The organism is Flavobacterium sp. KY-23415 (assembly GCF_055384985.1).
Map to the genome: position 1 here is coordinate 4,357,501 of NZ_AP044001.1, position 57,671 is coordinate 4,415,171.

The 57,671-nt window shown below is 32.3% G+C and carries 47 protein-coding genes, 2 tRNA genes, 2 rRNA genes and 2 pseudogenes (2 of these 53 only partly in view); 18 read left to right on the plus strand and 35 right to left on the minus strand.

Annotated features, from left to right (window positions below; translation table 11 throughout):
• From ACZ49Z_RS19120 to ACZ49Z_RS19140, 5 genes are all read right to left on the minus strand, one after another.
• Positions 1-1,539 (minus strand): 23S ribosomal RNA (locus ACZ49Z_RS19120) (it extends 1,333 nt beyond the left edge of the window).
• 175 nt (positions 1,540-1,714) lie between these two features.
• A tRNA-Ala gene (locus tag ACZ49Z_RS19125) sits at positions 1,715-1,788 on the minus strand.
• Between the two features lie 91 nt (positions 1,789-1,879).
• Positions 1,880-1,953: transfer RNA gene (locus ACZ49Z_RS19130), tRNA-Ile, on the minus strand.
• 84 nt (positions 1,954-2,037) lie between these two features.
• Positions 2,038-3,554 (minus strand): 16S ribosomal RNA (locus tag ACZ49Z_RS19135).
• Together the 16S and 23S rRNA genes with 2 tRNA genes alongside form the textbook arrangement of a ribosomal RNA operon.
• 621 nt (positions 3,555-4,175) lie before the next feature.
• Positions 4,176-4,859, minus strand: coding sequence for a DUF4294 domain-containing protein (locus ACZ49Z_RS19140; RefSeq protein ID WP_464305895.1), 684 nt, complete (start codon positions 4,857-4,859; stop codon positions 4,176-4,178).
• Positions 4,860-5,020: 161 nt separating this feature from the next.
• On the opposite strand from ACZ49Z_RS19140, the gene ACZ49Z_RS19145 reads away from it, so the two are divergent.
• The 6 genes and pseudogenes from ACZ49Z_RS19145 to ACZ49Z_RS19170 all read left to right on the plus strand — a co-directional run bounded on the left by ACZ49Z_RS19145 (position 5,021) and on the right by ACZ49Z_RS19170 (position 11,379).
• The gene (locus tag ACZ49Z_RS19145; protein WP_464305896.1) at positions 5,021-6,109 is read left to right on the plus strand and encodes a M42 family metallopeptidase; all 1,089 of its coding nucleotides are present in this window, start codon (positions 5,021-5,023) and stop codon (positions 6,107-6,109) included.
• 4 nt (positions 6,110-6,113) lie between these two features.
• Positions 6,114-8,036 (plus strand): tetratricopeptide repeat-containing sensor histidine kinase, encoded by a 1,923-nt coding sequence (locus ACZ49Z_RS19150; protein ID WP_464305897.1) that lies wholly within the window; start codon positions 6,114-6,116, stop codon positions 8,034-8,036.
• Position 8,037: 1 nt separating this feature from the next.
• Positions 8,038-8,736: a response regulator gene (locus ACZ49Z_RS19155; protein ID WP_464305898.1), complete on the plus strand. Its 699-nt coding sequence runs from the start codon at positions 8,038-8,040 to the stop codon at positions 8,734-8,736.
• A gap of 96 nt (positions 8,737-8,832) precedes the next feature.
• Positions 8,833-10,176: a hypothetical protein gene (locus ACZ49Z_RS19160; RefSeq protein ID WP_464305899.1), complete on the plus strand. Its 1,344-nt coding sequence runs from the start codon at positions 8,833-8,835 to the stop codon at positions 10,174-10,176.
• 83 nt (positions 10,177-10,259) lie between these two features.
• A pseudogene (locus tag ACZ49Z_RS19165) lies at positions 10,260-10,406 on the plus strand (M42 family peptidase); the annotation flags it as partial.
• Between the two features lie 274 nt (positions 10,407-10,680).
• Complete coding sequence (locus tag ACZ49Z_RS19170; RefSeq protein WP_464305900.1) at positions 10,681-11,379, plus strand: hypothetical protein; 699 nt, start codon at positions 10,681-10,683, stop codon at positions 11,377-11,379.
• A 276-nt stretch (positions 11,380-11,655) separates the two neighbouring features.
• Here the strand turns inward: ACZ49Z_RS19170 and ACZ49Z_RS19175 are convergent, their stop codons facing one another.
• The 6 genes from ACZ49Z_RS19175 to ACZ49Z_RS19200 all read right to left on the minus strand — a co-directional run bounded on the left by ACZ49Z_RS19175 (position 11,656) and on the right by ACZ49Z_RS19200 (position 17,154).
• The gene (locus tag ACZ49Z_RS19175) at positions 11,656-12,051 is read right to left on the minus strand and encodes an ankyrin repeat domain-containing protein (protein WP_464305901.1); all 396 of its coding nucleotides are present in this window, start codon (positions 12,049-12,051) and stop codon (positions 11,656-11,658) included.
• Positions 12,052-12,147: 96 nt separating this feature from the next.
• Positions 12,148-13,098, minus strand: a complete 951-nt coding sequence (locus tag ACZ49Z_RS19180) for a phosphoribosylaminoimidazolesuccinocarboxamide synthase (protein ID WP_464305902.1) — start codon at positions 13,096-13,098, stop codon at positions 12,148-12,150.
• Between the two features lie 81 nt (positions 13,099-13,179).
• Entirely contained in the window at positions 13,180-13,638 is a 459-nt protein-coding gene (locus tag ACZ49Z_RS19185; RefSeq protein WP_464305903.1) for a hypothetical protein, read from the minus strand.
• Between the two features lie 21 nt (positions 13,639-13,659).
• Positions 13,660-14,478 carry an SDR family NAD(P)-dependent oxidoreductase gene (locus tag ACZ49Z_RS19190; protein ID WP_464305904.1) on the minus strand — a complete coding sequence of 273 codons (819 nt, stop codon included), beginning with the start codon at positions 14,476-14,478 and terminating at the stop codon, positions 13,660-13,662.
• Between the two features lie 125 nt (positions 14,479-14,603).
• Positions 14,604-16,028: an alpha-amylase gene (locus ACZ49Z_RS19195; RefSeq protein ID WP_464305905.1), complete on the minus strand. Its 1,425-nt coding sequence runs from the start codon at positions 16,026-16,028 to the stop codon at positions 14,604-14,606.
• Between the two features lie 175 nt (positions 16,029-16,203).
• Positions 16,204-17,154: a PhoH family protein gene (locus ACZ49Z_RS19200; protein ID WP_464305906.1), complete on the minus strand. Its 951-nt coding sequence runs from the start codon at positions 17,152-17,154 to the stop codon at positions 16,204-16,206.
• Between the two features lie 174 nt (positions 17,155-17,328).
• Here ACZ49Z_RS19200 and ACZ49Z_RS19205 point away from each other — a divergent pair, with 174 nt between their 5' ends.
• The 5 genes from ACZ49Z_RS19205 to dnaN all read left to right on the plus strand — a co-directional run bounded on the left by ACZ49Z_RS19205 (position 17,329) and on the right by dnaN (position 22,295).
• The gene (locus ACZ49Z_RS19205; protein ID WP_464305907.1) at positions 17,329-18,159 is read left to right on the plus strand and encodes an SAM hydrolase/SAM-dependent halogenase family protein; all 831 of its coding nucleotides are present in this window, start codon (positions 17,329-17,331) and stop codon (positions 18,157-18,159) included.
• A gap of 15 nt (positions 18,160-18,174) precedes the next feature.
• Positions 18,175-18,471, plus strand: coding sequence for a putative quinol monooxygenase (locus ACZ49Z_RS19210; protein ID WP_464305908.1), 297 nt, complete (start codon positions 18,175-18,177; stop codon positions 18,469-18,471).
• 212 nt (positions 18,472-18,683) lie between these two features.
• Positions 18,684-19,409, plus strand: a complete 726-nt coding sequence (gene gldF / locus ACZ49Z_RS19215) for a gliding motility-associated ABC transporter permease subunit GldF (protein ID WP_464305909.1) — start codon at positions 18,684-18,686, stop codon at positions 19,407-19,409.
• On the plus strand, positions 19,409-21,091 hold the full coding sequence (gene gldG, locus ACZ49Z_RS19220; RefSeq protein WP_464305910.1) for a gliding motility-associated ABC transporter substrate-binding protein GldG: 1,683 nt from the start codon (positions 19,409-19,411) through the stop codon (positions 21,089-21,091). The genes gldF and gldG overlap by 1 nt, the downstream gene beginning before the upstream one ends.
• 85 nt (positions 21,092-21,176) lie before the next feature.
• On the plus strand, positions 21,177-22,295 hold the full coding sequence (gene dnaN / locus ACZ49Z_RS19225) for a DNA polymerase III subunit beta (protein ID WP_464305911.1): 1,119 nt from the start codon (positions 21,177-21,179) through the stop codon (positions 22,293-22,295).
• Positions 22,296-22,902: 607 nt separating this feature from the next.
• Here dnaN and ACZ49Z_RS19230 read toward each other — a convergent pair.
• Positions 22,903-24,414: pseudogene (locus tag ACZ49Z_RS19230) on the minus strand (IS1182 family transposase); the annotation flags it as partial.
• A 115-nt stretch (positions 24,415-24,529) separates the two neighbouring features.
• Positions 24,530-31,045: a T9SS type B sorting domain-containing protein gene (locus ACZ49Z_RS19235; protein WP_464305912.1), complete on the minus strand. Its 6,516-nt coding sequence runs from the start codon at positions 31,043-31,045 to the stop codon at positions 24,530-24,532.
• Positions 31,046-31,211: 166 nt separating this feature from the next.
• Between ACZ49Z_RS19235 and folE the strand changes: the two genes are divergently transcribed.
• From folE to lgt, 4 genes are all read left to right on the plus strand, one after another.
• Positions 31,212-31,883 carry a GTP cyclohydrolase I FolE gene (folE, locus tag ACZ49Z_RS19240; RefSeq protein ID WP_464305913.1) on the plus strand — a complete coding sequence of 224 codons (672 nt, stop codon included), beginning with the start codon at positions 31,212-31,214 and terminating at the stop codon, positions 31,881-31,883.
• Between the two features lie 131 nt (positions 31,884-32,014).
• A complete protein-coding gene (gene cysS, locus ACZ49Z_RS19245; protein ID WP_464305914.1) occupies positions 32,015-33,502 on the plus strand; it encodes a cysteine--tRNA ligase in 1,488 nt (495 codons plus the stop codon).
• A 20-nt stretch (positions 33,503-33,522) separates the two neighbouring features.
• Positions 33,523-33,756 carry a membrane protein insertion efficiency factor YidD gene (gene yidD / locus ACZ49Z_RS19250; RefSeq protein ID WP_464305915.1) on the plus strand — a complete coding sequence of 78 codons (234 nt, stop codon included), beginning with the start codon at positions 33,523-33,525 and terminating at the stop codon, positions 33,754-33,756.
• A gap of 84 nt (positions 33,757-33,840) precedes the next feature.
• Entirely contained in the window at positions 33,841-34,788 is a 948-nt protein-coding gene (lgt, locus tag ACZ49Z_RS19255) for a prolipoprotein diacylglyceryl transferase (RefSeq protein ID WP_464305916.1), read from the plus strand.
• A gap of 84 nt (positions 34,789-34,872) precedes the next feature.
• Here the strand turns inward: lgt and ACZ49Z_RS19260 are convergent, their stop codons facing one another.
• Positions 34,873-35,088, minus strand: coding sequence for a hypothetical protein (locus tag ACZ49Z_RS19260; RefSeq protein WP_464305917.1), 216 nt, complete (start codon positions 35,086-35,088; stop codon positions 34,873-34,875).
• A gap of 266 nt (positions 35,089-35,354) precedes the next feature.
• On the opposite strand from ACZ49Z_RS19260, the gene ACZ49Z_RS19265 reads away from it, so the two are divergent.
• Both ACZ49Z_RS19265 and ACZ49Z_RS19270 read left to right on the plus strand, forming a co-directional pair.
• Positions 35,355-36,332: a DUF2157 domain-containing protein gene (locus tag ACZ49Z_RS19265; protein ID WP_464305918.1), complete on the plus strand. Its 978-nt coding sequence runs from the start codon at positions 35,355-35,357 to the stop codon at positions 36,330-36,332.
• Between the two features lie 4 nt (positions 36,333-36,336).
• A complete protein-coding gene (locus ACZ49Z_RS19270) occupies positions 36,337-37,500 on the plus strand; it encodes a hypothetical protein (RefSeq protein WP_464305919.1) in 1,164 nt (387 codons plus the stop codon).
• Positions 37,501-37,511: 11 nt separating this feature from the next.
• Here ACZ49Z_RS19270 and ACZ49Z_RS19275 read toward each other — a convergent pair whose 3' ends face one another.
• Positions 37,512-38,537, minus strand: coding sequence for a threonine aldolase family protein (locus tag ACZ49Z_RS19275; protein WP_464305920.1), 1,026 nt, complete (start codon positions 38,535-38,537; stop codon positions 37,512-37,514).
• 48 nt (positions 38,538-38,585) lie between these two features.
• On the opposite strand from ACZ49Z_RS19275, the gene prfB reads away from it, so the two are divergent.
• Positions 38,586-39,681, plus strand: a protein-coding gene (gene prfB, locus ACZ49Z_RS19280) for a peptide chain release factor 2 (RefSeq protein WP_464305921.1) whose coding sequence is annotated in 2 segments (ribosomal slippage) — positions 38,586-38,648 and positions 38,650-39,681 — 1,095 coding nt in all. Because the reading frame shifts where the segments join, the coding sequence is not laid out codon by codon here.
• 88 nt (positions 39,682-39,769) lie between these two features.
• Here the strand turns inward: prfB and ACZ49Z_RS19285 are convergent.
• The 20 genes from ACZ49Z_RS19285 to ACZ49Z_RS19380 form a co-directional block, all read right to left on the minus strand.
• Positions 39,770-40,627, minus strand: coding sequence for a hypothetical protein (locus ACZ49Z_RS19285; RefSeq protein ID WP_464305922.1), 858 nt, complete (start codon positions 40,625-40,627; stop codon positions 39,770-39,772).
• Between the two features lie 129 nt (positions 40,628-40,756).
• Positions 40,757-41,473, minus strand: coding sequence for a DsbA family oxidoreductase (locus tag ACZ49Z_RS19290; protein WP_464305923.1), 717 nt, complete (start codon positions 41,471-41,473; stop codon positions 40,757-40,759).
• 101 nt (positions 41,474-41,574) lie between these two features.
• Positions 41,575-41,916 carry a hypothetical protein gene (locus tag ACZ49Z_RS19295; RefSeq protein WP_464305924.1) on the minus strand — a complete coding sequence of 114 codons (342 nt, stop codon included), beginning with the start codon at positions 41,914-41,916 and terminating at the stop codon, positions 41,575-41,577.
• A gap of 51 nt (positions 41,917-41,967) precedes the next feature.
• Positions 41,968-43,458: a hypothetical protein gene (locus ACZ49Z_RS19300; RefSeq protein ID WP_464305925.1), complete on the minus strand. Its 1,491-nt coding sequence runs from the start codon at positions 43,456-43,458 to the stop codon at positions 41,968-41,970.
• Positions 43,459-43,505: 47 nt separating this feature from the next.
• A complete protein-coding gene (locus tag ACZ49Z_RS19305) occupies positions 43,506-44,093 on the minus strand; it encodes a 2OG-Fe(II) oxygenase (protein ID WP_464305926.1) in 588 nt (195 codons plus the stop codon).
• A 368-nt stretch (positions 44,094-44,461) separates the two neighbouring features.
• Positions 44,462-44,923 (minus strand): hypothetical protein, encoded by a 462-nt coding sequence (locus tag ACZ49Z_RS19310; protein ID WP_464305927.1) that lies wholly within the window; start codon positions 44,921-44,923, stop codon positions 44,462-44,464.
• 3 nt (positions 44,924-44,926) lie between these two features.
• A complete protein-coding gene (locus ACZ49Z_RS19315) occupies positions 44,927-45,367 on the minus strand; it encodes a DUF4844 domain-containing protein (protein WP_464305928.1) in 441 nt (146 codons plus the stop codon).
• A 447-nt stretch (positions 45,368-45,814) separates the two neighbouring features.
• Entirely contained in the window at positions 45,815-47,044 is a 1,230-nt protein-coding gene (locus ACZ49Z_RS19320) for an SEC-C domain-containing protein (RefSeq protein WP_464305929.1), read from the minus strand.
• A 519-nt stretch (positions 47,045-47,563) separates the two neighbouring features.
• Positions 47,564-47,770, minus strand: coding sequence for a hypothetical protein (locus ACZ49Z_RS19325; RefSeq protein ID WP_464305930.1), 207 nt, complete (start codon positions 47,768-47,770; stop codon positions 47,564-47,566).
• Positions 47,771-47,800: 30 nt separating this feature from the next.
• The gene (locus tag ACZ49Z_RS19330; protein ID WP_464305931.1) at positions 47,801-48,286 is read right to left on the minus strand and encodes a hypothetical protein; all 486 of its coding nucleotides are present in this window, start codon (positions 48,284-48,286) and stop codon (positions 47,801-47,803) included.
• A 272-nt stretch (positions 48,287-48,558) separates the two neighbouring features.
• Positions 48,559-50,631: a prolyl oligopeptidase family serine peptidase gene (locus ACZ49Z_RS19335; RefSeq protein ID WP_464305932.1), complete on the minus strand. Its 2,073-nt coding sequence runs from the start codon at positions 50,629-50,631 to the stop codon at positions 48,559-48,561.
• 56 nt (positions 50,632-50,687) lie between these two features.
• Positions 50,688-51,536, minus strand: coding sequence for a hypothetical protein (locus ACZ49Z_RS19340; protein WP_464305933.1), 849 nt, complete (start codon positions 51,534-51,536; stop codon positions 50,688-50,690).
• Between the two features lie 543 nt (positions 51,537-52,079).
• The gene (locus ACZ49Z_RS19345) at positions 52,080-53,549 is read right to left on the minus strand and encodes an FAD-dependent oxidoreductase (RefSeq protein WP_464305934.1); all 1,470 of its coding nucleotides are present in this window, start codon (positions 53,547-53,549) and stop codon (positions 52,080-52,082) included.
• A 76-nt stretch (positions 53,550-53,625) separates the two neighbouring features.
• The gene (locus ACZ49Z_RS19350; protein WP_464305935.1) at positions 53,626-54,144 is read right to left on the minus strand and encodes a GNAT family N-acetyltransferase; all 519 of its coding nucleotides are present in this window, start codon (positions 54,142-54,144) and stop codon (positions 53,626-53,628) included.
• Between the two features lie 150 nt (positions 54,145-54,294).
• Positions 54,295-54,441, minus strand: coding sequence for a hypothetical protein (locus ACZ49Z_RS19355; protein WP_464305936.1), 147 nt, complete (start codon positions 54,439-54,441; stop codon positions 54,295-54,297).
• A 62-nt stretch (positions 54,442-54,503) separates the two neighbouring features.
• A complete protein-coding gene (locus ACZ49Z_RS19360) occupies positions 54,504-54,704 on the minus strand; it encodes a hypothetical protein (protein ID WP_464305937.1) in 201 nt (66 codons plus the stop codon).
• Between the two features lie 106 nt (positions 54,705-54,810).
• Complete coding sequence (locus tag ACZ49Z_RS19365; RefSeq protein WP_464305938.1) at positions 54,811-55,545, minus strand: YARHG domain-containing protein; 735 nt, start codon at positions 55,543-55,545, stop codon at positions 54,811-54,813.
• A gap of 302 nt (positions 55,546-55,847) precedes the next feature.
• The gene (locus ACZ49Z_RS19370) at positions 55,848-56,246 is read right to left on the minus strand and encodes a hypothetical protein (RefSeq protein WP_464305939.1); all 399 of its coding nucleotides are present in this window, start codon (positions 56,244-56,246) and stop codon (positions 55,848-55,850) included.
• A gap of 196 nt (positions 56,247-56,442) precedes the next feature.
• The gene (locus ACZ49Z_RS19375; protein ID WP_464305940.1) at positions 56,443-57,213 is read right to left on the minus strand and encodes a tetratricopeptide repeat protein; all 771 of its coding nucleotides are present in this window, start codon (positions 57,211-57,213) and stop codon (positions 56,443-56,445) included.
• Positions 57,214-57,291: 78 nt separating this feature from the next.
• Positions 57,292-57,671, minus strand: the 3' portion of a protein-coding gene (locus ACZ49Z_RS19380) for a DUF6000 family protein (protein ID WP_464305941.1). The gene runs 361 nt beyond the window's last position; 380 of the gene's 741 nt are visible here — the last part of the coding sequence; its start codon lies beyond the right edge, outside the window; the stop codon is at positions 57,292-57,294.

A 57,671-nucleotide genomic window follows, 5' to 3' on the forward strand; every position in this document is an offset into this window, starting at 1 on the left:
CGTATATCACCAAAATCTACGGATTTGCCTATAGATCTTATAGCTAAATACTTCAACGAACTATTCCGTCAGTTCGCGGTGCTTTCATCACTCCGTCATTCCATCACAATTATAAGTAGTACGGGAATATTAACCCGTTGGCCATCGACTTCTCCTTTCGGATGCGCCTTAGGACCCGACTAACCCACAGCTGATTAGCATAGCTGTGGAAACCTTAGTTTTTCGGTGTGCGGGTTTCTCGCCCGCATTATCGTTACTTATGCCTACATTTTCTTTTCTAAATAGTCCAGCAATACTCACATATCACCTTCAACCCAATTTAGAATGCTCCCCTACCACTCCGTAGAGTCCATAGCTTCGGTAGTATACTTATGCCCGATTATTATCCATGCTCGTCCGCTCGACTAGTGAGCTGTTACGCACTCTTTAAATGAATGGCTGCTTCCAAGCCAACATCCTAGCTGTCTGGGCAGACAAACCGCGTTTTTTCAACTTAGTATACATTTGGGGACCTTAGCCGATGGTCTGGGTTCTTTCCCTCTCGGACATGGACCTTAGCACCCATGCCCTCACTGCTAAAAATCATTATATAGCATTCGGAGTTTGTCAGGAATTGGTAGGTGGTGAAACCCCCGCATCCAATCAGTAGCTCTACCTCTATATAACTAATTTAGCGCTGCACCTAAATGCATTTCGGGGAGTACGAGCTATTTCCGAGTTTGATTGGCCTTTCACCCCTACCCACAGGTCATCCCAAGACTTTTCAACGTCAACGGGTTCGGACCTCCACTTTGGGTTAACAAAGCTTCATCCTGCCCATGGGTAGATCACACGGTTTCGCGTCTACCATTACTGACTCAGGCGCCCTATTCAGACTCGCTTTCGCTACGGATCCATACCTGAAGTACTTATCCTTGCCAGCAACGGTAACTCGTAGGCTCATTATGCAAAAGGCACGCCGTCACCCCACGAAAGGGCTCCGACCGCTTGTAAGCGTATGGTTTCAGGATCTTTTTCACTCCGTTATTCACGGTTCTTTTCACCTTTCCCTCACGGTACTGGTTCACTATCGGTCTCTCAGGAGTATTTAGCCTTAGCGGATGGTCCCGCCAGTTTCACACAGGGTTTCACGTGCCCCGCGCTACTCAGGATACCACTATCCTTATCTTCTCTTACTTATACGGGACTATCACCCTCTTTGGTTAACCTTTCCAGGTTATTCTAATTCAATCCAAAAGAAATCTCGTGGTCCTACAACCCCAAAATTGCCGTAACAACTCTGGTTTGGGCTAATCCGCGTTCGCTCGCCACTACTTACGGAATCACTTTTGTTTTCTTCTCCTCCGCCTACTTAGATGTTTCAGTTCAGCGGGTTTGCCTCCTATCGGATACTATGTCTTCAACATAGTGGGTTGCCCCATTCGGATATCTACGGATCAATTCGTGTGTGCCAATCCCCGTAGCTTTTCGCAGCTTATCACGTCCTTCTTCGCCTCTGAGAGCCTAGGCATTCCCCATACGCCCTTATTTTGCTTATTGTACTTGTTTTATCAAGTGTTATATACTATACAACACCCGAAATTTGTGCTTTCTATTATATTTTTATTTTTTCTTTTCTCAATATGTCAATGAACGGTTTTCTAATAATTAGTCCTTAGTAATTAGTAACTAGTTTTCACTAATACTTTTCACTATTCACTATTCACTCGAATAGTGGAGAATATCGGAGTCGAACCGATGACCTCCTGCGTGCAAGGCAGGCGCTCTAGCCAGCTGAGCTAATCCCCCGTTTCTTTAGTGATCAGTTAACAGTTTTTAGTTAACACTACTTAAAACGGTTAGCAAACCTCTAGAATTTCCTCTTAAAACTTTAAAATAGTAGTCCCGGGCAGACTCGAACTGCCGACCCCTACATTATCAGTGTAGTACTCTAACCAGCTGAGCTACGAGACTCTGTTTCTTTAAGTTTTATTGTATTATTTGAACCAACAGCGAGAGTAAATGCTATATAAAACACTAATCTATATCTTTCTCTAGAAAGGAGGTGTTCCAGCCGCACCTTCCGGTACGGCTACCTTGTTACGACTTAGCCCCAGTTACTAGTTTTACCCTAGGCAGCTCCTTACGGTCACCGACTTCAGGTACCCCCAGCTTCCATGGCTTGACGGGCGGTGTGTACAAGGCCCGGGAACGTATTCACCGGATCATGGCTGATATCCGATTACTAGCGATTCCAGCTTCACGGAGTCGAGTTGCAGACTCCGATCCGAACTGAGACCGGTTTTGAAGATTCGCATCATGTCACCATGTAGCTGCTCTCTGTACCGGCCATTGTAGCACGTGTGTGGCCCAGGACGTAAGGGCCGTGATGATTTGACGTCATCCCCACCTTCCTCACGGTTTGCACCGGCAGTCTCGTTAGAGTTCCCGACTTCACTCGCTGGCAACTAACGACAGGGGTTGCGCTCGTTATAGGACTTAACCTGACACCTCACGGCACGAGCTGACGACAACCATGCAGCACCTTGAAAGACGTCCGAAGAAATTACTGTTTCCAATAACGTCGTCTCCCATTTAAGCCCTGGTAAGGTTCCTCGCGTATCATCGAATTAAACCACATGCTCCACCGCTTGTGCGGGCCCCCGTCAATTCCTTTGAGTTTCACACTTGCGTGCGTACTCCCCAGGTGGGATACTTATCACTTTCGCTTAGCCACTCAGATAAAATCCGAACAGCTAGTATCCATCGTTTACGGCGTGGACTACCAGGGTATCTAATCCTGTTCGCTACCCACGCTTTCGTCCATCAGCGTCAATCCATTAGTAGTAACCTGCCTTCGCAATTGGTATTCCATGTAATATCTAAGCATTTCACCGCTACACTACATATTCTAGTTACTTCCTAAAAATTCAAGCCCTACAGTATCAATGGCAGTTTCCTAGTTGAGCTAGGAGATTTCACCACTGACTTATAAGGCCGCCTACGGACCCTTTAAACCCAATGATTCCGGATAACGCTTGGATCCTCCGTATTACCGCGGCTGCTGGCACGGAGTTAGCCGATCCTTATTCCTACAGTACCGTCAAGCCTCTACTCGTAGAGGTGTTTCTTCCTGTATAAAAGCAGTTTACAACCCATAGGGCAGTCATCCTGCACGCGGCATGGCTGGATCAGGCTTGCGCCCATTGTCCAATATTCCTCACTGCTGCCTCCCGTAGGAGTCTGGTCCGTGTCTCAGTACCAGTGTGGGGGATCTCCCTCTCAGGACCCCTACCCATCATCGTCTTGGTAAGCCGTTACCTTACCAACTAACTAATGGGACGCATGCTCATCTTGTACCGTTGGAACTTTAATAATCAGAAGATGCCTTCCAATAATACTATGAGGTATTAATCCAAATTTCTCTGGGCTATCCCCCTGTACAAGGTAGATTGCATACGCGTTACGCACCCGTGCGCCGGTCTCAAGGAAGCAAGCTTCCTCTACCCCTCGACTTGCATGTGTTAGGCCTGCCGCTAGCGTTCATCCTGAGCCAGGATCAAACTCTTCATCGTATATTTTTTATATTGTACGATAAAAACTAGTGTGTTTAATTCGCCTCTACTCTCTTATTTTTATAATTTAAATCACTCTAAATTATGCTGTCAATTCAATATGTCTATGAACGTGTCTTTCGTATTTTAAACCCCTAACTCCAAAACTTGCGTCTCTGTGTTAGCGGCTGCAAAACTACAACCTTCTTTTTAATCTCGCAAGATTTATTTGATATTTTTTTATCTTAAATCTCACTCAATATGTATCTGAACTTCGCCTGTTTTGCGGGGTGCAAAGATAATTAGTTTTTTAATTCCGACAAGCTTTTTTGAAAATATTTTTTTTCTTTTCTTAAAAACCCAAAACTCTCGTTTTATCTTCATTAATCTACCAAAGAACCTCTGCGGTAATGCGGGTGCAAAAGTAGTCACTTTTTATTAGTTTCCTAATGTTTTTGAAACTATTTTTAAATATATTTTTTAGCACTTTAATTTTCAATCACTTACAATAAAAACTTTTTTTTCTTACCAAATTGCATATCCTTCTATAATACCCTTTACGCTTTCTATATACAGCATACCAAACATCATCTAAAAAAAATAAACTAAAAGCATCCCTACTTTTATATGGTCTGTTTCTCCTTAATCTTTTGACAAATCTTGTGATTCACGCATTTTGGCTGCTTTTGAACGCCATGTGTTTGCTAAATCAATAATATCTACAGGTTTTGCAGCTGGTTGATTTTGCAAAGTTCCATCATTAAAACCTTTAATTAAAATTGTTTCAATATAAAAATCTTCAACTTCATCGTAAGGTTTATAATCTTCTTTTATATTAATATCAAAAAGTTTAGCGGTATTATTAGACCAAAAAGCTTTCCAACCACTTTTATATTCCTTAATTAAGTCGAATGTAGTTTGACCTGTTTGCCTGTAAATTAATTTTACTAAAATCTGACCATCTTTTCTTGATAGCTTTTTCAATCTTGGTTCAAATTCTTCCTCTAAATAATTTTCAACAATTTTAAAGTATTTTTTCTTTTCTTTATTGGTTTTCAACTTATCCATTGTTTCATTGATTTGTTTCAATTTTTGAGAAGTTATTACTGCATAGGGATAAGTTTTATAGACTCTTCTTTTTAATATTAATAACTTCTTCCTCTCTAAGTCTGCAGCGGACACTCCATCTTTAGAAACAACAATCTCCTTCAACTCTATTGAATATAACAACGAAGAATCTTGAGCTGTTGCTTTTATAGTGTCTTGTTCTTGACAATTAGCTATTAAACTCCAAAATAAGAAAATAACGATCTTGTGTGCTTTCATTTATTGCAATTTATTAATTGTATTTTCCATGTTAGCCTAGAATAATTTCATTATTCTTTCATTTTTAAAACAAACTAATACAGAAAATGTAATCAAAAATAAATAAATATTACATAACTCTTGAAGCATTTTTTATAATTTAGCGAAAAATATATATTATAATGAGTACAAAATCTATCTTAAAAGAGAGTTCTTTAAGCTTTTTAGAAAAGTATTTAAATAATTCATCTCCGACGGGGTATGAAGCAGAGGGACAAAAAATATGGATGAACTATTTAAAACCTTATGTAGATACATTTATCACAGACACCTACGGAACTGCTGTTGGTGTTATAAACCCAGAAGCTCCATTTAAAGTTGTAATTGAAGGACATTCTGACGAAATTGCTTGGTATGTGAATTATATTTCTGATGATGGGTTCATTTATGTTATTAGAAACGGTGGTAGTGATCATATGATTGCTCCTTCAAAAAGAGTTCACATTCACACAAAAAAAGGAATTATTAAAGGTGTTTTTGGATGGCCAGCTATTCACACAAGAAACAGAGATAAGGAGCAAGCTGCAAGAATTGATAATATTTTTATTGATTGTGGTTGTGAAACAAAAGAAGATGTTGAAAAACTAGGAATTCATGTTGGATGTGTAGTTACTTACCCTGATGGATTTGAAGTCTTAAATGAAAATAAATTTATTTGTCGCGCTATAGACAATAGAATGGGTGGTTTCATGATTGCAGAAGTTGCTCGCTTATTAAAAGAGAACAAAAAGTCTCTTCCTTTTGGTCTATACATAGTTAACTCTGTACAAGAAGAAGTTGGTTTGCGAGGTGCTGAAATGATTACCCAAACAATTAAACCAAATGTTGCAATTGTTACTGATGTTTGTCATGACACAAACACTCCTATGATTGATAAAAAAATTGAAGGTGACCTAAAAATGGGAAAAGGTCCAGTAATTGCCTATGCTCCTGCAACCCAAAATAATCTTCGTGAATTAATTGTTGATACGGCTGAAACAAACAAAATTCCATTTCAAAGACATGCTTCATCTCGTGTGACTGGAACAGATACAGATGCTTTTGCTTATAGTAATGGAGGTGTTGCATCAGCATTAATTTCGCTACCATTACGCTATATGCATACTACTGTTGAAATGGTTCATAGAGATGATGTTGAAAATGTTATTAGATTGATCTATGAAACATTGTTAAAAATTGAAAATAACGAAACTTTTTCATATTTTAAATAAACCAATGAATATTAAAACTTTTTCTATTTTTTTTTTACTTTTTTTTCAATTTGTATTACCAAAAGATACAATTGTAAAAACATTTAAAATTAAAAAAGAAATAGAAAAGGTTTTTTATTTTAGAAGTTTACATCAAGAAGATAAATTAAAATACATTTTATTATTTAAAGAAGAATTCTTTTTACTAAAAAATAAAAATTCCACAAACAAAAAAAAAGAAAAACCTTATATTTTCTGTTTGGGACTTATTGATCAGTTGAATAAAAATCATATTCAAGCAATTTCAAAATTCAATGAATTATTAGAAAATAAGGATTACAAATTGTGTAACAAAGAACGCATGGATATTTATGTTGCCATGCAAGAATCTTATTTAAAACTGAATTTATATTCGAAAGTTTTTGATAGCAACAGACAAATTAACACTTTAATAGAAAAAGGTGTTGATTATCCACTTTGGAGTTATAATATACAAAGTAGACTTTATTTGCAATTACAACAATATAATAAAGCCATTCCACAGTTAAAAAAAGAAATTTCATTTTTACAACAAAATAAAAAACGTGACTCGTTAATCATACCATCAGCCTATAATGACTTAGGTTATTATTATTCATTAGTAAAGAAAAACGATTCGGCTATTTATTTTTTTAACAAATCAGTTGAACTGACTAAAAAAAACAAAAAACATATCGACCCAGTAAGCTATTCCAATCTACTAATTAATACACAAGAAAACATCGCAAACAGTTATTTGCATCAAAATGCATTTGACAAAGCCATAAGCAAAATTATAGCTATTGATAGTTTAACCTCTATAGATTTTAAAAATTCAAACTATTTGACTAGGCAAATTATACTTGCCAATGCTTTTTTAGGTAAAAACGATTATAAAAAAGTTAGTGAATTAATCTCAAAAATTGATTCGTATTGTTGCATGAACAATACAGCATTAAAACTACTTTTTTTAAATTTAAAACATGCCTTTTACAAAAAAACAGGCAATTCTGATTTAGCCTATGACAATATTTACCTCATCAAAAAAATAAATGATTCTATTTTTAACCTTCAACAACAAACACTTTTAAAAAGCACCGAACTCAATTATGTAATTGAACAAAACGAAAGAGAAGTTCTAGAAAAGAATGAAATTATCAAAGAAAAAGAAAGCACTATTTTCATCACTATTATTAGCGGATTATCTACTTTGCTATTTTTCAGTTTTCTTTTTGTTCGCATAAATAGAAAAAAGCGTTTTGAAATTGAAAAAATGAATTTGTCAATCGCCAAACAGAATTCCCAAATTGAAGCTTCCTTAAAAGAAAAGGAACTTTTACTCAAAGAAATCCATCATCGTGTTAAAAATAACCTGCAAATTATTTCGGGAATTTTAGACATCCAAAACTTCAGCACTAAAGATCCCGAAATTAAAGCCATTTTAAACGAAGGACACAATCGAATACAATCCATAGCATTGCTACATAAAACCATGTATCAAAACAAAAATTTCGATGCTGTAAATTTTGATAAATATCTTGCCGAATTAATTTCACATAGTAAGCAAGTCAACTATTTATCTAACAAAACAATTGCAATTGATTTTACCTCAGATAACATTCAACTCGAAATCGATACAGCTGTTCCTCTTGGATTAATTCTAAACGAACTCATTAATAATGCCTACAAACATGCTTTTAATGAAAAATCTTTAGGAACCATTGTAATTGTATTAAAAGAAATTACACCTAAAAATTACCAACTACTATTTAAAGACAACGGAAATGGTTTTGCATCTAACTTTGATGTTACAAAAGTAAAATCGGTTGGTTATGAATTAATAAACGGGCTTACTAAGCAACTAAAAGGAAAACTAACAACACATAATGATAACGGTGCTGTAATCGTTATTGATTTCAACACAAATTAAAATGGATACGCCAATACAAATTCTTATCGTAGAAGACGAATTTATCACCCAAAAAACCATAGCCAATCAGTTGAAAGAAATAGGTTATGAAATTGCTGGTCTTGCCATGAGTAACGAAGAAGCTATTGAAATTTTAACTACTACAAAAGTAAATTTTGCAATTTTAGACATAAATATACAAGGCGAAAACGACGGAATTTGGTTAGCCAACTACATTAAAGAAAAACACAACATTCCGTTTATTTACTTAACCGCCTATGCTGATGATGATACGATAAAACGTGCCATCACAACCGAACCCTTTAGTTACCTGATAAAACCATTTCAAAAATATGATTTATTAACCGCAATTGAAATCGGCGTTTTAAACTTCAACAAGCTACATCCTAAAAAAGAAGCCACGCTATTGCTCAAACACAACGAAATCTTTAAAAAAGTTACCATTGCCGATATTGTGTACATTGAAAGTGATAAAAACTATTTAAAACTATTTTGCAACAACGAAGCATATCGCTATCGTTCTACCATTAGCGATTTTATAGATTTATTACCCCACTATTTTTATCAAACCCACAAAGGCTTCATCGTAAATTCAAATTACATTACCGGATTTAATCATTCTTGTATTGAAATTAACGAAATTAAAATTCCGATTTCTAAAACATATAAAGAAAAAATATTAAAACTTTTAGGTAATTAACATAATTTATCCCTAAAAAACCACATTCTTCCCTAAAATTTTATAAATATAACATTTTACTCAACTTTTGTGTTATAACAAAAACTATAATACAACATGAGAAAAATTATATTTTTAATCGTTTTTCCTATTTGGCTACAAGCACAAGTAGGTATCAATACGACAACACCACACACTAGCGCTATGCTTGACGTTACCGCAACCGATAAAGGATTACTAGTACCTAGAATTTCAATACCCAATTTAAGCGCAGCCACACCAGTTACTTCGCCAGCAGAAAGTTTGTTGGTTTACAATACCAATACCACTACTGGAGTAGGATTTTATTACTGGAATGGTGCACAATGGGTACCTTTTTCAGGTGCAGCCGATAACGATTGGATTATTGTAGGCAACAACATGTTTAACGGAAACACAGGGAATATAGGAGTAGGAACCACTACTCCAACCACTAAATTTCATGTAGAAAATATTGGAACTCCTGGTGTTTTACTCAATCAAACTTTTGAAACAAACACCATAGCTCCACTTACAACAGCAGGTAACTTAAATTGGGCAACACAAACAACTCAGGTACAAGCTGGCACCTATGCTGCAAAATCGGGCGCTATTGGCGATAGTCAAAGCACACGTATTGAGCATTCGTTAACCGTTCCTTCAGGAGGTGCCACTTTATCTTTTTATTACAGAGTAAGTAGTGAAAATGGTTACGATTATTTCCGATTTTATATCGATGGTGTACAACAAAACCAATGGTCAGGAAATGTTGGGTGGACACAATTAATCGTTCCTTTAGCTGCAGGTGCGCGAACCTTACGATGGGAATACAGTAAAGACGGTTCGAGTGTAGGTGGTGATGACGCTGCTTATTTAGACAATATCATTATCAGCACAGCAGCACCAGCAGCAGTACGCATTGTAGACGGAAACCAAGCAGCTGGAAAAGTACTAACATCAGATGCTAACGGAAACGCTTCGTGGCAACAAATAACCAATAGTAGCATTGGCGATATTCCATTAATGGCCTCTATAAATGGATTGCACATTCCTATCTGTAACGATGTAAGCGTAGGTTCTACCGGAAGTTTTACTGTAAATGTAAAAGGTATACCTACAACGGTAAGCTGGGAAGTATTGACAAAACAACAAAAAAGTGGTTCTCTATTAGTTAGTGGTTCACAAGTAGCACGAGCAGAAGTATTAGCAGAGCGTTTACAAGTACGCTATAATTTTAGCCCTCAATTGCCTTTTAACCCTAACGGTTTTATATTTAGTGCGAACAATAACAGTGGATTTTCTGATGTATTTGCACTAAACTATGCCAACAAATCGCAATCGTCTGTTACGGTTAATATTGCACGAGTAGAGCGTTTTGCTGAACAATCTGGAGCAAATTGCTGGACTGGACAGTTTTATTTTGATGTCTTTATAACTAATTAATATTTTATTTAATAAAATATTAAATATTAGTTCTATATAAAAATGTAATATTCATCCCAGATTTTTTTATATAACAAACTTAAGCGTCTGTCCTGATTTTATTACCTTTTCACTTTATCCATACTATTGTAGAAATAGTGCACCAAGTCGATGTTGAAAATGTTATTAAATTAATCAGTGAAATGCTGTTGAAAATTGAAAATAACGAAACATTTTCTTATTTTAAATAATTCGAAATCAAATTAATATACAAAAATGAAGCTTTTAAGCTTCATTTTTTTGTTATACAGCACTTTAAAAATAAAAAAATATCAAATTATTCAATATAATTATTTGCTCCACAAGAACTCAATCATGAAGCTAAACGATTTTATTCAGCCTTTAATCGATTACTTTATGATATGTGATTTTTTAAGTCAAATTTTGTAATGCAAATCCCAACAAACTATTTTTAACCACTATTTCTGGAAATTTAATTATTATTAAAAAAAAAATTTCTAGATTATGAACTCAAAAAGATTACTATTAATTTTAGTATTGATTCCATTACTGATGAATGCTCAAGTAGGAATTAACACGACATCTCCAACTAAAGAACTTGATGTGAATGGAGACATAAGAATACGTGGACTTTCAAATGAGAATGGAAGAACTGCACCAGTATCTGTTTTACCAGACGGAACATTGGTAACTGTACTAAACGACAATACTGCACCTGGTGTAAAATTTGTTGGTTTTTTATCTTCAGACATTTCTCTGAACACTGATTACAATTTTAAGGAAATCATTTTACAACATGAATTAGTAGATGTTTCAAATGAATATAATAATTCTACAGGCAGGTATTCTCCTGTTATAGATGGTTATTATAAAATATCAATGGATTTTGATATTGGTGATTACACAAATTCTTCTAATGATTTAGATATTCTAATTGGTCTATGGGACTTTACCGCTAATAATTGGGTTTTGAGAAGAACTTTTAAACACAGAGACAACAATAATCCCACACTTGGTTCGGGAAGAAATGAAAGTTACGGAATAACCAACTATTTACAATTGCTTCATGGACATTCATATGGGTTCAGAATTTTTACTGACTATGAAAATAATACAACAAGAAATGCTAAATTAAAATCGCATAATAGTGGTTCAACTGGTACTTCTGTCTCTACGAGTTTTTCAATTGAAAAAATACTTTAATTAACACTCACAAATTGATACATAACACTTTGTAAAAATATCAATATTTACTTTTTATTTTCAAATTCTAGATCTAAAAGCTCCATGTATTTTTAATATATGGAGCTTTTATTTTTCATTTCAGTTATATTGACAATGTCTATTTTTATTTAAAATACCTTATCTCAAATTACTTATTAAATTTATTACCTACATACAAAATATTTTAAGACGCAAAGAGGTTGCACAAAAAAATTGAGCAACCTCTTGATTAATAATCTACCTATAAAACAAAAACTATTTTTTTAGTGCTTCTAAGATTAAAGCTATTGCTTTTTCTGAACCACTACTTTTTGCATGATCTAAAGCGTCAAAACCGTTTCCATCTTTAATTGTTAAATCGGCTCCTTTTTTAATTAACAATTCAACTATTTTAACATTATTATATTTAGCAGCATACATTAAAGGAGTCATACCTCTATAGGTTACTCCGTTTAAATCTACTCCATATTCCAAAATTCTTTCTACTAAATCAACATCACCATTACTTATTGCTTTACATAACGGAGTTACATCATCTTCTAAAATTACTACACAAGAATTGTTAGCAAATTCATTCTTAACTGTCATTGCATTTGCAATGCTTGAAGAGAAAACTAATGATAAACCTAAAAAAACGATTGATTTTTTCATAACGAATAATTTGTTTGTAATTATATTTTTTATTCACCACAAAGAACAAAAAAACCACGCAGAACGTGGTTATGTGATTATTAAACTAATGTTATGTTATTTCTTATTTAAAAAAGCTAAAACATTGTCTTCTATTCTTTTATTAATATTAGAAATATCTGCTTTTTCAAATTCCTCTCCTAATATATTCTCAAATAATTCAATATATCGTTCAGAAACAGAATTAATATATTCGTCTGTCATTTCTGGAATTTGTTGCCCTTCTTTTCCTTGAAATCCATTTGAAATTAACCATTGTCTAACAAATTCTTTAGAAAGCTGTTTTTGAGCTTCTCCTTTGTCTTGACGTTCTTGATATCCTTCTGCATAAAAATAACGTGAAGAATCAGGAGTATGAATTTCATCAATCAATACAATTTTACCCTCTTTAGTTTTTCCAAATTCATATTTAGTATCTACTAATATTAACCCTCTTGAAGCTGCAATTTCTGTCCCTCTTTGATATAAGGCTTTTGTATATTGTTCTAAAACAAGATAATCTTCTTCAGAAACTATTCCTTTAGACAATATATCTTCACGAGAAATATCTTCATCATGCTCTCCATTGTCTGCTTTTGTTGATGGGGTAATTATTGGCATTGGAAATTTATCATTTTCTTTCAAACCTTCTGGAAGAGCAACTCCACATAATTTTCTTTTACCTAAAGCATACTCTCTAGCAGCATGCCCTGCTAAATAACCTCTGATAACCATTTCTACTTTAAATGGCTCACACAAATGCCCTACAGCAACATTTGGATCTGGAGTGGCCAATAACCAATTTGGAACTATATCCTGTGTTAATTCCATAAATTTAGTCGCAATTTGGTTTAAGATTTGTCCTTTGTATGGAATTCCCTTTGGCATTACGACATCAAAAGCAGAAAGTCTGTCTGTAGCAATCATTACAAGAAGTTCGTCGTTAATATTATAAACTTCTCTTACTTTTCCATTATATACCGATTTTTGACCAGGGAAACTGAAGTTGGTAGTTGTAATTGTATTCATTAATTGTTGTGTTGTTGTTTTCTTGCAAAAATAAGTTGTTTATTAGACATAAACAATGGAAAAAAAATATGTTTTCCTTTTTTAAATATAGCCTAATTTTTTCAACATCATTATTCCTTTTTCTTCAATATTTTCTAAACGTTCAAAATCTTCTTTTCCTTCTTCATTTTTAAAATAAATTTTCAAACTTTTAAAGGTGTATTCCATTTTGATAATTTTTGAAAGCGGAATTTTATATTGAGACCCTGAACCCGATTTTATATAACTATAGGATGAAATAATAAGTAATCCAATTCCTAATAGTAACATCAATTTACTATTATTTGTTTTGCTTATATTATAAAACAATAATAACGAAAAAGAAACTAACATGGAATAGAAACTATAAGTTTTCACTTTTTTAATAGAGTTTTGACTTTTTGTCTTTGACGATTTCTCGAATATAGTATCAGTTTCAGACCAATTTCCAGATTTAGTTAAAAACAAATCTGTTTCATTGATATTTACAAATCCTTTTTCGTATTTAAAAAACTGCTTCATTCTTTTTGGATTAATTTATCACTATTTTTTTAAGACCTTTCTTCTAATTATACTATTAAATAATCTATAACCTAAAACCCTCCTTAAATATTTCATAAAATTAGCATCGAATCCAATAGTATATTTTCTATATTTTTTAGATGGGTTTTCTGCAATATTATATAACTTGGTTATTATTGTTTTTGTTAGGTTTTTATTTTTGTTGGTTTTATTATTCAAAATTTCGTTAATAGAATTCATCATGCTATTATAAGATGGAATATCACAATCTCCAGATTTTGTTACATTCTTTTGAAAATCTGTTGGTGCATTTCCAAATTGTACTGTACAAACACTAATATTAAACGCTAACAACTCATAGGACATGCATTCCGAAAAACTTTCTACCGCTTGTTTTGTTGAATGATAAAAATTCCCTAAAGGTAAATTCACAAGACCTGCTATAGAAGTTATATTGATAAATTGTCCGAAATTTTGCTTTCTAAAAACAGGAATAAATGCTCTGCAAATTTTCACTACTCCTAGCCAATTAACATTAACAATGTTATCTATTTTAGAATCTTCCGAAAGCTCTACAAAACTTCTATACCCTAAGCCTGCATTATTTATAATAACATCAATTGTTTTGAAATCTCTGAGAATTTCATTTTTTGCTTTTTCAATACTTTCAGTTGATGTTACATCTAACAAATAACACTTTACATTTGGATAACCTTCTAAATCTTCAGCTAAATCTAAATCGATCATTGTTGCAATTACATTCCAACCATGATCTGCAAAATATTTTGACGTTAATTTACCCAATCCTCCTGAAGCTCCAGTAATTAATATAGTTTTCAATATAATTTTCTTTATTTTTTTTACAAATAAAGCTTTTTTAACTGGAATTAACAAAGCAATTTAGAAAAACAAAAAGGATACTAACTTAAATTTTGTATCCTTTTATTTTGTGAAAAATTATTTTATTATAAAGTTGACCAAACAGAATAACCGTTGGGTGGACACTGAATTTTCACCCATTTCCCACCTTGTGTTGTTGGTTGCCAAGAGGAGTTTCCTGTATAATCTTTTATAGTTGCGCTTGACCAATTTGTTTCTATCCATCTTTCTTGCCAAAAGTTAGAATTATTTAGATAAACCACCAAACCTGGATTTCCATTATAACCATTTCTTCTTGCAACATATTCATCATTGTCTGCATATAATATTGTAGTATTTCCTGTTGCTTTATTGTTATGTATCCAAATTAGATTATTAAGTTTAGCCTTGTCTAACCATTCTTCATAATCTTTATAAAAAATTGTTGGATAACCTTCATGAGTTAGAATATAAGCATAAGCTAAATTTTTCTTCCAAATTTGATCTGTATCATGATTAGAGACAAAAGTTACCGCCCTGAAAGGCCTTCTTTTCCAAAGCATATCCCCAGAACTTAATTTCGTTAGATCATTTCCATCAAATGCTTCATCCATTTTATAATAGCATGCAAAATCGAATGCAGAACTGTTTGCATTATCACACCACCATTCTAATGTAGCTGCATTCCCATCCCAATACTCTCCTACTGAAAAACCACCCACATTAGCATTCCATTGATTCACTACCCAAGGACCAAATCCTTTTACATAGTCAAATCTCCAACCATCAAATTTCATTGTGTTTTTATAATACTTTCCTACTCCGTCTGCTCTTTTCCATAACCAATCTTGCACATAAGGATTAGCATGACACAAATCTGGAAAACCACCAAAACTACCTTCGTCATTATTCCCAAAAGCATTTTTATAGAAATCATTATAGGATCTATTAAATTTTCCAGATGCCACATTAAATTTTGTATAGGTATTTGAGTTAGTAAATGGATTCAATTCCGATTGCCCACCACTATTGTGATTAATTACTATATCTGCAAACACCTTCATGTTTTCATTATGAGCAGTTGTAATTAAATTCGTAAGTTCAGATTTCGATCCAAACCTTGTTTCTATTGTTCCGTTTTGATTAAAATCTCCAAAATCGAAATAATCTGTCGGATCATATCCCATAGAAAAAGGTCCATTTTGTGCTTTTGAAGCTGGTGGTAACCAAATAGATTCTATTCCAGCATTTCCCCAAGCTGCAATTTTTCCGTTCACCACATTCCACCAAGTCCCACCAGCTGGAACATCCCAATAAAATGCTTGCATCATTACTCCTCCACCAGGTGCAGAACTAAACTTATTTGTTTCATTATTTCCTATACTAAATGGTTTTCCATTATGGTTTGTAACTTGAATTGCTTTAAATTCACTTGTCTGTATATTACTTTCATTATCCCCTTCATTAGTACATGAGATAAAAGAAATTAAAAAGCAAAAAAGAATGATTTTCGTTATTTTTATTTGTTTCATAATTTTTAACAATTAATAAATTTATATCTAATTTAATAGATAATTCAAAACAAATACGAATAAAAATTACGAATAAACAAACGAAAACGTTTTCGTGTTGATAAATTTATTATTAAAATATAAAAAAACCAACTAGTAAATAGTTGGTTTTTTTACACATTTTGGAGAATAAGTATTAATAATGATTTTCAATGCTTTTGTATGCATCTATAATTTTCTTAACTAATTTATGTCTCACAATGTCTTTATCATCTAAATAAATAATTCCTACACCTTCAACATCTTTCAAAATTAATAGCGCTTCTTTTAAACCAGAAATAGTCCTTCTAGGCAAATCTACTTGTCCAGGATCTCCTGTAATCATAAACTTAGCATTTCTTCCCATCCGAGTTAAAAACATTTTCATTTGACTATGCGTTGTATTTTGAGCTTCATCTAAAATCACAAAAGCATTATCCAAAGTTCTACCCCTCATAAAAGCTAAAGGAGCAATTTGAATAATTCCTTTCAAAATATAGTCTTCCAACTTTTCAGCAGGAATCATATCTCTTAATGCATCATACAAAGGTTGCATATAAGGATCTAGTTTTTCTTTCATATCTCCAGGTAAAAAGCCAAGGTTTTCACCTGCTTCAACCGCTGGTCGAGTCAAAATAATACGTTTTACTTGCTTTTCTTTTAATGCCTTCACAGCCATAGCTACACCTGTATAAGTTTTTCCTGTTCCTGCTGGTCCAACAGCAAAAACCATATCATTACGCAAAATTGTTTCTACCAATTTTTGCTGATTAGGTGTCATTGCTTTTATTAATTTCCCCCCTACACCATGCACAAGTATCTTGTCTCTTTCATTCATGTGTTGCGTTTCTTGAGTATCATTTTCCAAAACTCTCAAAATCACATTCTCATCAATCGTATTATATCGTGTAAAGTGAAGCATTAATCTTCTAAACTTGGTTTCAAATTCATCTAATATCTCTCCTTCACCATAGGCCTTCAATGTGGTGCCTCTTGCAACTATTTTTAACTTCGGATAATATTTTTTAACCGCTTCTAAATGAATATCTTGCGCTCCCCAAAAATCTTTTGGAGTAATTTCTACTAATTCAATTATTCTTTCGTTCAAATGCTTTCTATTTAAATTGTTTTTGTTGTACTAAAATTGTAGTAGCTTTGTAATTATTTTAAGATACTATTTTAAACTAAAATGATACTTTTCAAATTTAGAATTAATGAAAAGTGCTGAATTCAAATTTAAGAAAAACAAAACTTGTTTTTGTAATAAGTTATAAACAAATTTATGTCAATAATTACGCTTACTACCGATTTTGGATTAAAGGATCACTTTGTTGGTGCTTTAAAAGGTAAGTTAATTTCTAACCTTGAAAATCCCGTAATAGTTGACATTTCTCATGACATAGATTTATTTAACACTTTAGAGGCGAGCTATTGTATTTCGGCTGCATATAAAAGTTTTCCAAAAGGAACAATTCATATTATTGGAGTAGATAGTGAACGAACTGCTACTACTGAACACATTGCCATGCAATGGAATGATCAATTTTTTATATGTGCAGACAATGGAATTTTAAGTCCATTGATTCAAAAAAAAATAGCTCAAAAAATAGTTGCCATTAACATTCATGATAGATTACAAGAAGAAAGTACAGACATGAATGTTTTTGTAGCTGTAGCTTCTCATATTGCAAGAGGAGGCTTATTGAATGTTATAGGAAAAGAGATTAACGAACTAAGATTAGTCAATGAACTAACAGCACAAGTTTCTAATGATGGCACTTTAATTAAAGGAACAATCATACATATTGATCATTTTGGAAATTGCATAACCAATATTTCAAAAAAAATGTTTGATGATGTTTCTCGAAAAAGAAACTTTAAGATTAAATTTCATAACAAGAAATTAGATCGGATTCACAATTATTATTCTGATTTTAAAAACGTAGATAAATACACCTTGAAAGCTTTTGAAGGCAATGCTTTAGCTTTATTTAATGAAAATGGCTATTTAGAAATTGCAATTTATAAAAGTAACCCAAAAACAGTTGGTTCTGCCTCAACGCTATTAGGTCTAAAATTCAGAGATGTTGTGACTATATCATTTGAAGAATAATTTTAAATAAATAAGATGTTTGTACGAATTGTAAAAATGCGTTTTCAAGAGGATAAAATCAATGTATTCCTAGATAAATTTGATACTATAAAAGAAAAAATAAGAGGTTTTGATGGTAATGAATTTCTCGAACTTTACCAAGACAAAAACGATCCTCGAATTTTTTTCACATATAGCTATTGGAAATCTGAAGAAGATTTAGAAAATTACCGACAATCTCAATTATTCAATGAAGTTTGGTCTTTTACAAAAGTATTATTCAGTGACAAACCAAAAGCTTGGAGTGTAAACAAGTTGGTTTCCTTACACTAAAAAGTTTTATTCATTTAAAACAATAAAAAATATAAATTTGCATTTAAAGTTCTAAACAAAAGTTAGACCTATTTTAACATAAACTAAACCAAGAATACAAGTTATTATTTGAATTTACTTTAGACAAAGATGATGTTATTTCTTGATGTGAAAAAGTAAAAAAACAAAAATAAATTCAAACAATACGCAGTACCAACTTTAAACAAAAAAATATGAAAGCATTATTGCTACGAGAAATAAAATCTTTTTTTGGATCGCCAATTGGCTATCTTGTTATTGCCATTTTCCTATTACTCAATGGTCTTTTTCTGTGGGTTTTTGAAGGCGATTTTAACATTTTGAATTCGGGTTTTGCAGATTTAAGCCCTTTTTTTAAAATTTCTCCATGGATTTTAATTTTCTTAATTCCAGCTGTAACAATGAGAAGTTTTTCTGACGAAATAAAACAAGGAACAATTGAACTGCTTTTCACAAAACCTTTATCTATTTGGGAAATTGTTAATGGCAAATTCTTAGGGGCTTTTTTATTAATTATTTTAGCAATTCTTCCCACTTATATTTATGTTTGGACAATTTCTTATTTTGGAAACCCTGAAGGTAATATTGACATGGGAAGCACTATGGGATCCTATTTCGGTTTATTATTTTTAATAGCTTCCTATACTTCAATTGGGGTTTACACTTCAACTTTATCTGAAAATCAAATTGTAGCCTTTATTATTGCAGTGTTCGTTTGTTTTTTCTTTTATTTTGGCTTTGAAGGCATTTCGAATCTATTCGATGAGAATAGTAAGTTTTTAGTTTCATTAGGGATGGATTATCATTTTAAAAGTATGAGTCGTGGCGTATTAGATACTAGAGATATAATTTATTTTTTAAGTGTTACAATTTTATTTTTATCGGTAACTGTATATAAACTTAAAACATTGAAAGGATAATGAAGACATCAAAAAAACAGCATTTAAAATCGCTCACTGTAATTGTTTTAGTTCTTTTTGCGATCAATTTTGCAAGTAATTTCTATTTTAAGCGTTTCGATTTAACATATGACAAACGCTATACACTTTCTGAAACCTCATTGAACATAATAAAAAGTATTGATAGTCCTTTATATGTAGATGTTTTTTTAGAAGGAAATTTTCCACCAGAATTTAAACGTCTTCAAAATGAAACCAGACAATTATTGGAAGAATTTGCTGCTTATAACCCTAATATTATCTTTCAGTTTGTAAACCCTATTGAAAAAGAAGAAGAACGCTTTTCCGTAATGCAAGATTTCTATTCAAAAGGTTTACAACCGCTAAACATCACTGTAGAAGACAAAGGAAAACAAACACAAGAAGTAGTTTTTCCTTGGGCTGTTGCCAATTATGGAAGCAAAGGAACAAAAGTTTCTTTATTAAAAAACCTAATGGGTGCCACAACAGAGGAAAAAGTAATAAGCTCTGTTCAACATTTAGAATTTGCATTTGCAGAAGCATTCAATAAAATTACTAAAGAGAAACAAAAAAAGATTGCCGTAATTAAAGGAAATGGAGAACTAGAAGATATTCAAATTGCAGATTTCATTAAATCAGTAAGAGAAAGTTATTATATTGGCACATTTACACTAGATTCTGTAGCCAAAGAACCTCAAAAATCTTTAGATGCGCTAAAAAAATACGATTTAGCCATAATTGCAAAACCAACAGAAAAATTTAGTGAAGAAGAAAAACAGGTTTTAGATCAATTTATCATCAATGGTGGAAAAACCTTATGGATGATTGATAATGTAGTTGCAAATTATGAAGATTTATACAATGAAACTGGTAGTATATTAGCATATCAAAATGAATTGAATTTAACTGATATGTTCTTTAAATATGGTTTCAGAATTGCTCCTTTATTAGTAAAAGACGAACAAGCAACTCCTATAAAACTCGCAACTGGGAAACAAGGTAGCGAGACACAATATGAGCAATATTTTTGGAAATTTTCTCCTTTTGTTTATCCTTCAACAGACCATCCTTTAGTAAAAAACATGGAAGGAATAAAATTTGAATTTTCTTCTCCAATAGAATTACTAAAAAATGACATTAACAAAACGGTATTATTATCAAGTTCAGAATATTCAAGAGCAATAGGAACACCTTCGGAAATTTCACTCGATTTAGTTACCGAAGAAACTAAGCCAGAAGATTATTTAGGCAAAGGATTAATGCCGTTAGCCATCTTACTAGAAGGATCATTTATTTCAATGTATAAAAACCGAGTACTTCCTTTTAAAGATGCTACATTTAAAAATGATGGTATAAAAAACAAAATGATTGTTATATCTGATGGAGACATTATTAAAAATCAAATTGAAAAAGGAACACCGCTGGAACTTGGTTTTGATAAATGGACAAACAATCTATATGGTAACAAAGAGTTTTTGATGAATTGTGTAAATTACCTTTTAGACGACACTGGACTTATCAACATTAGAAGCAAAGATGTTGACTTACCACTTTTAGACAAAGAAAAGGTGTACCAAAACTACACTTGGGCACAAACGATAACTATCGGATTACCAATAATCCTTTTAGCACTATTTGGTTTTATATTCACTTTTTTAAGAAAAAAAGCCTACAGCAAGTAGATGTTAATAAAATGTTTTTGTGTTTGCTAATAATTAGAATATATTTGTGAAACTAAAATCATAAGCGATTTTAAAATAAAAGAAAATGAAGTTTATAGTATCGAGTTCGTATTTATTAAAACAGCTACAAGTATTAGGAAGCGTTATTAATAGTAGTAATACGTTACCCATTTTAGATAACTTTTTATTTGAATTAAACAATAATCAGCTAACAGTTTCTGCTTCAGATTTAGAAACGACTATGTCAGCAACATTAGAGATTGATTCAACTAGTCAAGGAAGTATTGCAGTACCTGCAAAATTATTATTAGACATACTTAAAACCTTTCCAGAGCAACCTCTTACCTTTACTGTTGAAGAAAATAGTACTGTGGAAATTAGCTCTAACTCTGGTAAATATGCAATTGCTTATGCTCCAGGTGAAGAGTTTCCGAAAGCTGTTGCTTTAGAAGATCCTTCCTCTACATTAGTACCAGCAGAAGTGCTAGCGACAGCAGTTAGTAAAACTATTTTTGCTGCAGGTAATGACGATTTAAGACCTGTAATGAGTGGTGTATTTTTTCAGTTTTCACCAGAAGGGTTAATTTTTGTAGCTACTGATGCTCACAAATTAGTAAAATATGCTCGCACAGATGTAAAAGCATCTCAAGTTGCAGATTTTATTATGCCCAAAAAACCTCTAAACATTTTAAAGGGAATTTTAGGAGCTTCTGATGCAGAAGTTAAAATTGAATATAATGATGCTAATGCAACATTCTCTTTCGAAAACTATGTATTAACCTGTCGTTTAATTGATGGTAAATACCCAAATTATGAGGCGGTTATTCCTAAAGAAAATCCAAACAAATTACTAATCAATAGAGTACAATTTTTAAGTTCGGTACGTCGTGTTGCAATTTTTGCCAACAAAACAACACATCAGATTCGTTTAAAAATTGCGGGAACAGAGTTAAATATTTCTGCTGAAGATATTGATTATTCAAACAAAGCAGATGAGCGTTTAACATGTGATTATCAAGGAGATGACTTACAAATTGGTTTCAACTCACGTTTCTTAACAGAAATGCTGAATAATCTTACTAGTGATGAAATCCAACTTGAAATGTCTATGCCAAATAGAGCTGGAATTCTAACACCAGTAGATGGATTAGACGATGGCGAAACAGTAACTATGCTAGTTATGCCAGTAATGCTTAGCAATTAACACAAAATTAAAAAGTATTAGGTTTAAAACACCTTAATATTTTCAAGATAACTATACCAACCTTAACCCAAAAAACCGCAAAAACTGTAATAGTTGCTGCGGTTTTTTATTAAAAAAAAGTAATATTTAAAAACTCTTGGCGATTCTTTTTCTTCTTTCTTGAAATTGAAACCAAACTACGCATTAGGTACCTATTACTAAAAACAGCTTACTTTATATTTGCTTTAATACTCCATTTTACGGACTTAATATAATCATACTAAATTCGAACAAAATACCCTTAATTTTGACTATTTCAAATCTATTTCTCTCTTTACAAAGTCTAATGCTTACCATTATCAAATAAAATTTAAAAAACATCTAAATTACTTTATATAGTCATTAAGTATAGTAGAAAACCGTTTAACATAAAAAAAGAGGCTGTCCAAAAAGTAAGGACAGCCTTTTTTTATGTAGCTATTTTTAAGCTATTTTGTTTTGAAGAAAAAATAATAGCAAAATAACTTTGAGTTACTTTAACAAGGCAAATTTTAGTTTTAAAATAGGCTAGATAAGTGTGAATTTTGGTTTTGAAAACAAATTTTGGCAAGTCTGTCTTGAATGCATTCATTTTTCTAAAGTTGTGTCCAAGGGCCATTAGTAAAAACTCTAATGTTACTTTTTCTAATCCCTTCATTGTGAATCGATTGAATTTATTATTGCTTTTAAGTTGACCAAAAACTGCTTCTACCTCTATTGGACGTTTACTTCGATGTTTTAGTCCTTTTTCACTCATTAGTAGCTTTCTTGCTTTTTCTTTTAATTCATTTAATCGATGATTGACTGATAAAATTCTATTACCTTTTGCTTGATGACATTGACTTCGTAAAGGACATCCTTGGCATCTTTTGGCTTGATAATATGTAATTTGTGATTCATATCCAGTACTGGTTTCACGTTTTCCTACTCCTGTTTTTTGCATAATTTGCCCCATTGGACAAACATAAAAATCGTGTTCTTCGTTGTAGAATAAGTTTTGAACAAGAAAAGGATTGTTTTTTATCTTTCTTTTTTGTTCTTGATGAAAATAGTTGTATTTAACATAAGCATCAGCCTTTTTTTCTTCAAGCATTTGATAATTTTCTTCACTGCCATAACCTGCATCTGCAACGATTTCCTTGCTCTGTTTTTGATAAGCTTTTTCAAAACCTTCAAGATGAGAACTTAAGGTTGTAGTGTCATTTGTTGTTTGATGAACAGATACATGTGTAATGAATTGATTTTCTGTAGATATTTGCGGATTGTAAGCGGGTTTTAATTGACCGTTTTTCATATGATCTTCTTTCATTCTCATAAAGGTAGCTTCGGGATCCGTTTTACTATAAGAGTTCCTATTTTCCATTGTAGCTAAGTCTTTTTCATATTTTTCAAGCTTTGGAAGATGCTCCTCTTGAAGTTTTTGTAACTCTTTTTCCTGCTTTTTGGTAGGCATTTTGAGCTTTTTATTAAGAATCGAAAGCTTTTCTTTTAATCTTTCCGAATCTATTGATTTTGGTAATTCTTCTATATTTAGTTCTTGATTATCAGATTGAATACTATTTTCAATAGTTGATAAAATATGACTAATTTTAATTTCTAGTTTTTCTTTATATTTCTCAATGGAGCCTCTCCATACAAAAGTATATTTATTAGCTTTAGATTCTATCTTTGTACCATCAATATACTGAACATCTAGGCTTACATATTTCATTTCAACCAACATTTTTACCACTTCTGCAAAAAGAGTTTGAATGTGATTTTTTAGAACTTTACCCCTAAAATCGTTTATCGTTCTAAAATCAGGAGTCGAGTTGCCCGAAATATACATAAAATGAATGTTCTCCTGAAGTGCTTTTGCAATTTTTCTGCAAGAATATACATTAGATAAATAACTGTAAAACAAAACCTTAATCATCATTCTTGGATGGTAAGCTGAAGTACCTCCACCTTTATAGTGCTTTAAAATTTCACTTATATCTAACTGATTAACAACTTGTTCCACTAAGCGAACTGGATGGTTTTGCGGTATTCTATCGAAAATATTGATAGGAAATAACTCTGGAGAATTGCCTGTTTGATTTTTAAAAACTATCTTAGCCATTGTGTATTTTTGTCTCAATTCTAAGATACTAATTTTAGAGAAAAATACAACAAAAAAAGGCTGTCATTACTTTTTGGACAGCCTCTTTTTTTATGTTAATTTCAATAAATATTATTTATCGTTTTAATGAAAAATGTGCTTTAAATACTTTATTTTGTTGGTTTTCTTCATACTCAACTGTAAACCAGTAATCTGTAGAAGGTAGTTGTTCCCCGTTAAAGGTACCATCCCAACCTTGACTTTGTGAACTAATTTGTTTAATCAATTTACCGTATCGGTCAAAGATATAAATTTTTGTGTTAGGTTTGTCACCCAATCCGATAATATTCCAATAATCATTAAATCCGTCACCATTTGGTGTGAAAAACTTAGGATAATCGATTACTAAAATTGTCTTTTCTAGATAGGTACACCCTTTTTGATCTACCACGGTAACAATATGTTCTCCTGCGCTTACTCCTGTAAACACATTCGAATCTTGCAGGTCTCTATCATCTAATTGATACATAAAACTTCCGTTACCATCTATAACAGTTACCGTTATTGTTGCATCATCTGTAAAAGCATTTGTAACTGTATAAGTAAAATCTGTTGCATTATTGATTTCATTTACTGTTATTGTATTTGATGTATTCGTGCATCCTGTAGTGATGTTTTGAACCTCTACATAATATGTTCCTGCTTCTGTAGCATCATAAGTGCTCTGTGTTGCTGTAGGAATTGGTGCTCCGTTAAAATACCAGTTAAAATCATAGTTTGCCGTATTAGGAATACCTGAATCTAAATGATGACTTTGAAACACTAAATCTGTTGACAATTCAACACAAATAGAACCATCGAGTAATACTGGTTGTGGTAATGGGTTCACAATCTGTGTGTATTGTCTTGGCACTCCTAGACAATCTCCTAATTTTGGCGTAAAGGTATATACTGCTGTTCCTGCAACCAATCCTGTAGTAGTTAACACATGGTCTATTAAATGAATATTATTGGTGGTAACACCACTAGTTATTCCTCCTGTTACTGCTACACCATTTAATTGAACACTCCATTCGTAAACTACATTTGTATTTCCTGATGCAACCGTTACATTTGGCATTTCGCCACTACAAATTGCATTAATAGCACCTGAGAACGTTAAATCATCAACAGGTACTGGGTTTACTGTAATGGTAATATCTACAACTGTTCCTGCACAAATACCCATTGTTGGTGTCACATGATACACCACTGTTGAGGCTGTTAAATTGGCTGTCGTTAAGGTATCTGTAATCATAGTTCCTGAACCATTACTTAATCCAGAAACTGTTCCTCCTGAAACAACTTCTGAGGTCCAACTAAAACTTGCTCCTGGATAGTCATCTGAAAACAAACTAATTTGTGTAGTTTCTCCTGAACATATAGAATCATCGTCAACTCTAAAATCAACCGATGGAATTGGGTTTATTCGAACTGTAAATGTTTGCGTTTGACCAATACAATCTGCAACACCATAAGTTGTAACTACTAAATCAACTGGTAAGAGTTGTCCTGTTTGCAAAGTTAATACTTGGTTTAAAACAATTGGCCCAACTCCATTTCCTGAAATAATTTCATTTATTCCTTGAGCTGAAGCTGTCCAATAAATCGTTGCTCCTGGAACATCTGATGTTATTGTAACATCCATTGCTTCTCCATCACAAATTGTTGGTGTATTATTCACAATCGTTACTGTTGGAGCTATCGTTACTGTTATAATACCTGAATCTGTAGCCTGTGGAGCACAACCTCCTGTTGTTGTTATTGTATAAGGATAAACACCTGGAACTGTTGGCGTACCACTTATTGTCGCAACTCTTGTTACTGTATTATAAGTACTGGTTACTCCTGCTGGCAATCCTGTTACTGTTACATTGGTTGCTGTTCCAAATACTTGATACGTAATAGAATTTAATGAGAAATTCTCACAAATCGTTTGGTTCTCTGTTGCAATATCTGATGTTAAGGTTAATGTTGTTGCTGGAGAAATAATCACTGTCGATGACAAGGCTATAGGACGATTACAACCTGTTATAGGGTTTGTTACCAATGCTAAATTAATCGTTTGATTTGTCATTGCATTCACTACCGTTACTGTTGCTGTTCCTGAAGCATTTAATGTTACTGGGCTCGCAGGTAAACCTGTAACTCCTGTATAACTCACTTGTGCTCCTGGGGTTCCTGTAATGGTAAACACAGCACTTGTAGCAGAACATATTGGACCATTATTAGTAACACTTGTAACATTTGGCAACGGATTAACAATTACCGTTGCTGAATTATTCACATTCCTTAAACAACTTCCTATGAAAATATCTATCAAATTAATTGTTTGACTTGTTGTTGCTGCTGCAACAGTTATTACACCATTTCCAGAAGCATTTAAAACAATTGGCAATGATGTTGTTCCTCCATCTAAACTATAAGTAACCGTAGCATTTGGTGTTCCGACTATTGTAAAAATAGCATCCTCTCCAGAACAAATTGGTCCGTTTCCTGTTACACTTGTTACATCTGGAATAGCGTTTACAACAATTGTTGCTGTATTAGATAAAGAAGAAACACAATTCGTAGTTGTATTTTCTATAAATGATAAAGTAACTGTTTGATCTACTGTTACAGTTGCTGCTGTAATTGTTCCATTTCCTGATGCATCTAAAAGAACCGTTTGTGTTGCTCCAACTCCTGTGATAGTATAACTAACCGTTGCATTTGGTGTTCCTACCAATGTGAAGATAGCATCTTCTCCTTCACAAATTGGACTATTTGTAGTTAAACTTGTTATTTCTGGTAATGGATTCACTATTATTGTTTCTGTGTTAGTCAACACAACAGAACAGGTTGTTGCTGGATTTACTATTGATGTTAAAACAATTGTTTGATTCGAAGTTGCTCCTGCAATTGTAAAAGAACCATTTCCTGAGGCATCTAAAGCAATCACTTCTGCACTACCATTTACTGTACAATTAACTGTCGTGTTAGGTGTTCCTACTAATGTAAAAATAGCATCTTCTCCAGCACAAATTGGTCCATTTCCAGTTACACTTGTCAATACAGGCAATGGATTTACAATAATTGTAGCAGTATTAGTCACAACTGATGAACAAGTTGTTGTTGGGTTTTCTATTAAAGATAAAGTAACCGTTTGATCAACTGTAGCAGCCGTAACTGTTATTGTTCCATTTCCTGATGCGTCTAACGCAACTGTTTGCGTTGCCACAACTCCTGTAATGGTATAACTAACCGTTGTATTTGGTGTTCCTACCAAGGTAAAAACAGCATCCTCTCCTGCACAAATTGGACTATTAGTTGTGATGCTTGTGATTGTTGGTAATGGGTTTACAATAATTGTTTCCGTATTAGTAACTACTGATGAACATGTAGTTGTTGGATTTTCTATTAAAGACAAAGTAACCGTTTGATCGGCTGTAGCAGCCATCACTGTTATTGCTCCGTTTCCTAATGCGTCTAAAGAAACCGTTTGTGTTGTTCCAACTCCTGTGATAGTATAACTAACAATAGTATTTGGTGTTCCTACCAATGTAAAAATAGCATCTTCTCCAACACAAATTGGACTATTGGTTGTTAAACTTGTTACCGTTGGTAGTGGATTTACCGTGATAGTTGCTGTGTTGGTCAATACTGTCACACAGTTTCCTGATGCAATTTGTGTTAAATTTATCGTTTGATCTACTGTAGCTCCTGCAACTGTAACAACTCCGTTTCCTGATGCATCTAAAACAACATCTACTGTTGTTGCTCCAGCATCTAAACTATAAGTAACTGTAGCATTTGCAGTTCCTACTAGTGTGAAAATAGCGTCTTCTCCAGCACAAATCGGGCTATTTGTAGTTAAACTCGTTAAAACAGGTAGTGGATTTACGGTAATGGTTGCTGTATTTGTCAATGCAGACGAACAGCTTGTTGCTGGGTTTTCTATTAAAGACAAAGTAACTGTTTGATCTACTGTAGCAGCTGTCACTGTAATTGTTCCATTTCCTGATGCGTCTAGCGGAACTGTTTGCGTTCCAGCTACTCCTGTAATCGTATAACTAACCGTTGTGTTTGGTGTTCCTACTAACGTAAAAATTGCATCTTCTCCAACACAAATCGGATTATTGGTCGTTAAACTTGTTATTGTTGGTAATGGATTAACGGTAATGGTTTCGGTATTAGTCAACACAACCGAACAGCTTGTTGCTGGGTTTTCTATTAAAGACAAAGTAACTGTTTGATCAACTGTAGCAGCTGTCACTGTAATTGTTCCATTTCCTGATGCGTCTAGCGGAACTGTTTGGGTTCCAGCTACTCCTGTAATCGTATAACTAACCGTTGTATTTGGTGTTCCTATTAATGTAAAAATTGCATCTTCTCCAGCACAGATTGGACTGTTAGTAGTTAAACTCGTTAAAGCAGGTAATGGATTCACCGTAATGGTAGCCGTATTTGTTAATGCCGTTACACAGCTTCCCGTTGCAATTTGCGTTACATTTATTGTTTGATCTATTGTTGCTCCAGATATTGTAACAACTCCGTTTCCTGATGCATCCAAAACAACATCTGCTGTTGTTGCTCCAGCATCTAAACTATAAGTAACCGTAGCATTTGCAGTTCCAACTAAGGTGAAAATAGCATCTTCTCCCGAACAAATTGGACTGTTTGTGGTTAAACTTGTTAAAGCAGGTAATGGATTTACCGTAATCGTTTCTGTAGTAGTCAACACAGACGAACAGCTTGTTGCTGGGTTTTCTATTAAAGACAAAGTAACCGTTTGATCAACTGTAGCAGCTGTCACTGTAATTGTTCCATTTCCTGATGCGTCTAGCGGAACTGTTTGCGTTCCAGCTACTCCTGTAATTGTATAACTAACCGTTGTATTTGGTGTTCCTACTAATGTGAAAACAGCGTCTTCTCCAGAACAAATTGGACTGTTAGTAGTTAAACTTGTTAAAGCAGGCAATGGATTTACCGTAATAGTAGCCGTATTGGTTAATACTGTCACACAGCTTCCTACTGCAATTTGTGTTACATTTATTGTTTGGTCTATTGTTGCTCCTGATACTGTAACAATTCCGTTTCCAGAAGCATCCAAAACAACATCTGCTGTTGTTGCTCCAGCATCTAAACTATAAGTAACTGTAGCATTTGCAGTTCCAACTAAGGTAAAAATAGCATCTGCTCCAGAACAAATTGGACTGTTTGTGGTTAAACTCGTTAAAACAGGGGTAGGTGTAACTACCAAATTAAAACTAGTTGTATTATAAACTGTTGGATCTGCAATCTCTTGAACCCTAACATAAATCACCTGATTGGTTCCGTTGAATGCATTATAAGGTGTTGCTGCATCTGTAGTGGTAACCGTAAAATCATCCGCCCCTGCTTGACTAGTATAATAGGTTACAGTATAAAGCGCAGGATCATTCGTGCCTAAAATAGTCGCATCCTGACTTGTCAAATCGAAAACCTCAAATCCATCATTACTAGCATCATCACAAACAACCATGTCCGATGGTTGGACTATGATAACCCCGCAATTAACAATAACTTGAAATTCAACAAATTCTGCACAAGAACTATTATTAATATCTTCAACTCTAACAAATATAGTTGTATCTGCTATGGGATTAGGTGTATATGCAGTTGGATTTGCAATATAAGAAGCCGGTGTTGTTCCACCTGCAAAAGAATCGAAAAGATCTAAATAAAAAAGCACGTTAAAATCTGCAGGATTCTCAGGTGCAACCATGGCTGCTATTACAGAAGTTAAATCAAAAACAGGTGCACAATCATTTGTGGGACCGTCAATATTTGGAGGTGTATTAAGAACGGGGGGGGAAGAAAAATAAACTTCAACTTGATCCGTAGCCACGTCCGAACAACCAGGCCTTGTCACTCTTACTTCCCAAGTTCCAGATTGATTAACAGACAACGTATTTACTGTAGTTGTTGTTTGCAAAACAGCTGGCGTTCCAAGATACCATTCATATGTGGGAGTTCCTGGTGAAGTGGGTGCTTGATTAAAAGTAGCTGTTAAAGTAGTATTAGTAATTGTTGATGAACAAAATAATTGATCTGGACCTAAATCTACACCACAAACAATATCACAATCTGTCGTTGCTGTTGAACTATTTAAAAGATCTAATTGAATAAATCCAGGGTCATCAGAAAAATTAGTAACCAACAACATATAAAATTCTCCTGCATTAACACCCGTCAAGGAAAAATTTTCAGTAGACGCTGCAGAATAACTACATGCCGCTACATTGTTAACAGTTGCTCCTGGACTAAATCCAAACAAATTTGTACAACTTGGTGCAGTTAATGGTCCCCAAACAATAAAATCTACATCTTGATTATTATAATTTGGTGCATTATTTCCTTGATGTAAACTAAAATTCAAACTACCAGAAGTTCCTACTTGAAAATAGAACCAAGCAGGATTTGGAGTGGTATTTAAACATCCTATAGTCCCCAAACTCGCAACCCCAGTTGAATTTGGAAAAGGAGCTACATTACCTGAACAAATTGCAGATGCAGTATCGCAAGTAGGAGATTGTGAATAAACAACGTTAAAAGTGAGAATTAATAAAAATAAGTGTAATATATTTTTCATTATTTTTAATTATTGTGTTAATTTTTAATAGCCAGCAACAAATTTAACAAAATAATAATTCTATACTAATATTTTTACCAATAATTAATGTTAAGTTCCTTTTTTTGATTTAATTAATTTATCTTTGCACATTATTTCAAAAAATGCTATAACATAATTATTTATAATGATTAATAAAGACGATTTTCAAGAAGAAATAGGTGATAATCACATTGCTACTAGCGCAGAAACCCCTTTAAGAAATGATGCTTTTGACTTATCTGATGACGAAAAGATTGAAAGTATAAAGAAAGATGTTGAAAACATTTTAATCACTCTTGGGATGGATCTTACTGATGACAGTTTAAAAGGGACACCAAATAGAGTTGCTAAAATGTTTGTAAAAGAGATTTTTGGTGGTTTGAACCCTAATAAAAAACCAAGTTCTTCTACTTTTGACAACAAATATAAATACAACGAAATGCTTGTTGAGAAAAATATTGTTGTGTATTCTACTTGTGAGCATCATTTATTACCTATTGTTGGACGAGCGCATGTTGCTTATATTTCAAAAGGAACCGTTGTTGGGCTTTCTAAAATGAACAGAATTGTGGATTATTTTGCAAAAAGACCACAAGTTCAAGAACGACTAAATATACAGATTGTTCAAGAATTACAAAAAGTTCTTGGAACAGAAGATGTTGCTTGCGTTATCGATGCAAAACACTTGTGTGTTAATTCTAGAGGAATTAGAGACATCGAAAGCAGTACTGTAACTGCTGAATTTGGTGGAAAGTTTAAAGAAGACAAAACTAGGAGAGAGTTTTTAGATTACATCAAACTCGATACTCAATTTTAATATACCCAATTCATAGCCCTGATAGTAGCGGCATCCTTTTATAGTAGCTGAATGTAGTTTACGAAATTCAGCTACTATAAAAGATAGAGCGAATAGCAGGAAATAGCTTCAAAAACAACAAAAATAACTATATGCAATTATTTAAAAACCAAAGCCTCAAATTATACAACACCATTACTGGTGAAAAAGAAACTTTCAAACCTATCCATGAAGGACATATAGGAATGTATGTTTGTGGGCCTACAGTTTATAGTAATGTCCATCTTGGAAATGTGAGAACTTTTATGAGTTTTGATGTTATATATAGGTATTTAACCCATATTGGTTATCAAGTTCGTTATGTTAGAAACATTACAGATGCTGGACATTTAACAGATGATGACAATGTTGATAATGACCGTTTTGTGAAGCAATCACGATTAGAAAAATTAGAACCAATGGAAATTGTGCAAAAATATACTGTAGATTTTCATAAGGTATTAGATGTTTTTAATTTTCTTCCTCCAACAATAGAACCTACTGCAACAGGTCATATTATTGAACAAATTGAATTAATTGAAAAATTAATTCAAAACGGATTCGCCTATGAGAGCAAAGGTTCTGTCTATTTTGATGTCTTAGAATATAACAAAAGAGGCTTAAATTATGGAGAACTAAGCAATAGAAATATTGAGGAATTATTCACTAACACTCGCGATTTAGATGGGCAAAGTGAAAAGAAAAACCCTCAAGATTTTGCATTATGGAAAAATGCTTCACCTGCTCATATTATGAGATGGAATTCTCCTTGGGGAGCGGGTTTCCCTGGGTGGCATTTAGAATGTACTGCGATGAGTACAAAATATTTAGGCGAGAAGTTTGATATTCACGGTGGCGGAATGGATTTAAAATTCCCTCATCATGAGTGTGAAGTTGCACAAGGAAAGGCATGCAATGGAGAATCTCCTGTTAATTATTGGCTACACACCAACATGCTTACCATGAATGGATTGAGAATGAGTAAATCTACAGGAAATTATATTTTACCTATGGAATTGATTGAAGGTAAAAACAATTTCTTTGAAAAAGCTTTTAATGCAAGTATTGTTCGTTTTTCTTTTTTACAGGCTCACTATAGAAGTGTACTAGACATTTCTAATGAAGCAATGCTTGCAAGTGAAAAAGGGTTTAATCGATTTGTTGAAGGACTTAAAATTGCTAAAAACCTACAACCTAGTACTACTTCTTCTCTAGACATTATTAAATGGAGAGAAAGTTGTTATGATGCTATGAATGATGATTTTAACACTCCTATTTTATTAGCACAATTATTTGAAGGCATTCGTTATATTAATTTAGTAAACGATAAAAAAGAAACGCTGACTGAAGGCGATATTCTATTATTATCAGATACTATTCGTATTTTCCTAAACGATATACTAGGAATTAAAACCGAAACTAACAACGATACTAACAATAGTGGAAAACTTGAAGGTGTTATTTCGATGCTAATTGAAATGAGAAATGAAGCTAGAGCCAATAAAAACTGGGCACTTTCTGACGAAATTAGAGATCGATTATTAGCTCTTGGTATTCAATTGAAAGACGGGAAAGACGGAACTGGTTTTAGCATTAATTAGAAATACTTACTAACAAGCAGATGATAAAAAAAATAGTAAAAATACTTGCTTATCCTTTTATATTTTTAGTACGATTTTATCAAGTGGCTATTTCACCATATACTCCTGCTGCTTGCCGGTTCGAACCTACTTGTTCTCATTATACTATTGAAGCGCTAAAAAAACATGGTGTCTTTAAAGGTGGGTGGCTATCTATAAAAAGAATTTCTAGTTGTCACCCATGGGGAAAAAGTGGTTATGATCCTGTTCCTTAAAAAAAATATATCTCTTAAATTTATTTTAACATCTTTACCAATAATATTATTTATTTTTAAACCCAATTAACAAAAATATAAATTATGCTACACACATTAAACATGGTTTGGAATCCATCTGAAGGAATAGATTTAGGTTTTTTTATGGTTCGCTATTATAGTTTAATGTTCGTTGTTGCCTTTGGTTTGGGATGGTACATAATGAAAGGAATCTATAAACGAGAAGGACTTTCATTGGAAAAATTAGACACCCTTTTTGTTACAACCGTCTTAGCTACTTTAGTGGGTGCTCGTTTAGGACATGTATTTTTTTATGATTGGAATTACTTTAAAAATCATAAATTAGAAATCTTGCTTCCTATACGTGAAAATGCTAAAGCTAGTTTATTTGGTTTTATTGAAGGATGGGAATTTACTGGTTTTGCTGGTTTAGCAAGCCATGGTGCTGCAATTGCCATTATTATTGTAATGTTTTATTACAGTAAAAAAGCAATACAAAAACCAATATTATGGATTCTTGACAGAGTTGTTATACCAGTTGCAAGTGGTGCAATTTTTGTTCGCTTAGGAAACTTTTTTAATTCTGAAATTGTTGGAACACAAACTTCATCTTCATTTGGGATCAAATTCGTTAGAGATTGGTATTCTCCAAGACAAGCATTTGAAAAAACAGGTATTCAAAATGCAAACGATGCATATAATGCAATACAGAATAATCCAGAATTCTCCTCAGTTTTAGCAGAGGTTGTTCCAAAACATCCTGCACAACTTTATGAAGCCTTTGGTTATGTTTTTGTTTTTGCAATATTATTTTATATGTATTGGAAAACTGATGCAAGAAACAAACAAGGGCTATTATTTGGAACTTTTCTGGTTACTCTTTGGACCGTTCGTTTCCTTGTGGAATATGTTAAAGAAAGCCAAGGTGGTTTTGAAAACGCTTTAGGTATGTTTTCAACAGGACAATGGTTAAGTATTCCATTCATTATAATTGGGTTATATTTCATGATTAAGCCACAATTATCTAAATAATAAAAAAATATAAAACAAAAAAAAGAACTACAATTTCAAAAGTTGTAGTTCTTTTTTTAGGGTTTTAAAAAATTTAAATTACTATTAATCATTAGCTAATTCTAAATCCAAAACATTAGCCACATAAGGTTCTAAATCTGGATTTTTGCTGATAAAATAAACTAACCATTTTCTTAAATGTTCTAACTCATATGGAAGTAATTTTTTCATTGCTTTCCGCAATTCTTTCATAAAAAGTTCAGGATCAAAACTTACGCTTTCTAGTACACCTTTAGTGTATTCATATAACATTCTAGACATAATTAAGTAGGTTAATATTAATAATGTAGATTTTTAAACTCCTTATAAATTTACGACTAACTATCTAAAAATCAAAATAAAAACAGAACATTTTTATTAAATATATCGTTAAAAAGTTACTTATTTTCGATGAAATGCTTTTTCTGTAAGTTAATTCTTTTCGACTCCTTCTTATTCTTTTTAAAGAAAACAATTCAAGGTACACTTTTCTATAAAACTTATATTTTATCTATCTTTAATGCCTTATCTGTTGAAAAATTAGTTAAATGAAAAATTATAAGGAGAAAATTAGAAAACAATTATTGGAATCCGATTTCATAACAGAGGAACAAGTTTCTCAATTGGAAACTTATAAAAAACTCAACATCTTTTCGCTTCATAATGAATTGCGAATGTTATTATATCTTTCTATTACTCTTTTTACTGCTGGAATTGGGGTATTAATTTATCAAAATATTGACTCCATTGGCCATATTTCTCTTTTAGTGCTCTTATTTCTAATTATATGCATTTCGTTTTATTTTAGTTTTAAAAATGCACCACAGTTCAATAAAGAAATCACATTTTTCAATAATTCAATTTTTGATTATTTGGTCCTATTGGCCTATATTTTAACTTGCACATTTGTTGGGTATCTACAGTTTCAATATGTTATTTTTGGAAATCATTATGGTTTAGCAACTCTTTTTCCGACAATTATTGGCTTAGCTTGTGCTTATTATTTCGACAATAAAAGTGTTTTAACCATTGCAATTACTGGTTTAGCTGCTTTTATTGGTATTACTGTAAAACCGCAAATGCTGTTGCATTGGGATACCTTTAGCTTAAGTACTTTAGGCTTTCCTTCAATACTTTTAGGGGCTGTTTTAGTACTCTGGACTATCTATTGTGATACTATTGGGTTGAAGAGGCATTTTAAATTGATTTTTATTACCTATGCTTTACATATTGTTTCTTTAGCATGTATTTGCAATCTTATAAGCTATTCTTACAGGATTGTTTTTTCTATTTTTCTGCTATTTTCTACTTATTATTTTATTAAAACTAGTATTAAAATAAAAGCAATTTCTATCTATATTTTTTCTATCTTATATGGTTATATCGGTCTGAATATTATGCTTTTTATGCTTTTAGAGAAAACAAATTTTTCAAACCTATTTGAATTATTTATTTTTTTACTTCCAATTTATTTTATTCTATCAATCATTGGCTTCATTAAGGCAATAAAAAAATTCAAACAATAATTCTATGATAAGTTACGATAAGAAATTATTAGACAATACCTATTTAGTTGATGAAGCAAAAAACCTAGCATCTTCTGGGTTTATTAGTACAGAACAATTAATTGAGATAAAAAATAATTTTACAACATTAAAAACTCAAGACAATCTATTCATTCGAATTTGTTTATTCCTTCTAGGGGGTATTTTATATTTATCGTTATGTGGTGCGATTAGTCTTTTGGGTATCAACTCTTTCAATTCAGATTCTAGCATATCGGTCATGATTTTTATTTTTGGTTTAACTGGCTTTCTAATTACCGAATTATTTTTAGTACGAAACAAAAATTATTTTGGAAATGGTCTAGATGATGCATTCATCATCGGGATGCAAATTGCCTTTAATGGTTTTGTTATTTTTTTAAACAATTCTGATATAGTTGTCTGTTTTTCAATTTTCATACTGAGCCTGTTGTGCTATTTTCGCTACCTACATTTATTATCACTCATAGCGTCCTATATTGCAATAATTGCAGTTATCTTTTTGTACTTCGTAGATTATATTCAATTTGGCTCTACCCTTCTTCCTTTTGTGTTTTTACTCTTCGGAATTGCAACCTATATACTCGCTAAAAAAGTGAAACAAAAAATAAAATTACCTTATTATTATATTGGGCTACTCTTTTTAGAAAGCCTTGGTTTATTATTGATCTACTTCTCAATGAATTATTTTGTAGTCAACGAATTATCTAAAGAAATTAATTCAACTAAAATGAAAATTCCAATGGCTTGGTTGTTCTATGCTTTTACTATTCTAACGCCTTTGTTTTATTTATTCTATGGCATTAAAACAAAAAACAAGCCCATGCTTTGGATTGGTGGTTGCACAATGGCGTTTACTATATTCACTATACGTTTTTATCACCATCTGCTCCCTCCTGCAATTGCTTTAACCTTGGCTGGCATAATCCTTTTTGCAATTGCTTTCTTTGCTATTAGAAAATTAAAAAACAAAGAAAGCGGTGTTACTTTCTTGCCTGATAAGTTTGAAACGACAAACACGTTACTAACTCTTGAAACCTTGGCTACTGCTTCACAGTTTGGAATAAAAACAGAAGTACAAACACCAAAATCTCCAATGGATTTTGATGGTGGTGGTTTTAGTGGCGGTGGTGCAGGTGATAGTTTTTAGTTTTTTTAAGCTTAAAACTCCATTCTTTTTATGACATCCAATACAAAATCGTGCATGACACCTCTATAATCCATATGGGTAACCATTCTCAATTTCCCTTGCCCCATAGAAGTCATTAAAATACTTTTTTGTTTTAGTTTTTCCAAGAATTTTTGTTCATCTACAGCAGGTTGCAATGTAAAAATGACAATATTGGTTTCTACTGGAGCAACTTCTTTTATCCAAGATTTAGTTGCTAATACTTCACCTAGTTCTTTTGCTCTTTGATGATCTTGTGCTAATCGTTCTATATTGTTTTTTAAGGCATATAATCCTGCAGCAGCCAAATAACCAGCCTGACGCATGTTGCCTCCAAATAATTTACGAATGCGAAGTGCTTTTTTAATATCGGCTGCACTTCCCACCAAGACAGAACCAACAGGTGCTCCTAGTCCTTTAGACAAGCAAACAGAAATGGTATCGAAGAGATTACCAAAATCTTTAGGTTGTTGCTTTTTGGCTACCAAAGCATTCCATAATCGTGCACCGTCTAAATGATACTTCAAACCGTGTTCTTCGCAAACTTGTTTTATTTTTTGCAATTCTTCCAAATCATAACAAGCTCCTCCTCCTTTATTGGTTGTGTTTTCTATACTCACTAAACGTGTGATTGGTGCATGATAGAATTCTGGATCATTAATAACATTTCGCACTTGTTCTGCGGTAATTTTCCCTCTATCCCCATCTACTAAATGGCATGAAACACCACTATTTGCCGCAACTCCTCCACCTTCGTATAGAAAAATATGCGACCATTTATCACAAATTACTTCATCGCCTGGTTGTGTGTGTAATTTTATAGCTGTTTGATTTGCCATTGTGCCACTTGGAAAAAACAGAGCAGCTTCTTTGCCAAACATTGCGGCAGTGTAACGCTCTAGTTCATTGACAGTTGGATCTTGTTTAAACACATCATCACCCACTTCTGCTTTAAACATAGCGTCTAACATAGCAGGAGTTGGTTTGGTTACGGTATCACTAATTAAATTTATTTCCATAAAATCAAAAGGAATGTTCTATTTTTGTGACGTAAAACTACAATATTTATGCTTAATACAGAACAAGTAAGAGATATTATTGATCGCCTTGGTGCGTTAAGGAGGTATCTTTGACATCGATAGAAAACTTATCGAAATAACAAACGAAGAAGAAAAGACATTTGCTCCTGGGTTTTGGGACAATGCTAGAGAAGCTCAAATAATCGTTAGAGACATCCGTTCTAAAAAGAAATGGGTTGAAGATTATACTAAAGCGGAAGAAATGGCAGAGGAACTTCAAATCATGTTAGATTTCCTGAAAGATGGAGATATTTCTGAAGAAGAAGCAGATGACCTATATTCTAGAACTATAGCTCATATTGAAGATATTGAGTTTAGAAACATGCTTTCTGATGAAGGCGACAACATGAGTGCTGTGCTGCAAATTACTGCAGGTGCAGGTGGAACCGAGAGTTGTGATTGGGCTTCTATGTTAATGCGTATGTATTTAATGTGGGGGGAAAAACAAGGTTACAAAATCAAAGAATTGAATTTTCAAGAAGGCGATGTGGCTGGAATTAAAACCGTTACACTAGAATTTGAAGGTGATTTTGCTTTTGGCTATCTTAAAGGTGAAAATGGTGTGCATCGCTTAGTGCGTATTTCTCCTTTTGATAGTAATGCTAAGCGTCATACTTCTTTTGCTTCGGTGTATGTATATCCTTTGGTTGATGATACTATTGAAATTGAGATTAATCCTGCCGACATTGAAATTACTACAGCTCGTTCTAGTGGTGCTGGTGGACAGAACGTGAACAAGGTGGAAACTAAAGTTCAATTGGTTCACAAACCGACAGGTATTCAAATTCAATGTTCGGAAACACGTTCGCAACATGACAACCGTCAACGTGCCATGCAAATGTTGAAATCACAGTTGTATGAAATTGAATTGAAAAAACAATTAGCACAACGTGCCGATATTGAAGCGGGGAAAATGAAAATTGAATGGGGTTCGCAGATACGAAACTATGTGATGCAGCCTTATAAATTGGTCAAAGATGTTCGCACAGGTGTTGAAACTAGCGATGTGGATGCTGTTATGAACGGTGATATTGACAAATTCCTAAAAGGATATTTAATGATGATGGGACAGAAAGAGGAATAAAATGCAATAAATAACCAAAATCCAAATTCTAATTATTTATTAGAATTTGGATTTTTTTCTTCAGGAATTACTACCTGTGAAAAGTAAATCAAATTTTACTTTGTTCTTCAATTATTCTTTCAACTATATTCTCTTGTTTAAAATTTTCTAAGAACAATTGAATTAATTGATTTGTTGGACTATTTGGATATTTTTTCAGAAAACGATTAAATTCTGTAAGATTCTCTGGATAAATATATTTTTCTTCAGACGACCATTTATCCATTGTTGGTGTATTATCCATTCCCACTAGATAATCCAATTGATAGGCTTTATATTCTTCTTTTACACCTTCTAATAAAGTAGAGTTTGGATATTTTTCAATAAAATTTTCCCAAGAAATTATTCTTTCTCCTAATTCCTTAAAACTTATTGCAAGACCTGCATCGGCAGAATAGAGTTCTTTGCTTTCTTCACTTTTTAAATAGAGATATTCTTTATAGTCTTTTGACACATAATTACTAAATAGCTTATAATAAAAATCAGGTACTGTAGCAATTTGAACATAACCTTCTCCTATTTCTTCAATTTGTAAATGATGCTTTTTTAGCTTTCCTACAAAGTTGTCGAGATTTTTTTTTACACTTTCATCATCGGAATAAAAATTGTCTAATAAATTAGCCTCGCTTTCATATATTTTATCCAAAAGCGGTTGGTTTTCTTCTATATATTTTTCATATAATTTATTTGCTTCTTCATTGGTCGTATTTTCTAATTTCAGAATTATATTGGCTCTGTTGTTAGAAAACAATTCTAATATTGATCCTGAATTAGTTTCCTTTTGTGGTTCTTCCAACGCTACACTATGCTCTTTTGTTTCATTTTGTATTGAAGGAGTTGTATTCTTTGTTTCATTACAAGAAAAAAGAAATGCAAATAAAAGAGCTACAATAAATTTATTTTTCATCTTTACTATTGATTAATTTTAGAAGTGAATATTGATTCTTCTGGTTATAAGAAAACGTTTCTCAGTGTCTATAATTTGTAAAAACTTTATAAAAACGGATTAAAAATACAATAAATTATCATTCCAAATTTACTCACAACCATCAATTCCGCAACTGTCTCCTTCTTCTGAATTGATTATGGCTATTTTTGAATCAAAATTACCTTCTTTCCAAGTGGTTTCTAATGCTTGTATAAATATTTCTTCGGGTTGTGCTCCTGAAACAGCATATTTATTATCAAATACAAAAAACGGAACTCCTTGTACTCCTATATTTTGCGCTGTGGCAATATCGTTTTTAACCTCATCTGAATAAGCATCAGAATGTAAAACCTCATCTACAATTGTTTTTTCTAAGCCTACTTCTTGCCCTAATGTACTTAATGTTTCTAAATTATTCACATCTTTTCCATCGGTTAAATAAGCTTTTAAGAGCAGTTCTTTTAGTTCGTTTCCTAAATTATATTTTTTTGCTAAATGCAATAAACGGTGTGCGTTGTGAGAATTGGCTAAAATGGCTTTTTCGAAATGAAAATCTAAACCCGAATTTTTAGCGTTTTGGGTCATATTATCGACCATTTCTTGTGCCCAAGTTGTGTCTTTGCCATATTTCACTGCTAAATGATCCACAATATTATCATTGGCTGAAGCTTTAAAGTTTGCATCTAGTTGGAAACTTTTCCATTCTATTTCTACGTTGTCTTTGTGTTTAAAATTGGCCAATGCGCCTTCTATTCTTCTTTTTCCTATATAACAAAACGGACACATGACATCGGACCAAATTTGTACTTTTAATGTATTTTCCATTACTTTTTTTATTTGTATGCTCAAACTTACTCCTATTTGAATGATAATAAAAAGGGTTTATGAGTTTGTTAACGTATAAAATGGAATTTAAAATTGAACAATTAAAAAGCAAGCATGTAGTAAAGAAATGGATAAAAAAAGGTTACAAAACCATAGGCGGCTGTTCCTAAAACGAGAAATAAATGCCTGTATTGAAAGAAATTAACCTTTGATTTTAAATAATATACGTTAATTATTTCAAGTAATATGCCTAGAGAATACAGAACATTCGCCATGAAGCCCCACAAGAAAATCCCGATACAATCTGCTAATCCAAAACGGGACGGAAAAATTAGCAATATCGAGGAAATGCCTATAACTCCTATAATCAAATTAAAGTGAAGTCTATACCTTTCCCACCAAGTAATTGTTTGATTTATGGAACTAAAATCTATTTTTTTCATGTTTTTAATTTTATCTACTAAATATAAATGAAGCGTCCTTCACTATATTTTTTATTCTTCTACTATCTTAGTTGCGAGGTATTCAGGTAATTTATTTACTGCTGCTATTAATTTCTCTTTATTGACTGTTTGTTTTTCTTTGTTTTCTAGATTGTGGTTATAGTTTAAAAACAAATAATACATTAAAACCCTATTGTAATCGTCCAGTTGATTATCGGCTATCATTTCTAGCATTTTTGCTTCTATTTCATTTGCCTTTTCTGTTTCAGATAAAGCTCTGCCTATTCTACCTATACTTCCATAATAATGATTTTTACTTGGGTTTTCAACTCGCAAACTTATTCCTAATAGCAAGTCTAAAACATTAATGTCTAAAACTTCTAATTCTTTTATATAGGTTTTCCTTCTTCCCCATGCATAACTTCCGTCACTTACTCTGTCAAATCTATCGTTCATGATGTCTAGATGGGACCTGAGGAATATTTCCCAATTTATGGTTTCTGCTGCTAATTTAGCAATATTTACAGCATGTATTCTTGGACTATTATCTTGACTACAACCTCCCACTACAATTCGATTTCTCTTTAGTTCGAGTGCTGTTTTTGGTGAATCATAGAGGGCTACATATTCTTCTAATTCATCATTTGAACCTCCTTTTTCTAGCGCTTCTTTAACTGCTTCTTTTAGCAAAATATCAAATTTCTTATCTTTCGCTCTTAGACTATCCATTCGTTTGGGACGTAAAGAATCCCATAATTTACGCTTCTTCAAAAATTTCTCATACTTTTTTTCAGTATATTTTGATTTGAATTTGGGTCTTTTTGTTGCTTTATCAACATAATCTATAAATTCTTGGACTTTTAAAACCTCTTTGTTTTCATATCTAAAGTCTTCTCTTTCTGCTTTTTCATAAAAAACATGTGTAGTAGTATCGACCATACAATCTGAATATTGAATCATTCTGGCATAATGCTCTGGTATGGGTTGTTGTCTAAAATCTTCTGTAAAGTAAAACGCATAGATAGACTCTTCTGAATATTCACTCTTTTCGTAATGATCAAAAACCCATTGCCCTTTTACTGATTGGTCATATTTTTCTAAATCTTCATAAAGATTAAATTCATGTCCATATTTATCATTGAATTCTAAACTACTTAGCTCTAGAACATCTTTATCATTATAATCCTTATATTTAAACTTCACTACTACTAAGTTTTTTTCTAACTCGGCTTGGTTGTACTTTTTTATAAAATCATCAAAGGTAATATTTGCTTCTATATCGTTTTTTGCTTCATTTGCTAGTGAGCCTTTTAATGAGATATGATGAGCCTTTGCCTGTAGTTTTGACAAATAGGTTTTATTGAATTCGCAAACTTTAAATTTTAAGTTTAATGAATCTACAATAAATTTTAATTGTTTTACAGTGGTGTCCGAATAGATTAATCCATTATTCGATTTGGCAAATTCTGTGTTTTGGGAGAAACTGTTTATCCCAAACAATAAAAATAGGATTGTTGCTATATGTGATTTCGCCTTCTTCATTTTAGTAAGGTTTATGAATAGATTTTTTTAGTATTTTAAATATATGTTTACCTAAAAGGAGGTCCAGAAACCCAACCTACAATAGATTGTCGTGTGCCTTTTGTAATGGGTGTAACGCGATGCATGATGAAGGAAGGGAAAATGACTATGGTTCCTTTTTTTCGGGGTGCATTTTCTATTCTATTATTTATCATAAATTGTAAATCGCCTCCTTCATAGCTGTCTTCATCGGACAATTGAATGGTCATGCTTAATTTTCGTGCAGAAATTTCTCCTGGTCCAAAATCTAAATGCCAATCAAAAAAATCGCCTTCTGAATATCTTGTTAATTGTAGTTCCTGATGAAAACCTAACAAATCGAACCAAAATCTTTCGTTATTGCATTGCATTGCTAAACCTGCCAATCGGTTATAGATCCAATCGTTTTCGGGGGTGTTGTCTATGAACATTACAGAACTTTTTCGCAATTCGTCATTATAGATTTCGTCTCCAGAAAGTGTTGCTTTTATGGTTTTGTCGTCTTCCCAAAAATGAAGTATTCTATCTATTTCATGTGGTAGAAATAGTCCTGTATAGTAGATGTATTCTGCAAAGTTATGCTTTAGTGGTAATCCAAATGAATAATTGATTGCCATTCTTTTCTGTTTTTTTTAATATCAAGATGGTTTTTGTGGCTGTTGGGTAAATTTAAAATAAAAGATTGCCAATTCAAAACGGTTTTTGATTCTTTTGCACGAAAAGACATACTTTTTATGTATTATTGTTTGTTGGTGATGAACCCCATAGTGGTGGAATATAATAGGTTTCGTTCAACCACAGTTTACTTCACTTTTATTATTTGTGTTTTTGTGTTTAGTGATTATAATTCATTACTTCGTCTGTTCGCTTTGCTCGAGTGTTCGTGCTTCGCACGCAACGACCCACGGAGTGAAGATGAATACCTATAAAAAAACAATAAAAATTGATGAATAAACCTTAGCTGTTATAGGGCGTTTTTCTTTCTTTATTCATTGTATTCAGTCGTGTCTTTTTTTCTTTGAATTGATTTTATTCGTCCGTTCTTGAATTCAACCCTTATGTCAATATTTCTTGTTAGAAAAAAGAACTTTTTATAGGTTTTCCCACAAAGCAAAACCAAGTCATATTTGTAATTGTCAAAAGGAATTTCAATAATGTCCAAAGTCAATTTTGATTGTCTAATTGTGTTTTCTATGTTCACTTCTGAATTTTTCAATGAGCATAAAATATACTTTTCAATGTCAGGCAGGTGACTTTTAAAGTTCTCCCTGAATTCATTGTATTTGTCAACTTGTTCTTGTTTTATTTGCTTGTCTTTTGATTTAAAATACAAGTCACACAAATTCCCGTAACCGTCAAAAATTGGAGAGTCGTGATATGTTTCCGAATTACCTGTCCAAGCTTTTATGTATGAAAAATCTCTTTTTATTTTGTCAATAGTCAACATATTTTAATTCTTTTTTGGGTCAAAACCATACATAAAGTTATTCAAGTGTCCGCCTGAACTTTCAAGTCCTACAATGTCCATTAGTTCTTCAAAGTAACTACAAACTCTTTCTCTGTCTTCCGTGTCCAGCTGCAAGTATAGGTCGGTAAATCTCTCAAGTCCAATCTTAATAGCGTTTTGATACTCTTTGTCTGTTGGATTTCCTTTGTCAGCAAGCTTTTTAAAGTCGTCTGCTGCAAGGTTTATCATTTCTGTCAAAACAGGTTTTAGGTTTGGGTCGCCAATTCCAGGATAAAATAGTTTGTCGTCTTGTAGAAATTTTTCTTTGTTTTTGAACTCTTCAAATTTTGTCATTGCATTGTCTGGTGTTTTCAATTGTGCTTGTCCACAAGCTGTGAAAAGAAGTAAAGTCAGTCCTAATATTATGTTTGTTATTTGTTTCACTGTCGTCTTTTAAAATGCCCTATAACTTGTTTATAGGTCTGACATCCTCAGACCAATACCTCTAAAAGTTGATAGATGTCTGATAAACCTCAGTTTACTTTTTATTCCTTACAAACCTAAACTATTCTTTTTAGTCTTGCAATACGTATAAACACGTATTTCTTATGCTTTTTTGTACGTATAAATACGTAGTTAAGGTAAAATAGTTCACTAAAACACTTTTTATGGTGTACTGGTTTTGTTTTGGTAAAAATAGGGTGCTTTTTTTAATCTTTTTTACGGTTTTCCTTACTGTGGTGTTTTTTTTAGTTCTCGATACTTTTTTTATTCCATTTCATTACAAAAAAAACACTCGAACAGACGTGTTGCAAAAGCAAAGAGATCCGTTCAATCACGGTTTCATTGTTCATACTTCTCACGCAGCGAAACCTTAGCTGTTGTGAGCAGTTATTTTTGTTTGTAATGGCATTCTCCTAAAGGTTTTCCGCTTCCGCAAAAACAAGGGTCATCAATCGACATAAAGCTTTCTTTTACTAAAAAATCAGGTTCTCCTTCAAATTCTCCAGACTCTCCAGATTCAGCCATTTTTAATATTTCTTCAAACTCCTTTTCCGCTCTTTTTAAATCCTTTTCTGTTGGTTTTAGACGTTCTGTTAATTCCAAGTCAAATGTACTGTCCCAGATTTTAAAAGTTTCAGTGTTTTTGTCAGGTGGAATTTTAGCAAAGTTTTCTGGCGTGTTAATTTCTTGAAACTTTTTTAAATCATTTTTTAAAGATTCTAGTGATATAAAAATCACATTTTTTGGTTGTACTACATTGTATAATGAAATCAAGAATTTATCATTAGATGTAAAAACTTTAGCGAAAGGTGCATAAAATAGATATTCAAGGTCTAACAAATTTGTTAGTCTTTCTCCAAAAAGACTATTATTCAATCCAATATAAAACATTGATACAACAGAATAACAATAATAGGCATATTCAGAAAATTTTTCTAAATCGCCAAAACCACCTTTTTTCCATCTGTCCAATATTTGTGCAATTTTTTGTTCCTCTATCTTGAAATAATTTAGCATTCGTTCCAGAACATCTTCTGGTTCCATTTCTATATTAATTCTCTCAATAAATTTTTCTTTCAGTTCCTGAAGCTTTTCAGGGTTTGATGCTTTAGTATTTGTAACTTTAATATCTTTAAGATGTTCAAATTGGGCTTTAAATTCTTGAATGACATTTTCGTCCTTTGTTTCTTTTCTCCAAAGTGTTGAAGCAATATCATCTAAATTATTAAAGTCTCCTTTTGTCCATCTTTTTATTGATATCTCTTCGTCTGTTTCCTTAAATGTTAATCCTTTCTTTCCTTTAGTAGTTATTGATTCATTCGCTATGAGAAAAGGTCGATTCTCTGAATCAACAAAATTGCATAGAAAAGAGTTTTCTATTATTAGTTCGTATGGCATATTAACATACGAATTGTATGGGAATAACTTTTTTGATAGATTTATAACTTCTTCTTTTGGTGTTTTTCTTCCGGCTTTTTCTTCTTTCGATAAATCTCCAAGTATTTCAGATACTAGTAAAGGTGTAATGTTTACCGTATAGTATCTATGCAGTTCGATAATGTCATTATAATTAAGACCTTGAAAGGTGGATTTATCTAAAACAATAGGTATTGACATTCTTGGTTTGGTTTAATTGCTTACAACTTGTTTAAGGTCTGACATCCTCAGACCAATACCTCTAAAAGTTGATAGATTTATCTGATAAACATCAGTTTACTTTTTATTCTTTACAAACCTAAACTATTCTTTTTAGTCTTGCAATACGTATAAATACGTATTTTTTATGCTTTTATGTACGTATAAATACGTAGTCAAGGTAAAATAGTTCACCAAAACACTTTTTTATGGTGTATTGGGTTGGTTTTGTTTTTGGTAAAAATAGGGTGCTTTTTTTAATCTTTTTTACGGTTTTCCTTACTGTGGTGTTTTTTTTAGTTCTCGATACTTTTTTTTATTTCTTTTCATTACATAAAAAACACTCGAACGGACGGTGTGCAAAACTAAGAGTTGATGGAGAGCATTTTAACCACCCCGTCCTGCGGACACCCCTCCGAAGGAGGGGAAAATGACGGTAATCGTTATACATTTGCGGAGTGAAATATCTAAAAATCTTCACTCGTTTCAATCTTCTAATTTCTATTGGTTTTCTTTAGAAGCGTTCTGTTTTTTATAGTCTTTTCTCGAAAGTATCGCCATGATTAAGCCGAAAAATGAAGCATTAAAAATAAATTTCCCTAATTTAAATTCATTTCCACTAAAGTAATCGTATGCAGCAATTCCTACAGCATATATTAGCCCAGTTAATAAAAAAGTTTTTATCCTTTGTTTTATTATTGTATTCATATATTTTTATTTATTTTATGTTTTCATTTTTTATTCAAGTTGCCATTCAAAAAATTTTTCTTCATTTGAGAGTACAATTCTTTCTGCTTTTCCTTTTTCTATTTTCCAATGTGCTGAATAACTTCCTGCTCCATCTGAAAAAAATGAATATAAAAAATAAGTATCATTCTTTTTTACTATTTTGAATTGATTCTTTGACAAAAATCCAGAAAAATTTGGGTTGAACATTTTTGTAACCTCAAGATTAATGTTTTGTTTTTCAATAATTAAAATTAAGTTCGTCAATTCATTTTTAGGAAATTCCATTCCATAATCTGAACCAAACCATTCTTGATTATCAATTTTGCATATATACTTCCAATTACTTTGCATGCAATATTCGAAAGAATGCTTTGTTTTATCAAAGTTTTGAATTTCCCATTGCAATCTTATGTTTTTATCTAGATTGATTTCTCCTTTGCTTTGACCAAAAGTAGCAAATGTTATACAGTAAAAAATGACTACCAATTTATACATAAATTATTCTTTTAATTTTTAAGAAACTAGACGACACTATTTGTTTGTGGGGCTTTTGTTTGCGTGCACGGAATACATCTCACGCTAGTGATTGAGTATTTTCGTAAGTCCTCAATGAAATTGACCTATACCTATTAGTTTTTGAAACCTAACAGGTATAAAGCATCAATTTTTTAACCACTTCGTCTTGAAAAAACTCAAGCAAAAAGGAAAATGCGATATAATTGGGAGGTACTTTAGCATTCTTTAAGTTTCTATATTAATAAAAAATCTTATTTTAATTTCATAAATAGATAAGAAAAGACCATTGCATTTAGGTTTGCACTTTGTTTGTATGTTGACTCACCTCCATGTCCTCCTTCGCTTTCTTCAAAATAATAAATAGTATTTCCCATATCTATCATTTTAGCTGCCATTTTTCTAGCATGTCCAGGATGCACTCTATCATCTCGGGTTGAAGTGTAAAAAAAGACTTCTGGATATTGTATGTCTTTCTTTAAGTTCTGATAGGGTGAATATTTTTTAATATATTCCCATTGTTCGGGTTGGTCTGGATTCCCGTATTCGTCTGTCCAACTTGCTCCTGCCAGTAATTTATTAAAGCGTTTCATGTCTAATAATGGTACTTGACAAACTACTGCATTGTATAGTTCTGGTCTTTGCGTAAAAGCCACTCCTACTAATAGTCCTCCATTACTTCCTCCCATTATACCTAAATGTTTAGGAGATGTTATGTTTTTCTTTATCAAATCTTCTGTTACAGCATAAAAATCATCAAAAACATTTTGTCTTTTTTCTTTTAATCCTGCTTGATGCCATTTGGGACCAAATTCTCCTCCGCCTCTAATATTTGCAAGTACAAACACCCCACCGTTATCTAACCATGAAGTTCCAAAAGTGGCTGAATAAAAAGGTTTTAAAGCATTTTCAAACCCACCATAAGCATAGATTAATGTTGGGTTATTGCCATCTGTTTTCATTTTTTTGGAAGAAACTACAAAATAAGGCACTAATGTTCCATCTTTTGATTTCGTTTTATATTGATTTACAACATATTTATCGCCATCAAAATAGGCCTTCTGTGATTTAAATGGGCTATTCGTATTTGTTTCTGCATTGGCAATATATAGCGTTGTTGGAGTAAGAAAGTTTTTATAGGTAAACATATATTCATCTGACTTATAATCTAAATCGGCAATATAAATTGTTCCATGATCTGGTGTTTTTACTTTTTCACTTACCCATTTGTTTTTTTTATAACTGTAGATGTATAACTCACTATTTACGTTTGTGAGGAAGTTTATAAGTAGTTTATTTTTTGTTTTTGAAACACCTTCTATGCTTGAGAATTCATTTGGCTCTACTACTAATTTTATTTGTTTTTCCCCTTTTAATAATTCTGAAAAATTTAAACTTATTAATGAACCTTGTTTATAGTTCTTATTGTTTACTGTCCAATCTGATTTTAAAAGTAGAATTAATTGATTATTAATAATATGCTGAATTGAAGCATCAGCTGGTATTTGTAATTTTACTTTTTCTTTGCCTACTATTACGAAATTGGCAATATCTGAATAAGTAGTATAACTTTTAATAAATATATATTGATTTGAACCATCTATCATTAAATATCCCGATGCGAGAATATCATCTTCTTTACACTCATAAAGAAGCTCTGCATCTTTTAATAATGTTCCTCTTTTCCAAAGTTTAACCTGTCTTGGATATCCTGATGTGGTAAGGGTGTTTTCTCCAAAATCTGATGAAATAATCAAGGTGTTCTCATCTACATAGCTTGCTCCTCCTTTTGATTCTGGAATGTAAAAACCGTTTTCTATAAATTGCTTTGTATTTACATCAAACTCTTTCTTTATTGTTGCATCGCTCCCACCTTTTGATAAGCTCACCATAAAGCGATCATAACTTGGATACAAACCTGAAGCACCAGTATAGACCCAATTTATTGAATCTTTTCTTGATAGTTCATCTATATCTAAGAGGGTTTCCCATTCTGGTTTCCCTTCTAAATATTTTATCTTTAAACTCCTTCTCCATATGCCTCTTTCATTTTTTTCATCTTTCCAAAAATTATATACGAACTCGTTAGTGGTTGATGGTAGTATCAATTTATCTGAAGAATTATAGATCTCTAAACATTTATTATAGATGTCCTCATATACTTTACTATTTGATAATTTATCTTGTGTAATTTTATTTTGTGTAGCAACAAATTCTAGTGCTTTTTCACTCTCTATTTCTTCCAACCATAAATAGGGATCTTCTTGCGCTTGAATAGTAAAAATTGTGGTAAAAATCATTAAAAGAATAAACCTTTTTTTTATCATAATAGTTAATTTAAAATATTTTCTTTTTCAGAATGTGCTTATTTAAACAAAAAAACTTATTTCTTTTTTTGTTTTTCTTGGTCTTCATTTATTTTTTTTACTACATCCATTGAAATCACAGTTAATTCATTAGTTTCGCAATTCCATACATTCAAATATTTTTTAGAGATTACATTGTGTGTTTTCCATTTTGCAAGTTTTTGATATAGCATTAATGTGCAAATATCTGTTGCAGTTATAAAATCTCCTGTTTCGGGCAGATGACTATGCATTGCTCCTTCTATTTGCTTGTCTTCTTCTATGTTTCCATATTCTATTGGAATGATATTTTTATGAAGCTGTTTTTTTTCTATTAGTTTATTATTTTTATTATAGGTTAATAAATAATCGTTACCAAATATAACAACACCACTTTCTTTTGGTCCTGTAAGGATATATACTTTTTTTTCCTTTTTATTAATTAGTGGAATAATATTAGGACTCGTGTTTTGATAAAATTTAAAAAAATCATCTGTATTTGTTTTTAGCTCAGTTAATGCCTTTTCTCTAATATTGTATAAATCGTTTTCTAAATTTGTAAATTCTCTTTCAGCTAAATCTGTTATGGCTGTATCGATACTATAGGTACTATCAAATGAAATAGTTCCTATTACTTTTGGTGAGTCTTCTCTTGAAAAGAATATACATTTTGAAATTTCATTATCTGTATATGAGAAATAACCACCAATTTTTTCTCGTTGTTTGTAGGTTTCTAAAAATATATCGGTTCCAAACCATGATGCCATTTCTGATTTATAGAGTAGTTTACCTTCTGCTACTATGGGCTGTGCTTTTTTTGTTGGATTAGTTTGTCCAAACACATTTACCGCTAAAAATATTGTTGTAATTACTAGTATCTTTTTCAATTCGTTATGCTTTAAATATTCAGTCACACATTATGAATCTATCATGAAAATCTCTTTGTTTATACTTGATTTTTACAGGCATAATAACAATAAACTCTCTTATAAAAAAATAATCTGTAATCTGTGGGTTAATTATTGTTTTTTGTTTATTCCTTACAAACCTAAACTTTTCTTTTTAGTCTTGCAATACGTATAAACACGTATTTTTCATGCTTTTTTGGACGTATAAATACGTAGTCAAGGTAAAATAGTTCACCAAAACACTATTTTATGGTGTACTGGTTTTGTTTTGGTAAAAATAGGGTGCTTTTTTTAATTTCTTTTACGGTTTTCCTTATTATGATGTTTTTTTTTAGTTCTCGATACTTTTTTTATTCCATTTCATTACATAAAAAACACTCGAACAGACGTGTTGCAAGAGCTAAGAGATTGCTGGAGCCGAATTTTAACCACCCTACAGACAAAGGTAATCCTTCAAGACCTGTCGGGTTTTAGAAACCTGACAGGTCTTGAAGGATTGAACGTTATTTAGTTGAAGCTGGTTTACTTATTTTTTTTTATACAGCGTCCTCGTGTTTCATTTCCTTCATGGAGTACCACTTCGGAATGTAGCAATGTTGCTGCGGCTGCAGATTCTTTAACTTTGGTGGCACTGCGCTTTAACATGGCTGTTTCAAAAGTGTTCAAAACACTTTTTCGTATTCCTAGTTCTCTCCATTCTGATGGTGGTTTGCATCCTTTTGAGATTCCACGAGCCAATGCTAATGCGTCTAACAAGGCTTGGTTGGCTCCTTGTCCTTTAAAGGGACTCATTGGGTGTGCGGCATCTCCGATGAGTGTTATTTGTTCTCCTTTTTCTAACAATTCTGGTTTGAGTAACTCCCGATCATACACAGGATATCCAGAAATTTGAGCTTCTGGGGTTGCTGTCAATATTTGAGGTATTGGTTCGTGCCATTGCGTTCTGCGGCAGGCTTCTTCTTTAAGGGCTTGTGTTCCTCGATTACTTAATGCCTTTGCTTCCTCTTCTGGCATGGGGAAGCTTAGTTGCCACATTATCGAATTGGAAGTATAGGGCATCATGTAGATTCGCTCATTACCATTGGCTGTTTGAAAAACTGTAGCCGAATCGAGTAAATCATTATTCTGTCCTTCAAGAGTGTCTAATGAACAAATTCCTAATATTACGATACAACCTAAGTAACGCAAAGGAGTGACAGCTTCTCCAAGCAACAACTTGCGCACCGAACTACGAATTCCGTCTGCACCAACCACCAAATCGGCGTTATATTGTTTGATTGCTCCGTTTACTTGGAAATTGAGAGTAACACTCTTATCGTCATTTGTTTTAAAATCGATTAACTGATGTCCCCATTGTACCGCATCCTGTCCTCCCAATTGTTCCAAGAGTGCTAATCGTAATGATTGCCTTGCTATATGCACATTGGTGCGTTTTGGAGTTGTTTGTTTTTCTGACTGCACCCACTTTCGCATTCCCCACTCACCTATTACTTTCCCTTCTGTTGTATGAACTAAATGGCGTGTTGAAACTACTCCTGCTTCTAATGAAAAAAGTCCAAAGCCTTCTATCGCTTTGCTTGCTTGTTGCAAAGTGAGTCCATAACCTTGAGATCGTGCCTTGAAACTTGTATCGCGTTCATAAAGTGTGAAAGGAATCCTGCGGTGCAAACAAGCCACTGCGAGAGCTACTCCTCCAATTCCTGCTCCTATAATTGCCACATGTGGGTAGTTTTCATTATCTGCTTTAGGTGGTTGCATGGCTGAAAGTAGTCCAGAGCCTAAACAATTTGGGCATGTATAGGGTTGACTTTTTGGAGGTACAGGAGCTACTCCTTCTCCATTTGTTTTTTCAAATTGATCGAGTGCAATTTCATACTGGAGTCGGACTTTTTTTCGAATTCTTCGCTTTTTTTTTCCTTCTCCTTGGCATTCCTGACAACTCGTCCAGCTTGTTTCTGGATGTATTATCTTTTCCGTTTCTTTGCTTGACATGATATTATTGAGACGCAATTTTAGAGATTCGTATGTTTTACTATTAGATGAAGGTGTTTCAATTATTCTATTCCTGTTAGTTATTCTTTATTACTTTTTCATAGGCTTTTCTAGGGCTTCCTCTAAAATATACTTCACCACAATAAACATAGCCTTGTTTTTCGAAGAGGTGCATCATGGCATTATTATCGAAATTAGTATCGGCTTTAATACTGTAGATATTGTTTTTTGTAGCGAATTCTTCTATATAAGTCATCATTATTTTGGCCAAACCTTTTCCTAAATAATCTTGTGAAATGGCTACACGATGAAACACGACAAAATCATGGTTTGTGAGCCACTTCCCTACTATTTTTTCATATTCGGGTTCGTCATTTATTAGAATAGCACAATAGCCCACAATAGTTTCATTATCTACTAAAACATAGCCATGTTCTTTTTCAATATCGTTTTGAATGATTTCTAGATTAGGATAACCGTCTTGCCATTGGTTACTTCCATCTTCTTTTCTTCTTTGAATGGCTTGTTGTAATATTGTCCAAATGGAAGGAATTTCTGAAAGTTGGGCTTTTCTTAATTGATAGGTGTGTTGCATAGTTCTATGGTGATGGTTTCAAATATATCAAAAAAAATCCTCCTCATACTCTAAAAAGAGTACAAAAAGGAAAAACTTAAAAAATTAATATATTATACCGTTTATTTTTTGAAATTCCCCTAAAGGAAATTTCTAAATAGCATAAAAAAACTACGCTTCGTTTCCGATATATTTACAAGTAGCACGAACTACCGTCATTGTACCGTTTCCGTTATTACAACATAAACAAGCAAGTTTTTCGTTGACAATGCATGTGCTACAATTACTAACAATAGCACTTCCATTAATTTGTGACATTTCTGTGCGACTTAAGACTTTAGTGGCTAATTCTTTAATTTTATTCATTTTGCTCCAATTTTCTAATAAAAAGGGTTAATAAAAGGTCCAATATATACACAAGTAACACCTAATTCTCTTAATTGAGCTGCCTCATAATGATTATGGATTGATACTTCTGGACTAGAATGATGCCAACACATATAGGTGCTACCTCCATTTATGGTTTGGGCTTCATTTTTTGTTAGTTCAAATTTTTTTAGTGTGTCTAGTTTTTTTTTCATCTTTTTAGTTTTAATAACGCTTTTAAAATTTGTATTCTCCAAACTTCTTGCAATTTAGTACAACTTAAAAAGTTAATTATCACCCATTTTGGGTGATTTTTTTATTTTAACCTGCTCCATTAAAACGATCGAAAACTATTCCGTTTTCGGTTATTTTGAATACAAACCAAATTGCATATTCTTCTTCCGACATATAATTGGAATAGCCATCATCAAAATCTCCGAAAATTTCGGAATGACTATGCATTCCAGTAGTTAAGGTTAGTTCATCATATTTAAAAAGTAGCTCATATTTAGACACATTATCTCCGTTATCGATTGTTACTTTATATAATCCGCTGTTTTTATTCCAATTTATATTTTTTAAATCGATATGGTTTAAGCATGCTTTTAAATCGGATTCCAGACTTTCAAAGTATTCCTCTTTCATAATTTCGTGTAAATATTTAACAATAACTCCATTGTTTTTATCGTTGAGTGCTTTTTTTAATTCGGCTAAATCTTTTAGGGCTTTATTTCGCTTTTCTAATTCTTTATCTTCAAGTTTTTTTATTAAACTACTGTTCTCATTTTCTATTGTTGATAATACTATTGTTGCATTGGATTGAGCTGGTTTATACCAATCTTGGTTTTCAAAATAGCGTGCATACTTAGATGTTGAAAACACATAACCTTTTCTTGCAGAAATTTCATTGCGTAGCAATGCCAATTCTTCTACGCTTTTGCCTTTAAGTTGATTTTCTTTTAGTAATTGTGTGCTACATGTGCTACAGTTTTCTATTGTTTGCGAAAATACTATTGTGCTTAGCAATAGCATATACATAGTGAGTTTTTTTATCATTGTTGTTTTTTGTTGTTTATGTATCGTTTTACAATTGAGAGTAAACTTATACTGATTGTATATATATAAAGTAGTGTGAAACCATTTTCTCTAAAATTACGAATTATTAATACGGTTAAAATACAAGACAAGCCTACTAAAAATGTAAGCATTAAATACCGAATGAGTTGCTTTTTATTTTTATAAAAATTAAATTGTATAAATAGGCAAACGTTGATAAATGGTATAAAAAACGAAAAAAATAAAGCACGTATTAACAAAAAGCCTATTCCAAAATCTATTCCTGTCATCTTATTATATTACTATTTATCAATAATTTCAGATTTAAAAAACACAAATATTTTAGCTTCCTTAGCTATCTCTTCAGAATTTAATAAATAATCTGGTATTCGTTTTTCTTTCTCAAAATAACCTGTCACTTTTAACAACTGTTTTCCTGGATTAAAATTTTTTAAATAATTGGTGCTTTTATCTGCCGATTCAATATAAAAACAATGTGCAATTAAATTGTTATCACTGTATTTCTTATAGTCCTCTTTTGTTATCCAATTCGGACATTCGCAACCCCAAATGATATACTCTAATTCTATAGTAATGTGTTTCTCGCTAGATGCTACAGCAAATTCATTATTTTTATTTTCCTTTTTGGGTGTAAAATCATTGAAAATAAATATCCAAAAAACTGATATTAAAAATTTCATAGCCTATTTTATAAAAATTAATATTATAATCAAAACTCCACATAATAATAAGAAAAATGGTATCTATTAGTTTGGTTATTCCTTGATAGCAAGAACCTCCTCCTTCATTTAGTACTTGAGGAAAACTAAAATAAGAGCATATAACAATTACTACTATTAGAACGATTTTCTTGCTGTTGTTCATTTATTAATATGTCTACTTTTTTGAATTACAATGCACATAAATTAAATCATCCACAGAATCATCCCCTAACTCTTTTGCCCTGTTTAAATCTTCACATGCACTCTTTTTTTCTTCTTCAGAAAGTTTAATCTTTCCATTTTTTTGTAATAAATTAATCTTTGCTACTCCTCTATTCGCAAGTGCTTGATAGTAATCGGAGCTAATTGCAATAGCGCTGTCATAATCTAAAATTGCTTCTTTACTATTAAACAACATATCATTTGCTGTTCCTCGAATGAAATATATTTCAGGATCTGATGCATTTATTTTTAGATAATCATCACAATTAGTAATTACTTCTTTATAATTTCCTTCATGCCAATTGATTCTTGCTGACCAATACAATGCTGCTTCTGACATTTTATGGTTAGTATTTTCTGCAATAACATAATTAAAATCTTCTTTCGCTTTTTTTAAATTGTTAGCATGCATGTTTGACAACCCTCTATCTGTAAATGAAGCTAAATCTGTACTATCCAATTCAATAGCAATAGTAAAATCGCTTATCGCTAAATCGTATTTATTAATTTTATCATACGACAAACCTCTGTTTATAAATCCTGTTTTCTTTATTAAAGGTTTATCCGTTAAAGCTATTAACTCTGTAAAATTTAAAATCGCTTCTTCATATTTGCCTAATTTAAAATTAGTATTACCTAGATTATATAATTCAGCAGCTTTGTTTTGAGAAAAACTCAAAATGGTAATAATTAGGGTAAAGCTTAGGGTAAATATTTTTTTCATGTTTATTTTCATTAGATAAAATGCTATTCTCATTACCCGCTACGCAATTAGAAAGATTTTCTTGTTGTTGTTCATTTATTAAGACTCAAATTCATTCAATTCTTTAAGTATTCTTATTTTTTCTTCAAAAAAGGTAGTATCAATATTCAAATCGACTTTCATTTCTAAAAATTCTTTCAAAAATTTTTCTTTATCAGATTCTCCTTCAATATATTGCAAACTAAATTCTGCATGTTTCATTGATAATTCAATACCTTTATTTTGAAACTTCTCCCAAGCCAACAAATGTTTTTTAAAATTCGTTGTACTATTTACTTTGTCCAAATAAAACAAAGCTTCTAAAGCATCATATTGATCAAAAGGTAGCTCTGGTTTTTCTAAATAATAATTTAAATACTCTTCTAAATAGCGAATTGATTTTTCATTATTAAAGAAAGCTAAAACAAGAGCATAAATAT

Bases quoted from the DNA above. Each gene is read 5' to 3' on its own strand.
- ACZ49Z_RS19155 (WP_464305898.1), top strand. From the start codon at position 8,038: ATGGATACGCCAATACAAATTCTTATCGTAGAAGACGAATTTATCACC.
- ACZ49Z_RS19290 (WP_464305923.1), bottom strand. From the start codon at position 41,473: ATGGAAAATACATTAAAAGTACAAATTTGGTCCGATGTCATGTGTCCG.
- folE (WP_464305913.1), top strand. From the start codon at position 31,212: ATGATTAATAAAGACGATTTTCAAGAAGAAATAGGTGATAATCACATT.
- ACZ49Z_RS19360 (WP_464305937.1), bottom strand. From the start codon at position 54,704: ATGAAAAAAAAACTAGACACACTAAAAAAATTTGAACTAACAAAAAAT.
- gldG (WP_464305910.1), top strand. From the start codon at position 19,409: ATGAAGACATCAAAAAAACAGCATTTAAAATCGCTCACTGTAATTGTT.
- ACZ49Z_RS19265 (WP_464305918.1), top strand. From the start codon at position 35,355: ATGAAAAATTATAAGGAGAAAATTAGAAAACAATTATTGGAATCCGAT.
- ACZ49Z_RS19175 (WP_464305901.1), bottom strand. From the start codon at position 12,051: ATGAAAAAATCAATCGTTTTTTTAGGTTTATCATTAGTTTTCTCTTCA.
- ACZ49Z_RS19335 (WP_464305932.1), bottom strand. From the start codon at position 50,631: ATGATAAAAAAAAGGTTTATTCTTTTAATGATTTTTACCACAATTTTT.
- gldF (WP_464305909.1), top strand. From the start codon at position 18,684: ATGAAAGCATTATTGCTACGAGAAATAAAATCTTTTTTTGGATCGCCA.
- dnaN (WP_464305911.1), top strand. From the start codon at position 21,177: ATGAAGTTTATAGTATCGAGTTCGTATTTATTAAAACAGCTACAAGTA.
- ACZ49Z_RS19320 (WP_464305929.1), bottom strand. From the start codon at position 47,044: ATGTCAATACCTATTGTTTTAGATAAATCCACCTTTCAAGGTCTTAAT.
- ACZ49Z_RS19180 (WP_464305902.1), bottom strand. From the start codon at position 13,098: ATGAATACAATTACAACTACCAACTTCAGTTTCCCTGGTCAAAAATCG.
- ACZ49Z_RS19370 (WP_464305939.1), bottom strand. From the start codon at position 56,246: ATGAAATTTTTAATATCAGTTTTTTGGATATTTATTTTCAATGATTTT.
- ACZ49Z_RS19325 (WP_464305930.1), bottom strand. From the start codon at position 47,770: ATGAATACAATAATAAAACAAAGGATAAAAACTTTTTTATTAACTGGG.
- ACZ49Z_RS19350 (WP_464305935.1), bottom strand. From the start codon at position 54,144: ATGCAACACACCTATCAATTAAGAAAAGCCCAACTTTCAGAAATTCCT.
- ACZ49Z_RS19160 (WP_464305899.1), top strand. From the start codon at position 8,833: ATGAGAAAAATTATATTTTTAATCGTTTTTCCTATTTGGCTACAAGCA.
- cysS (WP_464305914.1), top strand. From the start codon at position 32,015: ATGCAATTATTTAAAAACCAAAGCCTCAAATTATACAACACCATTACT.
- ACZ49Z_RS19365 (WP_464305938.1), bottom strand. From the start codon at position 55,545: ATGATAAAAAAACTCACTATGTATATGCTATTGCTAAGCACAATAGTA.
- ACZ49Z_RS19270 (WP_464305919.1), top strand. From the start codon at position 36,337: ATGATAAGTTACGATAAGAAATTATTAGACAATACCTATTTAGTTGAT.
- ACZ49Z_RS19185 (WP_464305903.1), bottom strand. From the start codon at position 13,638: ATGAAGCAGTTTTTTAAATACGAAAAAGGATTTGTAAATATCAATGAA.
- lgt (WP_464305916.1), top strand. From the start codon at position 33,841: ATGCTACACACATTAAACATGGTTTGGAATCCATCTGAAGGAATAGAT.
- ACZ49Z_RS19145 (WP_464305896.1), top strand. From the start codon at position 5,021: ATGAGTACAAAATCTATCTTAAAAGAGAGTTCTTTAAGCTTTTTAGAA.
- ACZ49Z_RS19205 (WP_464305907.1), top strand. From the start codon at position 17,329: ATGTCAATAATTACGCTTACTACCGATTTTGGATTAAAGGATCACTTT.
- ACZ49Z_RS19305 (WP_464305926.1), bottom strand. From the start codon at position 44,093: ATGGCAATCAATTATTCATTTGGATTACCACTAAAGCATAACTTTGCA.
- ACZ49Z_RS19150 (WP_464305897.1), top strand. From the start codon at position 6,114: ATGAATATTAAAACTTTTTCTATTTTTTTTTTACTTTTTTTTCAATTT.
- yidD (WP_464305915.1), top strand. From the start codon at position 33,523: ATGATAAAAAAAATAGTAAAAATACTTGCTTATCCTTTTATATTTTTA.
- ACZ49Z_RS19345 (WP_464305934.1), bottom strand. From the start codon at position 53,549: ATGTCAAGCAAAGAAACGGAAAAGATAATACATCCAGAAACAAGCTGG.
- ACZ49Z_RS19260 (WP_464305917.1), bottom strand. From the start codon at position 35,088: ATGTCTAGAATGTTATATGAATACACTAAAGGTGTACTAGAAAGCGTA.
- ACZ49Z_RS19275 (WP_464305920.1), bottom strand. From the start codon at position 38,537: ATGGAAATAAATTTAATTAGTGATACCGTAACCAAACCAACTCCTGCT.
- ACZ49Z_RS19355 (WP_464305936.1), bottom strand. From the start codon at position 54,441: ATGTCACAAATTAATGGAAGTGCTATTGTTAGTAATTGTAGCACATGC.
- ACZ49Z_RS19210 (WP_464305908.1), top strand. From the start codon at position 18,175: ATGTTTGTACGAATTGTAAAAATGCGTTTTCAAGAGGATAAAATCAAT.
- ACZ49Z_RS19140 (WP_464305895.1), bottom strand. From the start codon at position 4,859: ATGAAAGCACACAAGATCGTTATTTTCTTATTTTGGAGTTTAATAGCT.
- ACZ49Z_RS19235 (WP_464305912.1), bottom strand. From the start codon at position 31,045: ATGAAAAATATATTACACTTATTTTTATTAATTCTCACTTTTAACGTT.
- ACZ49Z_RS19170 (WP_464305900.1), top strand. From the start codon at position 10,681: ATGAACTCAAAAAGATTACTATTAATTTTAGTATTGATTCCATTACTG.
- ACZ49Z_RS19195 (WP_464305905.1), bottom strand. From the start codon at position 16,028: ATGAAACAAATAAAAATAACGAAAATCATTCTTTTTTGCTTTTTAATT.
- ACZ49Z_RS19295 (WP_464305924.1), bottom strand. From the start codon at position 41,916: ATGAAAAAAATAGATTTTAGTTCCATAAATCAAACAATTACTTGGTGG.
- ACZ49Z_RS19300 (WP_464305925.1), bottom strand. From the start codon at position 43,458: ATGAAGAAGGCGAAATCACATATAGCAACAATCCTATTTTTATTGTTT.
- ACZ49Z_RS19375 (WP_464305940.1), bottom strand. From the start codon at position 57,213: ATGAAAAAAATATTTACCCTAAGCTTTACCCTAATTATTACCATTTTG.
- ACZ49Z_RS19330 (WP_464305931.1), bottom strand. From the start codon at position 48,286: ATGTATAAATTGGTAGTCATTTTTTACTGTATAACATTTGCTACTTTT.
- ACZ49Z_RS19310 (WP_464305927.1), bottom strand. From the start codon at position 44,923: ATGTTGACTATTGACAAAATAAAAAGAGATTTTTCATACATAAAAGCT.
- ACZ49Z_RS19285 (WP_464305922.1), bottom strand. From the start codon at position 40,627: ATGAAAAATAAATTTATTGTAGCTCTTTTATTTGCATTTCTTTTTTCT.